Source organism: Agarivorans sp. Alg241-V36, from assembly GCF_900537085.1.
GTDB lineage: Bacteria > Pseudomonadota > Gammaproteobacteria > Enterobacterales > Celerinatantimonadaceae > Agarivorans.
On the sequence record NZ_UNRE01000009.1, the window covers coordinates 5,001 to 62,671 of the forward strand.

Annotated in this window: 54 protein-coding genes and 3 tRNA genes (1 of these 57 only partly in view); 23 read left to right on the plus strand and 34 right to left on the minus strand. The window is 45.7% G+C overall.

Annotated elements, in window-relative coordinates; all coding sequences use genetic code 11:
• The 4 genes from rapA to G6R11_RS18370 all read left to right on the plus strand — a co-directional run.
• A protein-coding gene (gene rapA, locus G6R11_RS18355; protein WP_163134519.1) for an RNA polymerase-associated protein RapA crosses the window boundary here: on the plus strand, window positions 1-2,340 show its 3' portion. Its footprint begins 579 nt before the window's first position; the window shows 2,340 of its 2,919 coding nt (coding positions 580-2,919); its start codon lies off the left edge, out of view; its stop codon occupies window positions 2,338-2,340.
• 334 nt (window positions 2,341-2,674) lie between these two features.
• The gene (locus G6R11_RS18360; RefSeq protein ID WP_163134520.1) at window positions 2,675-3,325 is read left to right on the plus strand and encodes a pseudouridine synthase; all 651 of its coding nucleotides are present in this window, start codon (window positions 2,675-2,677) and stop codon (window positions 3,323-3,325) included.
• Between the two features lie 57 nt (window positions 3,326-3,382).
• The gene (locus tag G6R11_RS18365; protein ID WP_163134521.1) at window positions 3,383-4,177 is read left to right on the plus strand and encodes a DUF3530 family protein; all 795 of its coding nucleotides are present in this window, start codon (window positions 3,383-3,385) and stop codon (window positions 4,175-4,177) included.
• 82 nt (window positions 4,178-4,259) lie between these two features.
• A complete protein-coding gene (locus G6R11_RS18370) occupies window positions 4,260-5,216 on the plus strand; it encodes a D-2-hydroxyacid dehydrogenase (RefSeq protein WP_163134522.1) in 957 nt (318 codons plus the stop codon).
• Here G6R11_RS18370 and djlA read toward each other — a convergent pair.
• Genes djlA through G6R11_RS18385 form a run of 3 tightly spaced genes read right to left on the minus strand, consistent with a single transcriptional unit; the run spans window position 5,209 to window position 7,687 of the window.
• Window positions 5,209-6,015 (minus strand): co-chaperone DjlA, encoded by an 807-nt coding sequence (djlA, locus tag G6R11_RS18375; RefSeq protein ID WP_163134523.1) that lies wholly within the window; start codon window positions 6,013-6,015, stop codon window positions 5,209-5,211. The genes G6R11_RS18370 and djlA overlap by 8 nt on opposite strands.
• A 2-nt stretch (window positions 6,016-6,017) precedes the next feature.
• The gene (gene murU, locus G6R11_RS18380) at window positions 6,018-6,698 is read right to left on the minus strand and encodes an N-acetylmuramate alpha-1-phosphate uridylyltransferase MurU (protein WP_163134524.1); all 681 of its coding nucleotides are present in this window, start codon (window positions 6,696-6,698) and stop codon (window positions 6,018-6,020) included.
• Window positions 6,695-7,687: an aminoglycoside phosphotransferase family protein gene (locus G6R11_RS18385; RefSeq protein ID WP_163134525.1), complete on the minus strand. Its 993-nt coding sequence runs from the start codon at window positions 7,685-7,687 to the stop codon at window positions 6,695-6,697. The genes murU and G6R11_RS18385 overlap by 4 nt, the downstream gene beginning before the upstream one ends.
• 198 nt (window positions 7,688-7,885) lie before the next feature.
• Between G6R11_RS18385 and lptD the strand changes: the two genes are divergently transcribed.
• The 6 genes from lptD to G6R11_RS18415 all read left to right on the plus strand — a co-directional run bounded on the left by lptD (window position 7,886) and on the right by G6R11_RS18415 (window position 14,492).
• Window positions 7,886-10,114: an LPS assembly protein LptD gene (lptD, locus tag G6R11_RS18390; protein ID WP_163134526.1), complete on the plus strand. Its 2,229-nt coding sequence runs from the start codon at window positions 7,886-7,888 to the stop codon at window positions 10,112-10,114.
• A 62-nt stretch (window positions 10,115-10,176) separates the two neighbouring features.
• Window positions 10,177-11,454: a peptidylprolyl isomerase SurA gene (surA, locus tag G6R11_RS18395; RefSeq protein WP_163134527.1), complete on the plus strand. Its 1,278-nt coding sequence runs from the start codon at window positions 10,177-10,179 to the stop codon at window positions 11,452-11,454.
• Complete coding sequence (gene pdxA, locus G6R11_RS18400) at window positions 11,451-12,449, plus strand: 4-hydroxythreonine-4-phosphate dehydrogenase PdxA (protein WP_163134528.1); 999 nt, start codon at window positions 11,451-11,453, stop codon at window positions 12,447-12,449. The genes surA and pdxA overlap by 4 nt, the downstream gene beginning before the upstream one ends.
• Window positions 12,442-13,272, plus strand: coding sequence for a 16S rRNA (adenine(1518)-N(6)/adenine(1519)-N(6))-dimethyltransferase RsmA (gene rsmA, locus G6R11_RS18405; RefSeq protein ID WP_163134529.1), 831 nt, complete (start codon window positions 12,442-12,444; stop codon window positions 13,270-13,272). Before pdxA ends, rsmA begins: the two co-directional genes overlap by 8 nt.
• Complete coding sequence (gene apaG / locus G6R11_RS18410; protein WP_016403735.1) at window positions 13,265-13,648, plus strand: Co2+/Mg2+ efflux protein ApaG; 384 nt, start codon at window positions 13,265-13,267, stop codon at window positions 13,646-13,648. Before rsmA ends, apaG begins: the two co-directional genes overlap by 8 nt.
• 13 nt (window positions 13,649-13,661) lie before the next feature.
• Window positions 13,662-14,492: a symmetrical bis(5'-nucleosyl)-tetraphosphatase gene (locus tag G6R11_RS18415; protein ID WP_163134530.1), complete on the plus strand. Its 831-nt coding sequence runs from the start codon at window positions 13,662-13,664 to the stop codon at window positions 14,490-14,492.
• Here the strand turns inward: G6R11_RS18415 and folA are convergent.
• The 6 genes from folA to rplU form a co-directional block, all read right to left on the minus strand.
• Window positions 14,489-14,974, minus strand: coding sequence for a type 3 dihydrofolate reductase (gene folA / locus G6R11_RS18420; protein ID WP_163134531.1), 486 nt, complete (start codon window positions 14,972-14,974; stop codon window positions 14,489-14,491). The genes G6R11_RS18415 and folA overlap by 4 nt on opposite strands.
• A 26-nt stretch (window positions 14,975-15,000) precedes the next feature.
• On the minus strand, window positions 15,001-15,468 hold the full coding sequence (locus tag G6R11_RS18425) for a threonine/serine exporter family protein (protein WP_152785513.1): 468 nt from the start codon (window positions 15,466-15,468) through the stop codon (window positions 15,001-15,003).
• Window positions 15,468-16,289, minus strand: coding sequence for a threonine/serine exporter ThrE family protein (locus tag G6R11_RS18430; RefSeq protein WP_163134532.1), 822 nt, complete (start codon window positions 16,287-16,289; stop codon window positions 15,468-15,470). Before G6R11_RS18430 ends, G6R11_RS18425 begins: the two co-directional genes overlap by 1 nt.
• A 38-nt stretch (window positions 16,290-16,327) precedes the next feature.
• Window positions 16,328-17,500: an Obg family GTPase CgtA gene (cgtA, locus tag G6R11_RS18435; RefSeq protein WP_163134533.1), complete on the minus strand. Its 1,173-nt coding sequence runs from the start codon at window positions 17,498-17,500 to the stop codon at window positions 16,328-16,330.
• 122 nt (window positions 17,501-17,622) lie between these two features.
• On the minus strand, window positions 17,623-17,880 hold the full coding sequence (gene rpmA / locus G6R11_RS18440; protein WP_016403741.1) for a 50S ribosomal protein L27: 258 nt from the start codon (window positions 17,878-17,880) through the stop codon (window positions 17,623-17,625).
• 17 nt (window positions 17,881-17,897) lie between these two features.
• Window positions 17,898-18,209, minus strand: a complete 312-nt coding sequence (rplU, locus tag G6R11_RS18445; RefSeq protein WP_016403742.1) for a 50S ribosomal protein L21 — start codon at window positions 18,207-18,209, stop codon at window positions 17,898-17,900.
• A 243-nt stretch (window positions 18,210-18,452) separates the two neighbouring features.
• On the opposite strand from rplU, the gene ispB reads away from it, so the two are divergent.
• The gene (gene ispB / locus G6R11_RS18450) at window positions 18,453-19,424 is read left to right on the plus strand and encodes an octaprenyl diphosphate synthase (RefSeq protein WP_163134534.1); all 972 of its coding nucleotides are present in this window, start codon (window positions 18,453-18,455) and stop codon (window positions 19,422-19,424) included.
• Window positions 19,425-19,491: 67 nt separating this feature from the next.
• On the opposite strand, the gene G6R11_RS18455 is transcribed toward ispB, so the two are convergent.
• From G6R11_RS18455 to G6R11_RS18505, 11 genes are all read right to left on the minus strand, one after another.
• A complete protein-coding gene (locus G6R11_RS18455) occupies window positions 19,492-20,787 on the minus strand; it encodes an adenylosuccinate synthase (protein ID WP_163134535.1) in 1,296 nt (431 codons plus the stop codon).
• An 87-nt stretch (window positions 20,788-20,874) separates the two neighbouring features.
• A complete protein-coding gene (locus G6R11_RS21990) occupies window positions 20,875-21,063 on the minus strand; it encodes a DUF2065 domain-containing protein (protein ID WP_163134536.1) in 189 nt (62 codons plus the stop codon).
• A gap of 32 nt (window positions 21,064-21,095) precedes the next feature.
• Window positions 21,096-21,971 carry a protease modulator HflC gene (gene hflC / locus G6R11_RS18465; protein WP_163134537.1) on the minus strand — a complete coding sequence of 292 codons (876 nt, stop codon included), beginning with the start codon at window positions 21,969-21,971 and terminating at the stop codon, window positions 21,096-21,098.
• Window positions 21,972-21,974: 3 nt separating this feature from the next.
• Window positions 21,975-23,162: an FtsH protease activity modulator HflK gene (hflK, locus tag G6R11_RS18470; protein ID WP_163134538.1), complete on the minus strand. Its 1,188-nt coding sequence runs from the start codon at window positions 23,160-23,162 to the stop codon at window positions 21,975-21,977.
• Between the two features lie 28 nt (window positions 23,163-23,190).
• Window positions 23,191-24,483 carry a ribosome rescue GTPase HflX gene (gene hflX / locus G6R11_RS18475; RefSeq protein ID WP_163134539.1) on the minus strand — a complete coding sequence of 431 codons (1,293 nt, stop codon included), beginning with the start codon at window positions 24,481-24,483 and terminating at the stop codon, window positions 23,191-23,193.
• A gap of 49 nt (window positions 24,484-24,532) precedes the next feature.
• Complete coding sequence (gene hfq, locus G6R11_RS18480) at window positions 24,533-24,781, minus strand: RNA chaperone Hfq (RefSeq protein WP_016403748.1); 249 nt, start codon at window positions 24,779-24,781, stop codon at window positions 24,533-24,535.
• Window positions 24,782-24,867: 86 nt separating this feature from the next.
• Window positions 24,868-25,794 (minus strand): tRNA (adenosine(37)-N6)-dimethylallyltransferase MiaA, encoded by a 927-nt coding sequence (gene miaA, locus G6R11_RS18485; RefSeq protein ID WP_163134540.1) that lies wholly within the window; start codon window positions 25,792-25,794, stop codon window positions 24,868-24,870.
• Window positions 25,787-27,631, minus strand: a complete 1,845-nt coding sequence (gene mutL / locus G6R11_RS18490; protein WP_163134541.1) for a DNA mismatch repair endonuclease MutL — start codon at window positions 27,629-27,631, stop codon at window positions 25,787-25,789. Before mutL ends, miaA begins: the two co-directional genes overlap by 8 nt.
• 4 nt (window positions 27,632-27,635) lie before the next feature.
• Window positions 27,636-28,985 (minus strand): N-acetylmuramoyl-L-alanine amidase, encoded by a 1,350-nt coding sequence (locus G6R11_RS18495; RefSeq protein WP_163134542.1) that lies wholly within the window; start codon window positions 28,983-28,985, stop codon window positions 27,636-27,638.
• Entirely contained in the window at window positions 28,975-29,445 is a 471-nt protein-coding gene (tsaE, locus tag G6R11_RS18500) for a tRNA (adenosine(37)-N6)-threonylcarbamoyltransferase complex ATPase subunit type 1 TsaE (protein WP_163134543.1), read from the minus strand. The genes G6R11_RS18495 and tsaE overlap by 11 nt, the downstream gene beginning before the upstream one ends.
• Window positions 29,445-30,965, minus strand: a complete 1,521-nt coding sequence (locus G6R11_RS18505) for an NAD(P)H-hydrate dehydratase (RefSeq protein WP_163134544.1) — start codon at window positions 30,963-30,965, stop codon at window positions 29,445-29,447. The genes tsaE and G6R11_RS18505 overlap by 1 nt, the downstream gene beginning before the upstream one ends.
• Between G6R11_RS18505 and queG the strand changes: the two genes are divergently transcribed.
• Together queG and ppgK are read left to right on the plus strand one after the other, a co-directional pair.
• Window positions 30,964-32,097: a tRNA epoxyqueuosine(34) reductase QueG gene (queG, locus tag G6R11_RS18510; protein WP_163134545.1), complete on the plus strand. Its 1,134-nt coding sequence runs from the start codon at window positions 30,964-30,966 to the stop codon at window positions 32,095-32,097. The two genes, G6R11_RS18505 and queG, sit on opposite strands and share 2 nt — an antisense overlap.
• A 59-nt stretch (window positions 32,098-32,156) precedes the next feature.
• Window positions 32,157-32,894: a polyphosphate--glucose phosphotransferase gene (gene ppgK / locus G6R11_RS18515; RefSeq protein WP_163134546.1), complete on the plus strand. Its 738-nt coding sequence runs from the start codon at window positions 32,157-32,159 to the stop codon at window positions 32,892-32,894.
• Here the strand turns inward: ppgK and G6R11_RS18520 are convergent, their stop codons facing one another.
• From G6R11_RS18520 to orn, 5 genes are all read right to left on the minus strand, one after another.
• Window positions 32,895-33,614 (minus strand): DNA alkylation repair protein, encoded by a 720-nt coding sequence (locus G6R11_RS18520; RefSeq protein ID WP_163134547.1) that lies wholly within the window; start codon window positions 33,612-33,614, stop codon window positions 32,895-32,897. It abuts the gene before it with no gap.
• A gap of 130 nt (window positions 33,615-33,744) precedes the next feature.
• Window positions 33,745-33,820: transfer RNA gene (locus tag G6R11_RS18525), tRNA-Gly, on the minus strand.
• 92 nt (window positions 33,821-33,912) lie between these two features.
• Window positions 33,913-33,988 (minus strand) — tRNA-Gly (locus G6R11_RS18530).
• Between the two features lie 55 nt (window positions 33,989-34,043).
• A tRNA-Gly gene (locus G6R11_RS18535) sits at window positions 34,044-34,119 on the minus strand.
• A 227-nt stretch (window positions 34,120-34,346) separates the two neighbouring features.
• Entirely contained in the window at window positions 34,347-34,901 is a 555-nt protein-coding gene (gene orn, locus G6R11_RS18540) for an oligoribonuclease (protein ID WP_163134548.1), read from the minus strand.
• 93 nt (window positions 34,902-34,994) lie between these two features.
• Here orn and rsgA point away from each other — a divergent pair, with 93 nt between their 5' ends.
• From rsgA to G6R11_RS18560, 4 genes are all read left to right on the plus strand, one after another.
• Window positions 34,995-36,035 (plus strand): small ribosomal subunit biogenesis GTPase RsgA, encoded by a 1,041-nt coding sequence (rsgA, locus tag G6R11_RS18545; protein WP_163134549.1) that lies wholly within the window; start codon window positions 34,995-34,997, stop codon window positions 36,033-36,035.
• Window positions 36,036-36,063: 28 nt separating this feature from the next.
• Window positions 36,064-36,918, plus strand: coding sequence for an archaetidylserine decarboxylase (asd, locus tag G6R11_RS18550; RefSeq protein ID WP_163134550.1), 855 nt, complete (start codon window positions 36,064-36,066; stop codon window positions 36,916-36,918).
• Between the two features lie 134 nt (window positions 36,919-37,052).
• A complete protein-coding gene (gene mscM / locus G6R11_RS18555) occupies window positions 37,053-40,331 on the plus strand; it encodes a miniconductance mechanosensitive channel MscM (protein WP_163134551.1) in 3,279 nt (1,092 codons plus the stop codon).
• Between the two features lie 69 nt (window positions 40,332-40,400).
• The gene (locus tag G6R11_RS18560; protein WP_163134552.1) at window positions 40,401-41,804 is read left to right on the plus strand and encodes a DASS family sodium-coupled anion symporter; all 1,404 of its coding nucleotides are present in this window, start codon (window positions 40,401-40,403) and stop codon (window positions 41,802-41,804) included.
• Window positions 41,805-41,842: 38 nt separating this feature from the next.
• Here the strand turns inward: G6R11_RS18560 and epmA are convergent, their stop codons facing one another.
• On the minus strand, window positions 41,843-42,817 hold the full coding sequence (gene epmA, locus G6R11_RS18565) for an elongation factor P--(R)-beta-lysine ligase (RefSeq protein ID WP_163134553.1): 975 nt from the start codon (window positions 42,815-42,817) through the stop codon (window positions 41,843-41,845).
• Window positions 42,818-43,014: 197 nt separating this feature from the next.
• Here epmA and frdA point away from each other — a divergent pair, with 197 nt between their 5' ends.
• From frdA to frdD, 4 genes are read left to right on the plus strand one after another with little or no spacing between them, the layout of a single operon-like run.
• Window positions 43,015-44,808: a fumarate reductase (quinol) flavoprotein subunit gene (gene frdA / locus G6R11_RS18570; RefSeq protein ID WP_163134554.1), complete on the plus strand. Its 1,794-nt coding sequence runs from the start codon at window positions 43,015-43,017 to the stop codon at window positions 44,806-44,808.
• A 1-nt stretch (window position 44,809) separates the two neighbouring features.
• On the plus strand, window positions 44,810-45,544 hold the full coding sequence (locus tag G6R11_RS18575) for a succinate dehydrogenase/fumarate reductase iron-sulfur subunit (protein WP_163134555.1): 735 nt from the start codon (window positions 44,810-44,812) through the stop codon (window positions 45,542-45,544).
• Between the two features lie 2 nt (window positions 45,545-45,546).
• Window positions 45,547-45,936 (plus strand): fumarate reductase subunit C, encoded by a 390-nt coding sequence (locus tag G6R11_RS18580; protein ID WP_163134556.1) that lies wholly within the window; start codon window positions 45,547-45,549, stop codon window positions 45,934-45,936.
• A gap of 9 nt (window positions 45,937-45,945) precedes the next feature.
• On the plus strand, window positions 45,946-46,299 hold the full coding sequence (frdD, locus tag G6R11_RS18585) for a fumarate reductase subunit FrdD (protein ID WP_163134557.1): 354 nt from the start codon (window positions 45,946-45,948) through the stop codon (window positions 46,297-46,299).
• Between the two features lie 19 nt (window positions 46,300-46,318).
• On the opposite strand, the gene G6R11_RS18590 is transcribed toward frdD, so the two are convergent.
• The 3 genes from G6R11_RS18590 to efp form a co-directional block, all read right to left on the minus strand.
• A complete protein-coding gene (locus G6R11_RS18590; RefSeq protein ID WP_240352503.1) occupies window positions 46,319-46,738 on the minus strand; it encodes a hypothetical protein in 420 nt (139 codons plus the stop codon).
• 204 nt (window positions 46,739-46,942) lie between these two features.
• A complete protein-coding gene (locus G6R11_RS18595) occupies window positions 46,943-47,161 on the minus strand; it encodes a hypothetical protein (RefSeq protein ID WP_163134558.1) in 219 nt (72 codons plus the stop codon).
• Between the two features lie 226 nt (window positions 47,162-47,387).
• Complete coding sequence (gene efp, locus G6R11_RS18600; RefSeq protein WP_163134559.1) at window positions 47,388-47,954, minus strand: elongation factor P; 567 nt, start codon at window positions 47,952-47,954, stop codon at window positions 47,388-47,390.
• Window positions 47,955-47,988: 34 nt separating this feature from the next.
• Here efp and epmB point away from each other — a divergent pair, with 34 nt between their 5' ends.
• On the plus strand, window positions 47,989-49,011 hold the full coding sequence (gene epmB / locus G6R11_RS18605; RefSeq protein ID WP_163134560.1) for an EF-P beta-lysylation protein EpmB: 1,023 nt from the start codon (window positions 47,989-47,991) through the stop codon (window positions 49,009-49,011).
• A 75-nt stretch (window positions 49,012-49,086) separates the two neighbouring features.
• Entirely contained in the window at window positions 49,087-49,401 is a 315-nt protein-coding gene (gene priC, locus G6R11_RS18610) for a primosomal replication protein PriC (protein ID WP_163134561.1), read from the plus strand.
• Here priC and G6R11_RS18615 read toward each other — a convergent pair.
• The 5 genes from G6R11_RS18615 to G6R11_RS18635 form a co-directional block, all read right to left on the minus strand.
• Window positions 49,391-51,298 carry a bifunctional diguanylate cyclase/phosphodiesterase gene (locus G6R11_RS18615; RefSeq protein ID WP_163134562.1) on the minus strand — a complete coding sequence of 636 codons (1,908 nt, stop codon included), beginning with the start codon at window positions 51,296-51,298 and terminating at the stop codon, window positions 49,391-49,393. The two genes, priC and G6R11_RS18615, sit on opposite strands and share 11 nt — an antisense overlap.
• A gap of 12 nt (window positions 51,299-51,310) precedes the next feature.
• Window positions 51,311-51,802 carry a molybdopterin-binding oxidoreductase gene (locus G6R11_RS18620; RefSeq protein WP_163134563.1) on the minus strand — a complete coding sequence of 164 codons (492 nt, stop codon included), beginning with the start codon at window positions 51,800-51,802 and terminating at the stop codon, window positions 51,311-51,313.
• Window positions 51,803-52,085: 283 nt separating this feature from the next.
• A complete protein-coding gene (locus G6R11_RS18625) occupies window positions 52,086-53,855 on the minus strand; it encodes a phospholipase D-like domain-containing protein (protein WP_163134564.1) in 1,770 nt (589 codons plus the stop codon).
• A 395-nt stretch (window positions 53,856-54,250) separates the two neighbouring features.
• On the minus strand, window positions 54,251-55,174 hold the full coding sequence (locus G6R11_RS18630) for a diguanylate cyclase (protein WP_163134565.1): 924 nt from the start codon (window positions 55,172-55,174) through the stop codon (window positions 54,251-54,253).
• A gap of 17 nt (window positions 55,175-55,191) precedes the next feature.
• Window positions 55,192-57,417: an ATP-binding protein gene (locus G6R11_RS18635; protein WP_163134566.1), complete on the minus strand. Its 2,226-nt coding sequence runs from the start codon at window positions 57,415-57,417 to the stop codon at window positions 55,192-55,194.
• Window positions 57,418-57,671 lie beyond the last annotated feature (254 nt).

Genomic DNA, 57,671 nt, shown 5'->3' on the forward strand with positions numbered 1-57,671 from the left:
CTTATTGCAGGCTTAGCCAAGCGTGTACTGATTGTAGTGCCGGACGCATTGCAATATCAGTGGCTTATTGAAATGCTACGCCGCTTTAATATGCACTTTAGCTTGTTTGATGAAGACCGCTGCGTGGAGGCCTATGCCGAAGCCGATAACCCTTTTGAAACTGAGCAGTTAGTTTTATGTAGTTTAAGCTTTTTGCGTGGCAATAAAAAACGTTTTGAGCAAGTAGTTGAAGCCGACTGGGACCTAATGATTGTTGATGAAGCCCATCACCTACAGTGGGATGAAGAAACGCCGAGTCGCGAATACCAGATCATTGAAGCTCTTGCTCAAAAGGTAGCTGGGGTATTATTGCTTACCGCAACACCCGATCAACTCGGTCATCAAAGTCACTTTGCGCGTTTAAGACTACTAGATCCAAACCGCTTTTATGACTATCAAGCTTTTATAGATGAAGAACAACACTATCAACCAGTGGCCGAAGCTGCGCAATCTTTGCTAACCAGCGCCCCATTAAACACTGAACAAGCCAATCAACTAAGCGAGCTGTTAAGTGAAAATGACATTGAGCCCTTACTGGCTTTAATTAATGATGCGGGCTCGAGCTACGAGCAACAGCAGCAAGCTCGAGAAGAGTTATTGCAGCACTTGTTAGATCGCCACGGTACTGGTCGAGTATTATTTAGAAATACTCGCAGCGCGATTGAAGGCTTTCCGATGCGGCAATTGGCTAGCTACCCACTCAGCTTACCTAGCCAGTATCAAACTGCATTAAAAGTGCAACAAATGATGCAAGGCAATACAACTGGCGCCAACAACCAACTGATGTACCCAGAAGAGCTGTATCAACAGTTTGAAGGGGAAAGTGAAGGCGAAGCGAGTTGGTGCAAATTTGATCCACGAATCGACTGGTTAGTTGGTTTTCTATTGGCTCATAAACAAAAGAAAGTACTACTCATTTGTGCCAAAGCAGCCACCGCTTTAGCCATCGAAGATGCAGTTCGTACCCGTGAAGGCATTCGCGGAACGGTGTTCCATGAAGATATGTCTTTAATTGAGCGAGATAAAGCAGCAGCCTATTTTGCGCAAGATGAAGCAGGTGCGCAGTTAATGGTATGTTCGGAGATTGGCTCGGAAGGTCGCAATTTCCAATTTGCTCATCATATTGTGCTATTTGATTTGCCAACCAACCCTGACTTGCTGGAACAGCGCATCGGCCGACTAGATCGTATTGGCCAACAAAATGACATTCAAATTCATGTCCCTTATTTGGAAGGCACGCCTCAGCAAACGCTATTGCGTTGGTACCATGAAGGGCTTAATTCCTTTGAGCAAACCTGCCCGGCTGGCTCAGCTATTTTTGCCGAGTTTGGTGAAACCCTCAATGGCTTATTGGGTCAAAATACTCCAGATGAAGCAGAGTTAGACGCCCTCATCAAAAACACCGCCAAACGCTACCATGAGGTAAAGGCCAAATTAGATGCTGGCCGTGACCGTTTATTAGAGATTCACTCAAGTGGTGGTAACAAAGCGGCGGAGCTTATTGAAAAAATACAGGCTGCTGAACAAGACCCACACTTTGTTACCTTTAGCCTACGTTTATTCGACACCATCGGCATCAATCAAGATGACAAAGGCGAAAACGCCCTAGTGCTGCATGCTAGTGAGCAAATGTTAGTACCAACGATTAATGGTTTGCCTGAAGACGGTTGCACTATTACTTATGATAGAGATACCGCGCTTAGCCGAGATGAAATCCAATTAATGTCTTGGGAGCACCCGCTAATTCAAAGCTGTATTGATACAATACTAGGTGCTGACTTAGGTACCACCTCTGTGGCCTTGCTTAAGAACCGCGCCTTACCGGTCGGTAGCCTATTTGTTGAAGGGATCTTTGTAGTAGAAACCAGCGCACCAGCTGAGTACCAAATAGAACGTTACTTACCCGCTACTCCGGTACGTATTCTATTAGATAAGAATGGCGGGAACTTGTCTGACAACGTGAATTTTGAGCAATTCAACCAGCAACTTTCTGCGGTAAATCGTCACTTAGCAGCCAAGCTAATTAGCGCTTCTCAAGCCCAGATACATCCTTTACTTGCTCAGGCAAACGAACTCGCTCAACAACAGTTAAGCAGTATTGTTGAACAAGCAAGTAACAATATGAAGCAAAGCTTAAATGCAGAGCTTGAGCGCCTTGAAGCCCTAAGCGCAGTAAACCCAAGCATTCGTAAAGATGAATTAGATACCTTGCGAAGCTTGCGTGACAATGCGGGGGACTATCTGCAAAAAGCCCAAGTAAAACTCGATGGCCTACGGGTAATATTAGTATCGCATAATTAGAGTCTGTTGATCTTTCGAGCTGGTTTTTGTGGCTTATTGATACAAAGCAGAGGCTTTAATGTGTAGCTAGTCTACATGAGAAGCTGAAACGCAGTAGACATGAACCACAAACGCTGCCCGAAGGATTCGCTAAAATCGTTTTATGCCATGTTAAGTTGAATTTAAGGCAAGGCGTATTTACCTAGAACGACTAGGCAATACACGCCTTGCCGCGTCTAAAACGATTTTTCTCCAACAAACTTTAACCGCGAAAGACCAACAGACCCTAGGTTTTCTTTTTGTTTACTGCAAGGCCTTAGCTTACACTAAGGCCTTATTTTTTAGAGCTGTACAGATGCCAGATTTTGTTTATCGCCCCCCAATGTCACCCTACTTTAGCGTTATATATAAAGACGAAGCTGTGGTTGTATTTAATAAAGCCAGCGGCTTGCTGTCGGTACCAGGGCGGCTTGAAAAAGACAGCTTATGGGATCGCGCTCAGCGAACTTGGCCCGAGATTAAAGTGGTGCATCGATTAGATATGGCAACCTCTGGTCTGATTGTTATGGCTTTAGGCAAACCCGCCCAAAGCCACTTGAGTCGCCAGTTTCAACAACGGCGCACCACCAAAACCTATTATGCTGAGATATTTGGTCACCCAGAAAGCAGTGAAGGTGAAGTCAATTTACCACTGCGTTGTGACTGGCCCAATCGACCCAAACAAATCGTAGATTTTGAACAGGGTAAAGACGCCTTAACCCAGTGGCAGGTAATCGAGCAACGAGAGCAAACCAGTTTAGTTGAACTTAAACCCATTACAGGACGCACTCACCAGCTGAGGGTTCATATGCAGCAAATTGGCTGTCCGATAATTGGTGATAGTTTTTATGCTAACCAAGCCGCCAAAGACTTAAGCGAACGCTTACACCTGCATGCAGCAAAGTTAGGGTTTTATCATCCCGAGACCGAGCAATTTATGGAATTTGAGTGCCCACCTCCATTTTAGTTAAAGCTAACACAGGTATTGTCCGATACATTAGGCATACACCTCACCAAGGAAACGATGATTGTGCACATTGCTAAGTATTGCTTTCTCTTAAGTCTATTAGCAATAAACAGCGTAGTTGCTGAGGTGCAACCACAAGACTTTAGCCACAGGCAGGTACATGGAGAGCTAAAACAATTAGACGTTGCCCAGCAACAATTTGTGAGTTTGTGGTTAGAAGAGGAAACACCCCAAAAACGCGGCACCATTATTTTACTTCCCGATTGGGGGGTATCACCTAGCGCGCCCAATAGTGTAAATTCACTGCGCCAAGCTCTTCCCAAACTTGGTTGGGAGACCGGTGCAATTTTGCCACCAAAACCCTCCCCTAGCTTAATGCAAGCAAGCATAGATGATGGCGCAACAGACAATGACCAGCAGCTGCAGCAGTACAAACAAAACCTACAAGCAGTGATTGAAGCAGCCAAACAAAATCAAGCTGAGCAGTTTGGGTTTCAAGTGATAGTAGCGCAAGGCGTAATGGGAGCGTGGTTGGTTGAACTATTGGCCGAAGACGCACTGGCGCAGCCTGATGGCATTGTGCTTATAAGCGCTTATTACCCTGATCAAACGCTAAACAAAAAACTGGCAGAGCAGACTGCAACCCTGGCTATGCCAGTACTCGATATCTATGCCGAGCATTACAATCACTGGCAGCAGCAAGCTCGTGAGCAACGCTTAACTGCCAGCAACAAAAATCAAAAATTGAACTACCGTCAAACCCATTTGCCGGCGACCGCCGATACCGCCCCGAATAGTGCAAAGTTGAATAAAACCGTTTACGGCTGGTTTAACGCGCTAGGTTGGTATTAAGCTAAACACGCCTTTCCGATACTGGAGACAGCCTCGAGATATTGCTAAGCTGAGCACCACCTTCTCTCGCTAATAGCTTGCCATGAAAATAGTTTTTTTAGACCGCCTCACCCTTGCTAGTCACATTAAACTGGCGCGCCCAAGCTTTGAACATAACTGGCAAGAGTTCCCCTGCACTATGCCATCTCAAGTGCTGGAGCGCAGCCAAGATGCTAGCATCATCATCGTAAACAAAGTGCCATTAGATAAAGCGATATTGACCCAGCTGCCACAGTTAAAAATGATCGCGGTAGCGGCCACTGGCACTAACAACGTAGATTTAGCAGCAGCCACAGAGCTGGGAATCGTAGTCAGCAATATTAGAAACTATGCCGCCCAAAGCATTGCCGAACATAGCCTAGCGCTGATGTTTAACCTAAGGCGCAATGTACTAGCTTATCATCAAGCGATTCAACAAGGCCGCTGGCAACAAGCCAAGCAGTTTTGTTTCTTCGATTTTCCCATCGACAACTTAGCCAAACAAACCTTAGCCATTATTGGCGGTGGCAATCTTGGCCAAGCCACCGCTCAGCTAGCCAGCAATATAGGCATGAACGTGTTGTTCTCTGAACGAAAAGGCCAAACACCTCGCCCAGGGAAAACTGCCTTTGAAGAAGCAATACGCAGAGCCGATGTAATCAGTATCCATTGCCCACTTAATTCGCAGACGCAGGATCTAATTGCAGAGAAAGAGTTTGCGATGATGAAAAAAACGGCCTTGCTGATAAATACCGCCCGAGGTGGAATTGTGAACGAGCAAGCTTTGTTTCAAGCCTTGCAGAACAAACAAATTGCCGGAGCGGCCAGTGATGTATCTGAATACGAACCGCCAGCAGAGAACAGCCCGTTGATGCAAGCGCTCAGCTTGAACAATTTGATTGTCACTCCACATGTGGGCTGGGCTAGCAGCCAAAACATGCAAGTTTTGGCTGACCAGCTAATTGAAAATATTGAAGCATTTGTAGCGGGTGAACCGCGCCACCAAGTTTTTACTAACTAGCGCTTTTACGCTGCTGTTTTACCAGCTCGTAAGCCTGTTGAATATCTTGGGTACGTTGCTTGGCCAGCTCCATCATTTCTGGCGGTAAGCCCTTGGCAACTAACTTATCTGGGTGGTGCTGTGTCATTAGTTTGCGGTAGGCCCGTTTAATTTGCTGGTCGCTGTCTTGCTGGCTAACCCCAAGAATTTGATAAGCTTCTTCTAGCTGTTTAGCGCTACTTTGAGCACTCTGGCGCTGACCGCCACCATGACGATGGAACTTAAGCTCAGCTTCCCAACGCGAAATCATTGCTTGAAGTTCAGGCTCTGAGAAACCTAAAGCCTTAGCGACACGCTTTAATAGAGCGTGTTCGCTGTCATCGATTACGCCATCTGCAAACACCCCTTGCAGCTGGATTTCCATGAACATTTGCAGCAAATCGCGACGCCCATTGACCGCACTAACAAATTGAGAAATTTGCTCTTCTAGGGGAAAGTCAGCGTCTTTACCTTGGCGAAATGCATCTTGGGCTTGGCGCCTAGCTTCACCTTGCAGGCGCATTTGGTCCATCAGGAAATTAGCCACCTGAATCTCTTGCTGGGTCACCACGCCTTTTGATTTAGCAATATGCCCAAGAACCGCAAAAGTCGAAAATAAAAAGGCTTGTTGAGCGGCTTGGCTATTGGCGGCCGAGAACGCAAAATTACCGCCAATCGCTTTATCAAAACGATGGCCGATCCAAAATCCTAATATTACCCACAAAATGTTGCCAAGCATCGAGCCTAAAAGGACACCGAATATTTTTCCCCAAATTCGCATCACTAATCTCTAATATTGGTTAATTGTTTCTCTAAACTTTGCAGTCGCTGCGGTGTGCCTACGTCTACCCATTGGCCAGCTTGCAGCTGCCCACTCACTTGTTGTTTTGCCATTGCAGCTCGTAACAGGGGAGCCAAAGCTTGCTTACCACTTGGCAAGCCGTTAAAAAAAGCTTGATGATAAATGGCCACACCACTAAAAGTAAACTCGGGCTTATCTACCACCTTGCCGTGTTCGAGACTAAAATCACCTTGCAAATTATGGTTTGGGTTAGCCACCAAGTATAAATGGGCATCACATTCGGCTTGGCTAGTTTGGCAAATCGCTTGGTAATCCCAATCATTCCAAACATCGCCGTTAATCACTAAAAATTGTTCACTGGCAATAATCGGCAAGGCTTTAATAATGCCGCCTGCGGTTTCTAAGGCGCTAGTTTCGTGACTATAAAGGATGTCTATTCCCCATTGTTCACCAGTGCCCAAATGCGCTTCTATCATCTCGCCTAAATACGCCGTGTTAATCACGATACGTGTTATGCCCGCAGTTACTAGCTTATCAATATGCCAATTTATTAAGGCTTTTCCCGCCACTTTTAACAAAGGCTTAGGGCGGTTATCAGTTAAGGGGCGCATTCGCTCACCACGACCGGCAGCCAAAATCATTGCGGTGCGAATTTGGCTCATACTTTAAAGCCTTTGGCGATTGGGCTTAGCCACTGATGAAAGGCCTGTAACTCAGGGTAACGCTTAGTCACTTGCAGCACGTATTCGAGAGTTTGCGGAATGGCTTCTCGATAGGCAGTTTTACCATCACGGTGATCAAGTCGGCAGAAAATCCCCAGCGCTTTTATGTGTCGCTGCAATCCAGTTAAATCAAACCAGCGCTGCCAAGTACTTGGCTCTATTGGACCGCTTAATTGGGCAGACTTTTCGCTTAAAAAAGCTTGTTGTAATTCATCAACCAGCTCTTCCGGCCAAGCAATGTAGCAATCACGTAACAGTGAGACCACATCGTAAGCAATCGGTCCCCACACCATATCTTGAAAATCAATCATCACAATTTGTTGTTGGTTTAACATTAAATTGCGACTGTGAAAATCCCGATGCATAGGGGCATAGGGCTGCTCCAATATCGCTTGGCTAACCACGCTACATAGGCCTGACCAATCACAAGTCTGTTGCCACTCTTCGTCGGCCTGCAACTCTTGTTTGGCAAACCAATCAGCAAAAATATCTAGCTCTCGCTGAATAAAAACTGGGTCAAAGTCTTCCATTTCTGCCAAATCTTCACGCTTAGAGCCTTGAAGTTGAACGATTAAAGCAAGTGCTTGTCTATACAGTTCAGCAGCATTATCGGCGCTGAGTATTTGCTCAAGCATGGTTGAACCAAGATCTTCAATGCATAAAAAGCCGGCATCTATATCTGCAGCCAGCACCGCAGGCACAGGCAGATTTTGGGCATTTAGGGCCTTGGCGATATCAACAAACTGCTGGTTTTTTTCCGTCGCTGGCGGAGCATCAACAGCAATAGCGGTATCGCCGTTTGCAAGTTGGAAACGAAAATAACGCCGAAAACTGGCGTCGCCACTTACCATCGTAAGCAGAGGAGGAACAATGTCGAAGGTTTGTGACAGCCATTGCTGTAATGCAGATTCGCGCACTAAATTACTCATAATTTCTTATACTAATAACAGCCTTTAAATAGCCGCTCACCAATAAATCCAGTATTATAAGCGGCTAACTTTAACCACAGAATTCATTAAGCACAACGTTGACGTTACAAGCTTGGAATTTGTTTATATCAGGGAATGGTTCATATTTATATGTTCGTAACTAAACGGTGCCTGCAAACATCGCTAGGATTAGCGGCGTTGCTTTCAAGCCTCAGTGCCTACGCAGAAACACCGTTATCTATGCCTCAGTGCCGAGCACACATCCCAGAACGCACTCAAGCCGGTCCTGTTGATCCTACCGCACCTTATGTTATTGCTGCTGATGAATTACATGCAAAACAAGGGGATAAAGCCAGTTTCAGCGGTAATGTTGAGTTTTCTCAAGGCCCTCGCGCATTAAAAGCCGAAAACACTGTATTAGATGAACAGGCGCAAACCTTAAAAGCGAGCGGCAACATTGAGTTTCAAGATAACTTAGTGAGCGTGAAAAGTGATACTTTTGACGCCAACCTAAAAGATCATCAAGCCACGCTTAACTCGGCTGAATATCAACTGTTTGAGCAACAAGGTCGCGGCGAAGCCAACAATCTTATAATCAATGATGAGCAAAACTTGTCTTTGGAAGATGCCAGCTATACCGCTTGCCCACCTGATGATGTAACTTGGGAAATTCGCGCAGAAAAAATTGATATAGACTCGAGTGAACAGTGGGCCACCACTAAAAATGCCACAGTAAGACTGTTTAACGTGCCGGTAATGTATTTGCCGTACTTCTCTTATCCCATTGGCGACCAACGCCACAGTGGCTTTTTGTTTCCAAGTGTCTCCACCTCTACCAAAAATGGTATTGACATTTCTACCCCCTACTATTGGAATATCGCCCCTAACTTTGATGCAACCATTACACCGCGTTTGATGACGCGCCGAGGCTTGCAACTGCAAAGTGAGTTCAGATATTTACTCGGGCAAAACAACGGTAACTTGAATGTAGAATATCTCGCCAATGACCGCGAGTTAGGCCGCGATCGTTACTTAGTTCACTGGGACCACCAAGGACAGTATCAACGCCACTGGCGCTTTAATACCGATTACACTCGCATTAGTGATGACAACTACTTTAATGACTTAGGTGACAAACTAGGCAAGGTAAACGAAAACCAATTACTCCAGACCGGTGATGTGGGTTACCACACGCGAAACTGGTATACCGAGCTGTTGGTGCAGGATTTTCAGGTACTGGGTAATACCGAACAGCCGCACACCTTACTTCCGCAGCTTACTTTTTCTGGTGATTGGGATTTAAATTGGCAGACACTGCAATTTGGCTTTGATTCAGAAATTAGCAACTTTACTCACAGCGATAGCACCCTTTACACCGCTCAACGGGTACACTTTGAGCCGAGTTTAAGCTTACCTTATGTGGTGCCAGCAGGTTTTTTTCAAGCTGACTTAGCGCTAATGCATACCTATTACAGCCAAGATAAAGGCAGTAATTTTGAATATGACTACTTAGCCAGTTCAGTTAATCGAACCTTGCCCAAGGTTAGTGTTGAAGGGGGCTTAAATTTTGACCGTAAAACCCTTTGGTTTGGTGATAACTACACCCAAACCCTAGAGCCAGTAATTAAGTATTTGTATATCCCTTACACTAATCAAGATGATATCGGTATTTATGATACGGATAACCTACAACAAGATTACTACGGCTTATTTAGGGATAAACGTTATAGCGGTTTAGACCGAATTGCCGATGCCAACCAAATCACTCTCGGTGTTCACTCGCGATTTCTATCACCGAGTAACCAAGAAACGCTGCGTTTAAGCATTGGTCAGATTATCTACGTTGAGCCTAGCCGTACTACTTTAACACCAGGTAGCGAGCCTTCGGATAACTCTAGTTCTGCGCTAGCCTTTGAAGCTGACGCCAATATTCAACAAGATTGGTATGGCCATACTGGTTTTCAAATCGACACTTTAGAAGGCCGCCTCAACAAAGCTAACGCAGCAATTGAATGGCGACCCGAGGCACAAAAACTCGTGCAAATGAATTATCGCTACTCGCAAGCAACCGAGACCATGGTGAGTGACGTAAACCAAGTGGGCACCAAGGTGGCTTGGCCAATTAGCGATAAAGTATCAGCAGTAGGCAGTTATTATCGCGATATGATTTTGGACCGCAGTATCGAAAGCTACCTTGGCGTTCAATATAACTCATGTTGCTGGGGCATCCGCCTTACTTATCAACGCGGCCTAAAAAGCACCTATGTCGACGACACCTCAGGCGTTGACCGAGTGGGCGAATTCGATACCTCTCTGCGCCTCGACTTCGAGATTAAAGGCTTAGGTGGCAGCGATACCAGTAGCTACGATGAAATGCTCGAAGGTGGCAACTTTAAATATGGTCGCCCCTTTTACCTGAACAATTAAAACCTTTAACGCAAATATGATAGAGTAAGCGGCGTTTTGCTCGCAGTAATGATAGGAACGAAATGAAAAGATTATTTTTGCTTAGTGTAAGTATGCTTATGCTTACTACTGGGCTGGTTCAGGCTCAAGAGCAATTGCTCGATAAAGTTGTCGCCATTGTCAATAATGATGTGATCACTCAGAGCCAAGTTGATGAACTCACCAACAAAGTTCTGCGTAATTCCAAAGGGGCAGAGCAAGAGCTACCACCTGAAGACGAACTACAGCAACAAGTGATGGACAGGCTTATCCTTGAAAGCTTACAGCTTCAGTTAGCTGATCGCTTGGGCATTAAGATTAGTGATAGCCAGCTAGAAAACACCATCGACAACATTATTGCTGGTGAAAACAAAAGCCGTGAAGAGTTCTTGGATACCCTAGCCAAGCAAGGTATTAGCTATAACCAGTTTCGCGAAGATATTCGCACCGAAATTGTTTTAGGTGAAGTAGGCCGCAGTCAGGTTCAACGCCGAGTAAACGTGTCAGAGCAAGAAATTGATGCCTTAATGAAGCTAATAGAAGAACAAGACAAAGGCACTGTTCGCTATCATGTTGGCCACATCTTGCTACGTATTTCTGGTGACGAACAAGCCACTCAACAACTAGCAGAAAACCTAGTCGTTCAGCTTAAAGATGGCGAAAACTTTAACCAATTGGCGATGACTCACTCGCAAGGACCAAAAGCCTTAGAAGGCGGTGACTGGGGTTGGATGACCATTGAAGAGATGCCAACATTGTTTGCTGGAGTAGTAAGAAACCAGCACAAAGGATCTGTAATGGGCCCAGTTCGCACCGACTCAGGTCTGCATATCATTATGGTATTAGATGCTGAAGGTTTGCAAAAAGTTGAAACCTTAGAAGTGAATGCTCGCCATATTCTAATAAAACCTTCGATTATTCTGAGTGATAAAAAGGCGCAGAGTTTGCTTTCCGAGTTCCGCCAGCAATTGATCTTAGGTGAAGTGACATTTGAAGAGTTAGCTCGCCAATACTCTGAAGACCCAGGTTCAGCCGTGCGAGGTGGTGAACTAGGTTGGTCAGATCCAAGCGCATTTGTTCCAGCATTTAGAGACACAGCAAAACGCCTAGGTGTAGGAGAGCTGAGCCAGCCTTTCCGCTCGACTTTTGGCTGGCACTTAATGGAAGTACTAGACAAACGCACCACCGATACCACCAATAAAGCCAGTCAAAACCGTGCTTATCAAATGATCTTCAACCGTAAGTTCAATGAAGAAACCCAAGCATGGCAAGAAGAGCTACGCGAAGAAGCATATGTAGAAATACTGGATGGTGAGGCATGAGTAAGCCGGTTGCTAGAATAGCCATTACGCCAGGTGAACCTGCAGGTATTGGCCCAGATTTGGTGCTATCTATTAGCCAACAAGATTGGCCAATGGAGCTAGTGGTAGTTGCTGACCCTCGTTTACTTAAAGAGCGCGCTAGCCAATTGGGTATGGATATTACCCTACTGCCTTATCAGCCAGAACAGGCGGCTAAGCCACAAGCAGCTGGCACCTTAACGGTTGCGCCAATTGCGATGAGCAGTTCGGCAGTAGCGGGGCAGTTAGACGAAGCCAATGGTCACTACGTGCTAAATACCCTTAAGTTTGCTAGTGATGGCAACATGAATGGTCAGTTTGCTGCAGTAGTTACTGGCCCGGTGCACAAGGGTATTATTAATAAAGCCGGCGTGTCTTTTAGTGGCCATACCGAATTTTTTGCCCAGCAATCAGGTACCGCAGATGTTGTGATGATGCTTGTCACAGAGGGTCTGCGGGTTGCGCTAGCGACTACTCACCTGCCCTTAGCTTATGTAGCCAAAGCCATTACTCATGAGCGCCTACACAATATTATCAGTATTTTGCATCACGACCTGCAAACCAAGTTCGCGATTAAACAGCCTAAGATATTTGTTTGTGGCCTAAACCCCCATGCGGGCGAAGATGGTCACCTTGGTCGCGAAGAGCTGGATATTATTATTCCGTTGCTTGATGAAATGCGCGAGCAACATGGTATGAATTTAATTGGCCCCTTACCTGCAGATACACTCTTCCAAGATAAATACTTGGCAGAAGCGGACGCAGTGTTAGCCATGTACCATGACCAAGGCCTACCGGTGCTAAAATACAAAGGTTTTGGCCAATCGGTAAACATAACCCTTGGTCTACCCTTTATTAGAACCTCAGTTGACCATGGAACAGCCTTAGAGCTAGCGGGAACTGGTGAAGCCGATCATGGAAGTATGATTACCGCCATCGAACAAGCCATTGATATGGTAGAGCGAGAACATGAATAAACAAGTTCATCAGGGACACCGCGCCCGTAAACGTTTTGGTCAAAACTTCCTTAACAATGACTCGGTTATTAGCCAAATTGTAGCCACTATCTATCCTCAATCAGGTGAAAACCTAGTTGAAATTGGCCCAGGCTTAGGCGCTTTAACTGAGCCCGTTGCCACCACTGCTGGCCACCTACAAGTGGTAGAGTTAGACCGCGACTTAGCCCAGCGCTTACGCGAGCACCCAACTCTGGCCAGCTTGCTTACTATTCATGAAATTGATGCACTTAAGTTCGATTTTATGCAGTTAGCTAAGCCTGAACAAAAAATGCGGGTATTTGGTAACTTACCTTACAACATATCTACTCCGCTTATTTTTCACCTACTTAGCTTTACCAGCGCTATTTCTGATATGCACTTTATGCTGCAAAAAGAAGTAGTGAAACGCATGGCTGCAGGCCCAGATAGCAAAGCTTACGGCCGCCTAAGCGTAATGACTCAAGTGCAATGTAATGTAATGCCGGCCTTGGAAGTTCCGCCCGAGGCGTTTGCACCGCCACCGAAGGTTGATTCTGCCGTGGTGCGCTTAGAGCCTTACGAAAGCACCCTTTACCCGCTTAACTCATTAGCAACCCTAGACAGGGTGTGTAAAGAGGCCTTTAATCAGCGCCGTAAAACCATTCGCAACGCATTAGGTAACTTGCTTACGGTTGAGCATTTAGCCGAGCTTGATCTAAAGCCCACGCTGCGCCCAGAAAATTTAACTATTCAGCAATTTTGTGATATTGCTAATTACATAGATAAAAATCAGTTATTGCAGGCTTCTAGCAGCGATGAGTAATACCCCAGAATATGACCTAGATATTGAAGTTGAATCGGGCTTTTTGCCTGAACACTCAGTACCAGAAAAACAACAATTCGCTTTTTTTTACACCATTACTATTCGCAACTGCAGCGCTGAAGCACTGCAGTTATTGCGCCGCCACTGGGTGATTACCGACGGAGATGGCAAAGTAAACGAAGTGAAAGGCGACGGTGTTGTGGGTAAGCAGCCCCACCTTAAACCGGAAAAACCTTTTTCTTATACCAGCAGTGCTGTGCTAGCCACTGAAGTGGGCGTAATGCAAGGCAGCTATACGCTGATTGACGAAGCAGGTAACGAATTTGAAGCGGAGATCCCACCGTTTCGTTTATCACTTCCTAATAAGCTTCACTAATTTAAGGTGAGCCATGGCGACTTATTTTGTTGGTGACATCCAAGGCTGTTTGGATGAATTAAAAGCGCTGTTAAAACAGTGCAAATTCTCCGTAAGAAAAGATCAGCTTTGGCTCGCGGGAGACCTCGTGGCTCGAGGTCCTAAATCTCTAGAAACCCTGCGTTTTGTTAAAGAACTCGGTAGCGCCGCTCAGGTAGTACTAGGTAATCACGATTTACACCTATTAGCGGTTGCCAATGGTATTCACCGAGCCAAGCGCCGCGATAAGCTACAAGATTTACTCGACGCCCCCGACAAAGAAGAATTACTGTATTGGTTACGCCAACAGCCACTAATTAAAAAACACCCCTACTACGATGTAGTGATGGTGCATGCCGGTATTTATCCGAAATGGAAAGTTAGTAAGGCACTTAAACTCGGCAAAGAAGTGCATAAGCAACTCGCTGGTGATGACTACTTATCATTACTTAAAAACATGTACAGCAATGAACCCGCTCATTGGAGCGATGAGTTAGTAGGTTATGACCGCCTGCGTTGCATCATCAATGTATTTACTCGAATGCGTTATTGCTTCCCTGATGCCAGCTTGGATTTTGAATCGAAGATCCCACCAAACAAAAATACCAATCCTAACCTTAAACCTTGGTTTGAAATCCCCGGGAAGCACCTCAAAGACACCCACATTGTATTTGGCCACTGGGCGGCGCTAATGGGTAAGAGTAAACATGACTTAGTCTCTGGGCTTGATACTGGCTGTGTGTGGGGCAATCACTTGTCGATGCTGCGCTGGGAGGACCAGCGCATGTATACCCAAGATTGCCTAAGCGAGAATGCGGCTGGCTAAGCGCGAGCCAGTGTTACAAATTCGTAGTTATAAGGGTTCTTCTCATCAGCCAGATGTTTTTCACTTTCTAACTGCCGCCACTGATATTGCTGATAATCCGGGAAGTGAGCTTCTCCTTCCACCGCTTTATCAATAAAGGTTAAATACAGCGTATCGGCAAAAGCCAAACACTGCTGGTAAATATTACCGCCACCAATAATCATTACTTCAGCTTCATCTTTAACCAAATCTAGCGCTGCTTGCACGGTGTTAACTACGGTAACACCTTCTATAGCTAAATCAGCGTTACGGCTTATCACAATGTTCAATCGCCCCGGCAAAGGGCGGCCAATTGATTGGTATGTTAAGCGTCCCATAATCACCGGTTTACCCATAGTCACCGCTTTAAAATGTTTAAGGTCGGCCGGTAAGTGCCATGGCATTTGATTGTCTTTGCCGATGACTCGTTGCTTTGCCATTGCGGCTATCATTGCTACTTTCACTGTTTTACCTTTTTAAACTAAACGGCCTACACAATCGGGCGGCCGCGATATATAACAACTGAGGGAATGGCCAAGCCAAAACTTAAGGCCATCAAAATGAACATAGTCCTCAAACCATTTTCGATAATGGTGGCCAGTAGCGGCTCACTAAAGCCGTTACTATATAAGCTAATAATTCCGACCATGGTAGTAAATGCATAGCTCCCTGGAATCATCGGAATAATAGAGGCTACGGTAAACACTGGACGCGGAATCAAATATCGACGCGACCAGTAAACGCCAATTAAGCCTACGCTAGTAGACGCCACCAAAGTAGCCCATTCAAGCGGCACGCCCCAATAAATACAAAGAGTCCTCAAACTATGTGCAAAGGCTCCTCCAATGGCGCAAAAGCCTAGCATACGAGTAGGCACATTAAACACCATGGCAAAGCCAACCGCAGGCACCGCTGAAAATAGCGCGTCTTCAACCAGTAGTGCGAGTAATTCAATCATTATAACCACCCACTTACGCCAGTAGCCCACATAGACAGAGCGATGCCCATGGCAACACCCAAGCTAAGCAAAGAGGCAAAAAACCAGCGCGAGATCCCCATGCTGATATGCCCTTTAACCATGTCTGAAACAGCATTAATCAAGGGAAAGCCAGGTACCAGTAGTAACACCGAAGCGGCCATTACCGTTTGCGGTTGGTTGCCAATATCGTAGCGCACCGCAAGGCCGGCGATAGTGGTAGCCACAAAAGCTGTCATGCCAAAATTGAGAATGGGATTGTGATGGCGATGCGCCATTTCTTGTCTAAATAGCATTGCTATGGCAGAGGCTACAAAGGTCATGGCAAATACAGCCCAATCACCACCAAACAATCGACTAAAGCAGGCGCAAGACATACCAATCATAAATACCACAAGCCAGCGATTATGCTTGTAGGGCTGCAAGCGCTCTAAACGCTTAACCACGTCATCAACATCCAACAACTGCTTCTCAGCCATAATGGTGATTCGCTGCACTTCACACACCATGTGCATGTTGATGCCACGGTCGTAAACCCGCCGGGTGGTTGTAATACACCGCCCTTGCGACAAACCGGTGAGAATCAGAGCATTGGCGGTAATTGCCAGCTCTACACTATCAAGGCCCAGCGCTTTACCTAGGCGGACAGTTGTTTCTTCAATTAACTTACTCTCAGCGCCATGTTGCTGCATGATTCTGCCGGCTTGCACTGCGACACGGCAAATCCGCGTTTGTTGTTCTAGAGAAATAATACGAACCGGAGCCTGAACAGGCTCCGGAGAGTTTCTAAATGAGCGTAACATTTAACGATCCAAGTCATACTACCACTGTTGATAGCTTACTATGGCTGGTAGATAACCTCTACATCATAATCGTCATCATCCCAATCATCATCGTCGTCTTCATCATCCCAATCTTCTTGGTTTGCTTTGTCGATCTGCTGTTGATGATAGTCATCCCATTGGAATTTAACTTCTTCGCGCTCAGCCATTTCTTGTTCAACCACTGGTAGGGTTTCGATAAATTGACCAATCGCTTTACAGATGTCTTTAGTACCGTTGTTCTCTAAAGCTGAAATGGAGAACACCTCACCTTGCCAATCCAGTGCTTCAATCACTTTTTGGCGGATCTCTTCAGCTTCTTCTTCAAGCACTAAGTCGACTTTATTAAATACCAACCAACGTGGCTTTTCGAATAGCTTTTCACTGTACTGTTCGAGCTCGTTGATAATAGTGATGGCATTTTCGGCTGGGTCGCTGCCGTCTGCTGGTAATACATCTACCAGATGCAACAATACGCGGCAACGCTCTAAGTGCTTTAAGAAACGTACACCAAGCCCTGCACCATCTGCAGCACCTTCGATCAAACCAGGAATATCGGCGATCACAAAACCGCGATTCTCCGATTGACGCACCACACCCAAATTAGGGATAAGCGTGGTAAACGGATAATCAGCTACCTTCGGTTTAGCCGCAGACACACTGCGAATAAAGGTAGATTTACCCGCATTTGGTAAGCCCAACATACCTACGTCAGCAAGCAGCAATAGCTCCAACTGCAGGTTACGAACTTCACCAGGCGTACCATTAGATTTACGACGCGGAGCTCGGTTAGTACTGCTCTTAAAGCGTGTATTACCTAGACCGTGGAAGCCGCCCTTAGCCACCAATAAACGCTGTTTGTGCTGCGTAAGATCGCCAAGGATCTCGCCGGTATCTTGGTCACGAGCACGCGTACCAACCGGCACAGGCAACTCTAAATCTTCACCACGCTTACCCGTACAATTAGAACCTTGGCCGTTTTCGCCACGTTCTGCTTTATGAAAACGTTCAAAGCGGTAATCAATCAAGGTATTTAGGTTTTCATCGGCAACCAAATATACGCTACCTCCATCACCGCCATCGCCGCCATCAGGGCCACCGCGAGGAACATACTTCTCACGGCGGAAACTAATGGTGCCATTGCCGCCGTCACCAGCGTCTACTTTAATTACCGCTTCATCTACAAATTTCATTTTTCACTCCAGCATTATCGCTTAACTATAATGCACCACGCCTACTTCGTAAGCGAAATAGTGGTTTATTGGAAAAAAAAAGCCCCGCTGTTGCGGGGCTTTTTAAATATCGAGTTGGACGTTTATTCAGCTTCGATGCTTACAAACTTACGGTTTTTAGGACCTTTTACTTCAAATTTCACTTTGCCTTCGGCAGTTGCGAAAAGAGTATGGTCTTTACCGATACCAACGTTAGAGCCAGCGTGGAACTTAGTACCACGTTGACGAACAATAATGCTACCCGCTAATACAGACTCGCCACCGAAACGCTTAACACCTAGGCGTTTGCTTTCCGAATCGCGACCGTTACGAGTACTACCACCAGCCTTTTTATGTGCCATGAGTATATTCCTCTAAATTAACCGTTAATGCCTGTAATGCGAACTTCAGTGAACCACTGACGGTGGCCCTGTTGCTTACGTGAATGCTTACGACGACGGAACTTAACGATTTTAACTTTATCGCCACGACCATGAGAAACAACTTCAGCTGTTACTTTGGTACCATCTACATAAGGTGCGCCTACTTTAACGTCTTCGCCATTGGCAACTAGTAATACGTTATCAAATTCAACTGTGTTACCAGTCTCAACGTCTAGTTTCTCAAGGCGAAGTGTTTGACCTTCGGCCACACGGTGTTGTTTACCACCACTTAGGATAACCGCGTACATTTTCTTCAAACTCCGCTTACACCTGATATTTCAAGGTGTCTATAATTCTCAACAATGACGGCGGATTCTACGGAAAAAGATCTGTTCCCGCAAGGGGAATTTCAAAAAAGTTTAAAAATCACGCAAGGCCAAGAATTTTAACCCGTGAAAGCTGCTTAAACCAAGGAATTGAGATACTATTAACGCATTAAATTATCACCCTAATATTGCTGAATCATCGGCATCAACCTCTAATAAGAAATTATGCAATTGGATGCGATAAAAAAGCTGTCTGATCAAGACATGTCTGCAGTAAACGAGTTGATCTTTAAAGAACTCGAATCAGATGTGGCCCTCATCAACCAAATCTCTTTTTATATTGTAAATAGCGGCGGCAAAAGGATCCGACCTTTGCTAACGGTATTGGCTGCGCGAGCTTTAGCTTATCAGCAAGATCAACACATCAAACTTGCCGCCATCATTGAATTTATCCATACCTCTACCTTGCTACACGATGACGTAGTCGATGAATCTGAACTGCGCCGCGGTAAAGATACTGCTAATGCCCGCTTTGGTAATGCAGCTAGCGTATTGGTAGGAGACTTCCTTTATTCGCGCTCTTTCCAGTTAATGACCCAATTACAAAACCTTAAGGTAATGGACATACTGGCAGACGCGACCAATGTGATCGCCGAAGGAGAAGTATTACAGCTGATTAACTGTAATGATCCCGACACTGATGAAGCGCGCTACTTTGAAGTTATTTACTGTAAAACCGCCAAGTTATTTGAAGCCGCTACTCGTTTGGCTGCAGTCATCGGTGAGCAAAGCGCTGAGGTTGAGCTAGCCATGCAAAACTACGGCAAATATCTTGGCACTGCTTTCCAGATTATGGATGACGTACTAGATTATGTAGCAGACCAAGCAGAGATGGGTAAAAACGTTGGTGATGACCTCGCAGAAGGCAAGCCTACCCTACCGCTTATCTATGCAATGGAACAAGCTGAGCCAAGCGATAAGACGCTTATCAGCGAAGCTATTAAGCAAGGTGGCTCTCGCGACCAGCTGGAGGCTATTTTAGCGATTCTCGATAAGACCAAGGCGCTGGATTATTGTCGCGAGCGAGCAGCCCAAGAAGCGCAAAAAGCCATTGACGCTTTAAGCATCATTGCAGACAGTGACTACAAACAAGCGCTTATGAGCCTTGCTAATATCGCTGCCGACCGCGCTGCTTAAATAACTTAAGAACAACAAATACAAAAAAGGCTGCCTAAGGGCAGCCTTTTTATTAGCACGTCGCTAATTAAGCAAATGGATGGCGTAGAATAATAGTTTCTACACGATCTGGGCCCGTTGAAATAATATCAACCGGTACTTCCAATAACTCTTCGATACGCGCAATGTAGTTTAAGGCTGCTTGTGGCAACTGCTCACGGGCTGTCACACCAAAGGTGTTCTCTGACCAACCAGGCATTGATTCATAGACAGGCTCAGCTACTTCATAACCTTCTGCGGCCATCGGTGGTACAGTAAGCAAATCGCCATTTGGCATTTTGTAGCCAGTACAAATTTTAAGTTCTTCCAAACCGTCTAGTACATCTAGCTTGGTTAAACATAAACCCGAAAGGCTATTAATTTGTACCGCACGACGCATTGTTACTGCATCTAACCAGCCACAACGACGTTTACGGCCAGTAGTAGCACCGAACTCATGGCCTTTCACACCTAAGTGCTGGCCAATGTCATCATCTAGCTCTGTTGGGAAAGGACCAGAACCCACACGCGTGGTGTAAGCTTTAGTAATACCCAAAACATAATCTAGGTGGCAAGGACCAAAACCACTACCGGTAGCAACACCACCCGCAGTAGTGTTTGATGAGGTAACAAACGGATAGGTACCGTGGTCAATGTCTAATAGTGTGCCTTGAGCACCTTCAAACATGATTGAGTCACCACGACGACGCGCTTGATCTAGCAAGTCGGTTACGTCGGTTACCATGGCGGTAATCACTGGCGCCATCTTAGTCATTTGCTCAAGCACTTCTTCATAACTTACGCTTGGCGCGTCATAGTAATGATTAAGCTGGAAGTTATGGTATTCCATCACTTCTTTTAGCTTGGTTGCAAATTGCTCCATATCGAATAAGTCGCCAACACGTAATCCGCGACGAGCAACTTTATCTTCATAAGCAGGACCAATACCACGACCAGTAGTACCAATAGCGTTTTTACCACGCGCTTTTTCGCGCGCCATGTCTAAGGCAACATGATAAGGCAAAATTAGAGGACAAGCTTCACTGATCACCAAACGTTCTTTTACAGGAACGCCGCGCTCTTCGAGCATAGCCATTTCTTTAAATAACGCATCAGGTGCTAATACCACGCCATTACCAATTACACAGGTAACGTTATCGCGAAGTACACCAGATGGTATTAAGTGGAGGACAGTTTTTTCACCGTCAATAACTAAGGTATGACCAGCATTGTGACCGCCTTGATAGCGCACCACATAGCTTGATTTGTCGGTAAGTAAGTCTACGATCTTACCCTTGCCTTCGTCTCCCCATTGGGAGCCAAGGATCACTACGTTCTTTCCCATTGTCTTTTGTCGTCTCAGTTAAAAAGCGATTCTAGCAGAAATCGGACAGTCAAGGGGTGCATGTTATACCGATTTTATGTGCCAAGGTCAAAGATTAATCACATACAAGAGTATAATAGAAACACCCACTAAGCCGAGGCCAATTTGCCGAATATTACTCGCTGGCGCTTCCGATATTGTTTTTAGTAGACGTTTCCAACGCTTAGGAAACAATAAAGGCCCTAGGCCTTCAATAAGGCACACTAGAGCCAATGCAAGTAATACAGAATCTGTCATAAAAAAGCCCAGCGTTAACTGGGCCCTCAGTATTAAGGTTTCGCAGGTTCTTTCATATAACGGAAGAATTCGCTATCTGGCTCTAACACCATTACGTCTCCGCCGTTATCGAAACTGGTGCGATAAGCCATTAAGCTACGCCAGAACTTGTAGAACTCAGGGTTCTTGGTGTAAGCGTCAGCATAAACTTTAGCGGCTGTTGCATCACCATTACCACGCATTTCTCGGCCACGCTTATCGGCATCAGCCAAAAGTACATTCACGCGACGGTCAACATTAGCACGAATAATTTCGGCTTGTTCTTGACCCTGCGAACGGTGCTCTTTAGCTACCGCCAAACGTTCTGCACGCATCCGTTGGTAAATACTGCTACTCACTTCATCAGGCAAGTTAATTTGCTTAATGCGCACGTCAGTAACTTCAATACCAATCTCAGAAGAACGCGCCATACGTTTAAGCGCGTCTTCCATTACTTGACCACGTTCACCAGATACAATGTCACGAATAGTTCGCGCACCAATCTCACTGCGTAGACCGTTATTGATTTTACGGGTTAACAGAGACTCAGCTTGTAACACAGAACCACCGGTTGAAAGGTAGAACTGTGAAAAATCTGCAATTCGCCATTTAACGTAAGAATCAATGATTAAGTCTTTTTTCTCAGACGTTACAAAACGGTCAGCGTTACCATCTAAGGTTTGAATTCGAGCGTCCAGTGTGCGCACAGAATCAATAAATGGAACCTTAAACTGCAAACCCGGTGGGTAAACTTTGGTTGCGCCATCATCGGTACGTTTTACTTTACCAAACTGAATAACAATACCGCGTTCGCCTTCATTCACTACAAATACCGACGAGTAACCCACTAACAAGGCTAAAATAATGCCAAAAATAGCTAATTGTTTCATGGCTTAGTTTCTCCCCGAACTAGAGCGGTCACTGCTTCGAATAGACGAAGGGCGCGACGGAATCGAGCTAGCAGGCTCTGAACTTATAGTAGATGATTTACTGCTCGAGCTAGATTTGCGTTGAGTAGGCTGCTGGCCTTGCTCCATTAGCTTGTCGATAGGCAAGTAAAGCATGTTGCTGTTGTTTGATGCATCAATCAACACTTTGTTCGACTTAGCGTAAATCTCTTCCATCGTTTCTAGGTATAAACGGTGGCGAGTTACGTCTGGCGCATTTTCGTACTCAGGAAGCAATTGTTCAAAACGAGCCACTTCACCTTGTGCACGCAATACAATTTGCTCTTGGTAACCTTGGGCTTCTTGCTCAATACGCTGAACTCGACCACGTGCTCGTGGTTCAATTTCACGTTGATAGGCTTCAGCTTCACGAATGAAACGCTGCTCATCTTCTTGTGCAGAAATGGCGTCATCAAAGGCGTCTTTTACTTCCTCTGGCGGACGAGCCGGAAGGAAGTTAACGTCAACCACTTCAATACCTAAGTTATAAGGTTCGATGATTTTATTTAACAGCTCTTCGGTCTCGCTACGCACAACTTCACGACCAGTGGTTAAAATATCATCCATGGTGGTGTGACCAATTACGTAACGTAAAGCACTGTCGGTAGCTTGTGCCAAGCTATCATCTGGCGCGGTTACACTGAACAGGTAAGCATGTGGACGAACTACTTTGTACTGCACGTCCATTTCAACACGCACTACGTTTTCGTCTTCAGTCAGCATAAAGCCCGACGCAGGTAATGAGCGAATAGCCTCTACGTTCACTGGAATAACTTCTTGAACAAAGGTCGCTTTCCAGTTCAAACCAGAATCTACCAAGCCTGATTCGGGATCGTATTTACCAAAGGTAAGAATTACGCCCTTTTCCGCTTCTTTTATTGTGTAGAAACCGCTTGCTACCCAAATAACAGCCAAGATGACTACTACTACAGCAATGCCAAAACCACTCACACCACCGCTGCTGCCACCAGATGATGGCTTTTTACCACCACCAAAAATGCCACCAAACTTACGGCTTAGCTTAGTAATTACTTCATCTAAATCAGGTGGACCCTGATTACCATTCTTATTGTTATTGCCCCAAGGGTCACGGTCACCGCCGCCACCTTTGTTGCCAGGCTCATTCCAGGCCATCTGTGTCTCCAGAAATTAAAGTTAATGCCTACTCACATTGAGCAATAAAACTTTCCAAACTATGGTCGAACTGTTTATCCAACCGTTGCCACGCAATAGCATCGAGTCGAATATCTATAACGATATTTCCTTCATCGTCTAAACGTTCACCTGCTACGCAGTCTAACTGATACAAACGACTACGCAAGCGCCCTTCACTGGGCGGTAAACGCAAAGTGTGGTTAACCATGTCACCAACTAAACGTTCGCTGATTGCCTTAAACAATAAAGGCAAACCTTCTCCCGTTAACGCCGATACCCACACTTTTTGGGGTAAACCCTGGTCATCACGCTCAATACGTGGACTCATATCTGGGTGCTGATCTACTTTATTGTAGACCTGCAGGAAAGGTATCTCTCCTGCTCCAATCTCTTCTAATACTACCTCAACCTGTTCAACGTTTTCAGCCATTCTTTCATCACTACAATCAATCACATGTAATAATAGCTGGGCTTCACGGGTTTCGGTTAGGGTGGCTTTAAATGCCGCCACCAAATCATGAGGTAGGTGGCGAATAAATCCCACAGTATCGGCAAGAATTACCTTACCTACATCCTCAATATCAATTTTCCGCAACGTTGGGTCTAGTGTGGCAAACAGCTGATCAGCTGCATACACCTTAGATTCGGTAATTCGATTAAACAAGGTTGATTTACCAGCATTGGTATAGCCCGCTAAAGAAACAGTGGGTAACTCGGCGCGTTGCCTTGCTCGCCTGCCCTGCTCTCGTTGCTTGCCCACTTTTTCTAAACGCTGTTGAATTTGTTTAATACGCGCGCGTAATAAACGTCGATCGGTTTCTAACTGAGTTTCACCCGGACCACGTAAACCAATGCCGCCCTTTTGTCTTTCTAAGTGAGTCCAGCCGCGAATTAATCGGGTCGACATATGGCGCAACTGCGCTAACTCAACTTGCAACTTACCTTCGTGGGTTCGCGCTCGTTGGGCAAAAATATCTAAAATGAGGGTGGTACGATCTAGCACCCGCGCCTCACAGAGCATTTCTAGATTTCGCTCTTGTGCTGGCGATAAAGCGTGATTAAAAATGATCACATCCGCTTGGGCACTTTTCACTAATTCTGCGATTTCTTCTGCTTTTCCGGCACCTACAAAGTACTTAGGGTGGGGAGAAACTCGGCTACCGGTGATGGTAGCCACCGCATTTACGCCTGCAGAGCTGACTAACATTTTCAGCTCTTCCAGGTCTTCTCGCTCATCTTCGTCATTAAAGTTTACATGTACTAAGATGGCTTGTTCACCTGCTTCGTAACGGTCAAACAAGCTATTTTACTCCTTGGCACTTACCAAGGCTGATAAGCCTTCGCAAATGCTATTCGTCGTTCTTCGAGTCGTCAGATACTGGGGTATGGTGCGGAACAGCGCGAGCTGGCACCACAGTAGAGATAGCATGTTTGTATACCATCTGGCTGACAGTGTTCTTCAACAAGATGACAAACTGATCAAATGATTCAACTTGGCCTTGCAACTTAATACCGTTTACTAAATAAATTGAAACGGGAATACGCTCACGTCGTAACGCATTCAAAAATGGGTCTTGTAATGATTGCCCCTTCGCCATGTTATTGTTCCTTTTTTCTTATTAATTAATTGGCATAGATCAAATTCGATTATATACCACTAACTTGGAGCCTTATAGCGACAATTTCAAGTATCACTTAGCGAATTAGTAATTATTTTGTTATTTCTTGGATCACCACTCTGTAACCAAGTGAGATTTGACCAGCTTTTTAGCCAATTCATTTGTTTTTTAGCCAGTTGCCGCGTAGCCACTACGCCTCGAAACACCATTTCATCATAATCCATCTCACCACTAAGGTATTGCCACATTTGGCGATAGCCTACGCTCCGCATTGATGGCAAAGATAAATCGAGATCCCCTCTTTGCATCAGCGATTGGACCTCGGCTTCAAAGCCAAGTTCCAGCATCATCTTAAATCGCACTTCTATTAGATGGTGTAGTTGGGCTTTTTCTTTCGGCGCAATCGCAAACTGATGGATCTTATAAGGTAATTTGGCAATCGGTTGATTGTTAATCTCGGTCAGTGACTGTCCGGTTAAGCGATATACTTCAACCGCCCTCATTAAGCGCTGATGATCATTTACGTTGATCCGAGCTGCGCTAGTAGGATCATATTGGCTAAGTTCCTGATGCAAACTCTCCCAAGAACTGTTTGCGGCTTGCTGCTGAATTTCGCTACGCAAAGCAGCGTCAGCTTCAGGCAAATCGGCAATGCCATCCACTAAGGCTTTAAAGTACAGCATGGTGCCGCCCACCAGCAGTGGGATATTGCCACGAGCATGAATGGCATCAATTTGTTTTAGAACGTCTTGGCGAAAATCAGCGGCTGAATACACCTCGGTAGGATCGCAAATATCAACCAAGGCATGCGGAGCTTGCTGCTGTTCTTCAGCAGTGGGCTTAGCAGTACCAATGTCCATACCACGATAGATAAGCGCCGAATCCACACTAACTAGTTCGGCACCCATTTGCTGATGAAGCTGAATAGCCAAAGCAGTTTTGCCAGAGGCGGTAGGCCCCATTAGGGTAATCACCGGCAGATTGTTACTCATGATTAAAACCCTCAATACAGCTGCTTAAGTCTACTGCTCGCCATATATGCTTAGGCAGTTGATTAGCATCGTAACTATGCAGTTGCTGACTTAGCTCTATCGCTTGCTGCCAACTGTACTCATTGGGTTTATTTTGTAACTTAATGAGACCACTGAGCAATGCCTCGGCTTGCTGCCATTCAGACTCGGGAAGCTGACTCATAGCCATTAAAAGGCTAGGGATTAACTGAGCAAAGTCCGCTTTGCGTATCAGTTTAGGCACTTGAGCAACAATAATTTGCTGCTTATTAGCAATGTTAAATACAAAACCTATACGCCTCAGCGCTTCTTGCTGTTGGTTAAGTAACAGATGCATTGGTTCATCTAAAGCCAGTTTTAATGGCAGTAGTAAAGGAACGCTATCTAAGCCTTGCGGCCACTGCTGCATAGCTTGGGTATAAGCCAAGTGTTGTTGGCAAGCCCAAAGATCTAGCAATAACAGCTTCTCGCCATTTCGCGCTAACAAATAGGTATTTTCAACTAAATACAAAGGATAAAGCCCGTCCGTTTGCGGCTTAAAACTAACAGCGCTTGTCGGGCTAGTAGACTCTGCGCTGGCAACTGGGCTAGAGAAATCGGCAGTACTGCTCAACCACTGATGATTAGCCGATAACTCTGAGGCTCGCGGCTTATCGGCTCGTTGTAAGCTTGACTGATAACTCTGACGGCCTTCGCTCACTCTCGGCGTCGCAGGGGCAGCGCTGGTGTATCCATGGCCAACAGGCTCTAGTGGTTGAGCGAACATTTCGTTTGCCGGTTCATCTTGGGAAACCGGCAGTTCGCCAGTGTGATTATGAGCTGGTATTTTGCTTAAGGCAGATGCTAATACTTGAACGATATAGTCATGCACTAAGCGTGCTTGGTGAAAGCGCACTTCGTGTTTTGCTGGATGCACATTTACATCAACCTGATCGAGTGGCAACTCCAGAAACAATACGTAACTGGCATATTGCTCATCTGGCAAATACGCCGCAAAAGCTTGGCGAATAGCGTGTTGCAGTAACTTGTCGCGCATCATTCGGCCGTTAACATAAAAATACTGCTGGTCGTTTTGTGCGCGAGCCACTTCTGGTAAGCCTAGCCAACCATGCAAACGCAACTGGTCATGTTGATTGTCTAGATGCAAACAGTGGTTAGCAAAAGGGGCGCCCAATACTGTGCTTACCCGTTTCAGCTGCTTATCCAAATCAGTGGCTATGCGATACTGCCGGATTAATTTGCCATTGTGCTTTAGGCTTAATGCCACATCAAAACGGCTTAAGGCCAAACGCTTCAACAACTCATCAATGTGTGAAAACTCTGTTTTCTCGGTGCGTAAAAACTTGCGCCGAGCAGGCGTATTGAAAAATAAATCCAGAACTTCTAGCGAGCTGCCAACAGGGTGAGCACAGGGTTGCAAACTAACTTGCATGTCGCGGCCGGCAGCTTGGGCTTGCCAAGCTTGTTCTTGTTCGGCCGTGCGAGAACTTAAACTTAAGCGAGATACCGAGCTAATACTCGCTAAAGCTTCGCCGCGAAAGCCCAAGGTGGCAATGGCACTTAAATCATCTAGGCTGTCGATTTTGCTGGTTGCATGGCGACTTAGCGCCAAGCCCAGCTGGTCTTTGGCAATGCCACTGCCGTTATCGCGAATTAAAATACGCTTCGCGCCACCTTTATCAATTTCGATATCGATTCGAGTAGCGCCAGCATCAAGGCAGTTTTCTATCAGCTCTTTAACTACTGAAGCCGGGCGTTCAACCACTTCTCCAGCAGCAATTTGGTTAGCCAGCTGTGCTGGCAATATTTGAATAGGCATTGAGTTAACTATTTGGGATGGTCAGCACTTGACCAATGCGCAAGGTATTGGAAGTTAGTTTGTTAGCCTTTTTCAAGCCTGCAACACTAGTATTGTAACGTGCCGCCAATACCGACAAAGACTCGCCTTTTCTTACCGTATGTTTACGCACCCCATAGGTTTGCGCATACAAGGTGCCAGCTAAAGGCTTAGCGCGGTAATGGGCTTTAATGCCTTTCACTACCGCCTTAGCAATCTTTTCTTGATGGTTACCGGTTTTAAGCAACTTCTCTTCTTTGTGGTTAGTGATAAAGCCAGCTTCAACCAAAATAGAAGGAATATCGGGCGACTTTAGTACCGCAAGGCTGGCATGTTCAGGGCGCTTTTTATGTAGCGAAGTCACTTTGCCTAACTCCGACAATACTTTTTTCGCCACTTCATAAGCGGTATTCATTGAGTAGTCCATCTGCATATCAATCAAGGCAAAGTTAAGGTGAGCATCATTTTCTACACTGCCCATTACTTCACCCACACCGCCAAGCAAATCTGATTCAGCTTCATGCTGCTCTAAATGACGACCTACTTCACTTTTAGCACGGCGTGTAGATACAACCCACACGGAGGCACCTTTTGGTTGCGAGGAAGTGAATCCGTCGGCATGAATCGAAACTAGGAAATCGGCTTTATTTTTACGGGCAATTTTCGAGCGCTTATTTAGGTTAACAAAGTAGTCACCTTCGCGAATTAACACAGCTTTTAAGCCCGGCTCTTGGTTTATTAGGCGCTGAGCGCGCTTAGCAATCGCCAAGGTAATGTGTTTTTCGTAAGTTCTTTTGTTGCCAATCGCACCGGGGTCTTCACCGCCGTGGCCAGCGTCGATAGCAATAATAATGTCGCGATTGCCGGCTAACTGTTGCTGAGTTTTAGCTTTAGAAATCTGCTGCTGTTGCTTTTTAATTTGCGCGCTACCGGCTTTGTCTGGCAGGTCGATGACTAAGCGATGGCCATAGTTTCCAGTTGGTTTAAGGGCGAACACCGTAGGATTAACCGCTTGCGATAACTCGATAACTAAGCGGTAATCGCTTTTGGCCTTTGGAGTACTGGCGCGAATTTTTTTCACCAAGTCACCCGATAAAGGCACCTTGCTCAAATCGCTGCGCATTTTACTGTTTGATAAGTCTAAAACTAAGCGGTTTGGTTTGCTTAAATTGAAATGGCTAAACTCCGGTGCTCCAGATAAATCCAATACGATACGGGTATTGTCAGGGCCGCTCCAAACACGCACACCCGATACATCGCTGCTGGCCATTGCCAGCCCACAAAGTAAATACAATCCTAAGCCTATCCAGCGGCTTAATTTAAAACTACCCAGCATCTTGACTCAACCACTCCACTACTTTTTGTCCCTGCTCGCTCAATGCTTTAACTTCAGCACTGCGCCGCTCACCTCGGTAAGCTAACTCAACCAGCAAGTCTGCCGCTGGTAAAAAGCCTTGGCCCTTTTCAGGCCACTCCACCAAACACAAACAATCGTCGGCAAAGTAATCACGAATACCAATAAATTCTAGTTCTTCTGGGTCGGCCAAACGGTATAAATCAAAATGATTAACTCGCCAATCACCCAGTTCATAAGGTTCAACCAAGGTGTAAGTAGGACTTTTCACCTTACCCTTATGGCCTTTCCCTTGAATAAAACCACGGGTTAAAGTGGTTTTTCCAGCGCCTAAATCACCTTCTAAATAAATAACAGATGCCTGCTGACAGGCCTTAGCAAGAAGTTCCCCTAAAGCCACTGTTTGCTCTGCATCTGCTAATTCAATATGCCACGTTTTCATTACAATTTTGGATTCACTAGTTGTCTTATAAAAGGCATTAGATCTGAGGCCAGCATGCCTCTTTCTCCCTGTTCTGCAGCTCTATCTGCAGCCATACCATGAATACATACCCCGAGGCAGGCGATATCAAACAATGAATGCTTGGCTGCAAATTGGGCGATTAAGCCGCCGATTATACCAGACAAAACATCTCCCATCCCGCCCGAAGCCATGCCGGGGTTACCTACGCTACAAATTCTCACTTGGCCTTGCTCGCCAGCCACAATGGTGCCAGCACCTTTTAGCACACATACGCCGCCATAACGGCGCTGAATGTTTTGGGCTGCAGCTATTCTATCAGCTTCTATTTCCGCTACAGAGCAATTCAATAAACGCGCTGCCTCGCCGGGATGCGGCGTTAATACCCACTGCTTAAGCTGCATCGGTGCTTTTGCCAAAAGGTTAAGTGCATCGGCATCTACTAAGCAGGCGGTGTCCTCACTTAGTACTGATGAAAACAAGGCTTGCGCCCATTCATCCTGCCCTAAACCTGGGCCAATCACTTTGCAGCTTGCCTGGGCTAAGCACCAATCGAGCTGCTGAAGAGAATCAACTGCCACTGCTGCAACCATTAACTCGGGGCGGCCGGTGCTCACAACAAACTGATTTTGCGCCTGAGTAAATACATTCACCAAGCCAGCACCGGTGCGTAAACTTGCTTCCGCAGCCATACGAATGGCGCCGGCCATTCCCACATTGCCGCCAACTAGAGCCACTCGACCACAACTGCCCTTATGCGCTGTTTTGGCTCTAGGTGCGAGCATCGAGCCTAGCTGAGCATAATCAGCTCGGCTAACTGCAGTTGTATTTTGCTGCTCGAATAAGTCACTTAGCCCCAAACCGGCAAAAACCAATTTGCCCACATACTCAGGCGCTTGTCCGGTAAATAAACCTTGCTTAGCAGCGATAAAACAAATGGTAGCGCTGGCTTTTATTGCACAACCTAATAACTTTCCCGTATCGGCAGATAAACCTGAGGGTAAATCTAAGGCAAGCACTGGCACACCGCTTTGATTAACTTGAGCGAACAGTGCTTGCAATGGCGCGCGCACCTCACTGTTTAAGCCAATGCCCAAAACACCATCAACAATTACATCACAAGACCAATCAAATTGTTTATTAAGATCAAGCTGCCCGCCTTCAGCTTGCCAGGCCGCTAGGGCTTGCTGCGCTTCGCTAGGTATACGTTCTAAGTCACCTAGCGCAAGCACCCTTACCTGTTTACCTGCTTGTTTAGCCAATCGCGCAACCACCAAGGCGTCTCCACCGTTGTTGCCGCCACCGGCTAAGATTAAAATATGCGTCGCATCAGGCCATTTGCATTGCAGCAGTTTAAAGGCAGCCAAACCTGCTTGTTCCATTAAAGAGTACAAGCTAATACCCTGCTGGTGAGCCAGCACTGCTTCTTGATGTTTCACCACTTCGGCGCGCCATAAACTCTGTGGTAAACTGTGCGAAAACAATCGGTGCTCTGGAGCCATGTCCCTACTATCCGAAATAGACCTAAAACAGCTGGTTCAACATATCAAGCTAACCGCTAAATCGCTAGGTTTTCAACAGATCGGCATAACAGATGTGGATCTCAGTCAACATCACCAAGATGTTGAGCAATGGCTAGCAAAAAACTATCACGGAGAAATGGACTATTTAGCCCGTAACCTAGAGCTTCGCAAACACCCAGAGCAGCTGCATGAAGGCACCCAACGAATCATTTCGGTGCGCATGGATTACCTACCGGAAGACGCTAAATTTGCCCAAAGCCTTAGCGCTAGCGATCAAGCCTATATTAGCCGTTATGCGCTAGGGCGTGATTACCATAAACTAATGCGCAAGCGGCTAAATCAACTGGGTAAAGCAATTAACGATTACTGCCAACAACAGCTCAACATGCGGCCATTTGTCGATTCAGCCCCAGTAATGGAGCGCCAACTGGCCACCAAAGCAGGTTTAGGTTGGACCGGTAAACACAGCTTAATTATCAACCAAGACGCCGGTTCGTGGTTTTTCTTAGGTGAGCTCTTTGTTGATATACCCCTGCCCATCGACCAACCAGTTAACGAGCAATGTGGCGATTGTGTTGCCTGCATCACCATTTGCCCCACCCAAGCCATTGTAGAACCCTATCAAGTGGATGCGCGTCGCTGCATTTCTTATCTCACCATTGAATACGATGGGATCATTGATGAAGAATTACGGCCGCTAATGGGCAATCGCATATATGGCTGCGACGATTGCCAGCTCACCTGCCCATGGAATCGTTATGCCCAACTCACTCAAGAAGCCGACTTTGCAGCAAGAGAGCAGTTAGACCAACCCACCCTGCTTGCTTTGTTTGCATGGACCGAAGAAGAGTTCCTCAAGAAAACCGAAGGCTCACCTATTCGACGTATTGGCTACCAACAGTGGCTACGTAATATTGCTATTGCCTTGGGCAACGCTACCTACTCCCAACAAGCCATTGACGAACTCAACGGTAAACAGGGGCTAGAAGCGGTTGCCCAACACCATGTTGACTGGGCAATAGAGCAGCAACAAAACAAAGCGGCAAAAGCTTCTCGCAAAACTGCCCGTTTGATCCGTATTATAGAAAAAGGATTAACTCGCGATGCGTAATGCATCAGTAGAATAAGTTCTGTTACACTTTTTAAGAACAAATAAAATGGAAGCAGCTCATGCACTTACTTGGCGTTGATATTGGTGGCACCGGCATAAAGGCAGCCATCGTAGACTCTACAACTGGCGAGCTTATTAGCGAACGCCACCGCATTGCCACCCCACAACCTGCCACTCCCGAAGCAGTAGCCCACAGCTTAAAGCAAATGGTTGAGCATTTTGCTTGGCAAGGCCCTATTGGTTGCGGCTTTCCTGCAACGGTTCACCACGGGGTTGCGCAAACTGCCTCTAATATTGATAAAAGCTGGATTGGCACCAACGTTGAGGCCTTATTCGCTGAGTATACCGACTGCCCATGTTACGTAGTAAATGATGCCGATGCAGCAGGTATGGCTGAAATGGCCTTTGGTGCGGGCCAGCAACACCAAGGTGTGGTAGTGATTATTACCGTAGGCACCGGCTTAGGCAGTGCAGTATTTGTAAATGGCGAACTGCTTCCCAACACCGAGTTTGGCCATATTATTCTAGAAGGACGGGTAGCCGAACACTACGCCAGCGCCAGAGTCCGTGAAGCAGAAGAGCTAAGCTGGAAAAAATGGGGCAAGCGTTTCAACCTGTACCTACAGCGCCTCGAGTTTTTAATGTCGCCCGACTGCTTCATTATTGGTGGCGGTGCCAGTAAAAAATTCGAAAAGTACCAAACCCAGCTGGACCTAAAAGCCGAAGCATTACCTGCGCAAGGTTTAAACCAAGCAGGCATTGTTGGCGCAGCCATGTACGCCCAGCATCAAAGTTAATTAAGACTCGACAATAGAGCCGCTTAAATAAGATTGGCGAAGCGGCTCGTCAAAATGCTCAATGCTATAACGCAGCAACTCTCTAGGCAGGACGCTAAGGTGCTGTTGTAAAAATGCCTCTACTGCAGGCTTATTTCTCTTGGCTAGCTCTCTGAGCATCCACCCCACAGCTTTGTGCATTAAAGGGTGAGAATGGGTATGAAAACGCTTAGCTAACGCAATGGTAATATCAACGTCATCTTGGCGAATGTAGTAAAAACAACTCACCATCGCAATGCGCTGCTGCCACATGCTGGTACTGCTAGCAAGTTGCTCGAGCAGTTTCCAGTCTTGATGCTGCCAGATAAAAGGCCCAACAATTTTGGGGGCGGAACAGTCAACTAAATCCCAGTTATTGACATACTTAATGTAACGCTGGTAAAACGCCAACACCGCTTGTTGCTCGTCATCAGATTTAGCTTTTTGATAATGCTGACACATAACTACCAGAGCAAAAAAGCGCTCCTCATGAAAAGCAGAACAGATTAAATCTGGAAGCAGTTCAAGAGATAAAGGATAGGTTTTAGCAACTTTTCTTGTGTTAGGGACCCGAATACCTAAGAACTGATCACCTTCGCCGTAACCACCGGGTAATGCTTGAAAAAACGTCGGTAAAAAGGCGGCCTTTTCTGGCTCGGCATATTCGCGTAAGGCCTTTTTAACCTGCTTGACTTGTTCCATCACCCACCTTTTGTGGTAAACGAAATGCCTGTTCCAAGCATTAGCTTAAACCACCCACAACATCTTAGTTCACAAATCACTAAACAGTAGGCAAAAAAAAGCCCCGCATAAATGATGCAGGGCTTTAATTTGGAGCGGCACATCAGGTTCGAACTGATGACCTCAACCTTGGCAAGGTTGCGCTCTACCAACTGAGCTAGTGCCGCTTAAACTTTATCACTATTTAGTGCCGTGTAATTCGGCTCTGAGCTAGTGTTACTCAACTTTAACTACTTGGTATTAGTTAAAGCTTAAAATTTGGAGCGGCACATCAGGTTCGAACTGATGACCTCAACCTTGGCAAGGTTGCGCTCTACCAACTGAGCTAGTGCCGCTTAATCTTTCTTAAAACTAACTTTAACTACTTGGTATTAGTTAAAGCTTAAAATTTGGAGCGGCACATCAGGTTCGAACTGATGACCTCAACCTTGGCAAGGTTGCGCTCTACCAACTGAGCTAGTGCCGCTTAATCTTTATCACTATTTAGTATGTTGAGAGCTTAACCAAAGGTTGCGCTACTCTTTATATCCACACTGAGCTAGTGCCGCTCAATTCTTTGTCACCGATAAAAGTAACAAGCCTAAACTGTCTCAAGGCTGTGCCTTCACGTTGTTTAGGGCTGCGAATTATACGAGGAAATTTTGCCTTTGCAAGAGCTGTAAAAGAAAAATTTGCAGCTCTTAAACTGTTTGTTTAGTTTTCGCCCAGTTTAAAGAAGGTTTTTTGATAGTGCTGCATTTCCGCAATCGATTCTCGAATGTCGTCTAGCGCGAGATGGGTGCCACTTTTAGTGAAGCCATCTAGAATCTCAGGCTGCCAACGACGAGCCAATTCTTTCACCGTGCTCACATCAATATTTCGATAATGGAAGAATTGCTCAAGCTCAGGCAAATACTGGTGCATAAAGCGACGGTCTTGGCCAATGCTATTACCACACATTGGTGATACCCCTTTAGGTACCCATTGCTTAATAAACTCAATAGTTTGTTCAGCAGCTTGCTGTTCGTTAATAGTGCTAGCACGCACTCGGTCAACTAAACCAGAACCAGTATGAGTTGTTGTACACCACTCATCCATGCCCGCCAACACCTCATCAGTTTGGTGCACAGCTATCACTGGCCCTTCTGCGAGAATGTTTAATTGAGCATCGGTAATAATCGTCGCGATCTCTAAAACGCGATCAGTCATGGGCTCGAGACCAGTCATCTCCATATCAACCCAAACTAAGTTCTGTTCACTAACAGTCATGTTGACCCTATTTATATTTCGGAAATATTTTCCGCAAATCTTTGATAAGCGGTATCATAGCGATTTATTACACTTACTTGAATAGCAGTTTTCGTGACAAAGAGAAAGAAACTGAGCCAAGGTCAGCTTCGCCGTGTGCGCAGCAACCAAGAAAAGCGCTTAAAAAAACAAGATAGCCACCAATGGTTAGATAACCAATTGGGCCCTCAACAAGAGGGAACTATCATTAGCCGCTTCGGTCAACATGCCGATGTGGAAGCCAGCAATGGAGAAGTGTTCCGTTGTAATATGCGCCGTTCAGTAGGCTCTTTAGTTAGCGGAGATGAAGTAGTTTGGCGTGCTGGCAACGAAGAGCAATCTGGCATACGCGGGGTAATTGAAGCCTGTCACGAGCGTCGTTCAGTGCTTACTCGCCCCGATTTCTACGATGGCATTAAAGCCATTGCTGCCAATATCGACCAGGTTGTTATTGTGTCTGCGGTACTCCCCGAGTTTTCCACCAGCATTGTTGATCGCTATTTAGTTGCCGTTGAAGATGTTGATCTTGAACCGATTATTCTGCTGAATAAAGTTGATTTACTTGATGCAGAACAGCGCAGCGTTATAGAAGCACAGCTCAAAAATTATCAGCAGCTCGGCTACAAAGTGATTTACGCCAGCACCAAACAAGCCGAAGGGCTAGATGATTTAAGCCAGCAGTTAAGCAACAAAACCAGCATCTTTGTTGGTCAGTCTGGCGTGGGTAAAAGCTCATTGGTAAATAGCCTGCTACCAGAGCAGAGCATAGATACCAAAGAAGTCTCAGAGATGTCAGGGCTTGGTCAGCACACCACCACCACCGCTCGCTTATATCACTTGCTTTGTGGCGGGCGCTTAATTGATTCCCCTGGGGTTCGAGAGTTTCAGCTATGGCATCTTGAAAAAGACCGAGTAGCTTGGGGCTTTATCGAATTTCGCCCTTGGCTAAATCAATGCCGTTTTCGTGACTGCAAGCACCAAGGAGATCCTGGTTGCGCAATGCAAGAAGCGATAGACTCTGGCAAAATTTCGCAACAACGTTTCGACAGCTACCAGCGTATTCTTGAAACGATGGAAAGTAACAAACCTTCTCGGGCTATCCCCGGAAAGAAATAATCAAACCAATAAACAACGAGAACTTAGCGTGTTAGACAAAATTAAAGTTGCTGCCCAGTACTGCTTTCCTCAACATGGTTTATCCCGTTTAGTGGGGAAACTTGCTCAAGCCGAGGCTGGTAAGTTGACCCATTGGGTAATTAAAAAGTTCATTAATCGCTATCAAGTAGACATGAACGATGCGGTGCACAGTGAACCCAGCGCTTATTCAAGCTTTAACGCGTTTTTTACCCGCCCCTTAAAGCCGGGTGCCCGCCCTATTGTTGAGGGTGACAATAACTTAGCTCATCCTGTGGATGGCGCGGTAAGCCAGTTAGGGCCTATTCAGCATGGTCAACTGATTCAAGCCAAAGGCCATGACTACAGTGCCCGTGAACTGCTCGGCGGAGATAAAGCCTTAGCCGAAGAATTTAGCGACGGTGACTTTGCCACCATCTACTTAGCCCCCAAAGACTACCACCGCATTCACATGCCTTGTAAAGGTAAGCTGCGTAAAATGGTCTACGTGCCAGGGCAACTGTTCTCGGTTAACCCTCTCACTGCTGCTAACGTACCAAACCTGTTTGCCCGCAACGAACGGGTAGTGGCAATTTTTGATACCGAGTTCGGCCCCATGGCCATGGTATTAGTAGGCGCCACCATTGTGGCCAGCATAGAAACCATTTGGTCGGGTACAGTAACGCCGCCAGGTGGCAAACAAGTATTCACTTGGGATTACCAAGACCAAGAAATTAGCTTAGACAAAGGCGCAGAAATGGGCCGCTTTAAATTGGGCTCTACCGTAGTGATGCTGTTTGCTAAAGACGCCATAGAATTCGAACAGTCACTCGCGCCAACAGTCCCTACCGTAATGGGCACTCACTTTGCGACTAAAGCAAAATAGCCACCGCAAGCCTTGGTAAATCTTTGCCAAGGCTTATTCAATTCTGCTTATTATTACGCTATTTCAGATATTTAATATAAAATAACTAACAAAGCTAAGCGCAATGATGCGGTCTTAACCATGGCTGTTTACCAATGACTTTATCGATTTTCTCTCGCGGTTTCCTAGTATCGCTACTGTTTTTCTGCTTAGCGGCACAGGCCAACGTGGGTGGAGAATCTCATCTCAAAGGTTTAATTAGCTCTCTCGATACTCAACCCAGCAACTTAAATACTCAACAGCAGCAACTGATTTACGAGGAATCTTTAGCACTGCTAAAAGAAGGCAATAGTTACCGCGAAAAAGCCAAATACTACCGCGGCATTATCAATAACTTTTCCCGCCTGCGAAAAGAGCAACAAGAGCAACTCAATCAATACCAAGCGCCAATCATCGAGAACTTAGCAGAGCTAAATTCAAATCAACTAAGCGAACAGCTCACTATCTGGCAGGCTCAGCTAAGCAATACCAATAACCAAATTGATGAGCTAAAACAGCGCCAATACCGCATCGATTTAGACGTAAGTGAAAATCATCAACGCAGCGGCCCACTGCGAGAACAACTAACCACCGTGCGAGCCAAACTTGAACAACTGGAGTTTGGCGCGCTAAACGAGGTGGAAGAAGCCGAGCGAGTTCGCGCCCAAGTCAACGAAGCCAGTTTAACCGCCCAATTGGCCATGTTGGAGCTTGCCGCCCAAAGTGCCAACCATCGAAACGAACTGCTGCAACTTGAACTAAGCGTGCTGCAACGTAAGCAGTTAGCTGAAAAGCGTATTGTAGAAAACGTTAAAAATAGGCTATCGCTAGAGCATCGCGCCGAAGCCCAACGCCTGTCTGATCAACTGGCTTTTGCCGCTCCCGAATTGCTTAATGACCCAGTAGTGAAAAACTTGGTGGAACAGAACCAGTTATTTCAAACTGAGCTGTCGGCCTTATTTGAGCAAAGTGAAGAGATTGCCGATCTACAGGAACAGGTAAACGACGAGCTTGAACACATCAAACTCACCTTTGCCAATTTCAAAGAACAAGTTTCCTGGTTAAAAGTGACTCGCTCCTATGGCGAGTACCTACGCGAGCAAATCGCTAGTTTGCCAAAATCCAAAGCGGTAGCGCCGATAGAGCAGCAAATCATTGAAGTGCGGATCAGTAAGCATCGCCACCAAAACCTGCTTTACAACCAGCGAACCCAAAGCCAAAGAAAGGCCCAACGAGAGTTCATTGCTACCTTAAATCCAGAACATGCTCAAATATTTAGTCAGCATTTAAAGCTTAATCAGCAACTGTCAGATAAGTACCAGCTGGAGTTAGACGCCAGATTGTTTGAGCTAGCAAGGCTTAAACTCGATTACTCCAAGCTAAATAGTCAACTGAACACCATCAACCAAGAAGCCAACCAAGAGCTGTTCTGGACGGCTGACGTAAAAGCTATCGATTTAAGCTTTTTTAGTGATATTCGTTATTCCTTGGTGTGGTTATTTAGCGCTCAGCAGTATTCTCAACTTAGCAACGCCATCAACAAGCTGTCTTGGTTATGGTTAGCCTGGTTAGCGCTAGTGGCAGCCAGTGTTGCGTACGTTTACTACCTAAAAAAACATTGGCTTAAAGGCTACCTGCAACGCATCGATTCAAAGACCGGCAACATTACCCGCGACAAATTTAGCTATACCCTTGCTAATTTATTACTCAGCGCGGCCTTTGCCACTCCTTTAGCGCTATTTATTGGTAGCGCCGGTTTTGCCTTGATGTACCAGTGGTCTTCTCCCTTTGCTCGCGATGTTGGAGATGCACTGTTTAACGTTGCTATCGTGATGTGGCTATTTCATTTATTGCAGCAGTTTTGTCAAAAAAATGGCCTGCTCAATACGCATTTCAAATGGCCCTTGGTAAACATCACCCAAGCTATTTTGTTAATCCGCCGCTTGGTTTACGTAAGCTTGCCCTTAGTATTCATCCTCAATCTGTGCATATTACAAACCAGCCAACCCACCTATAGTGGCTTGGCACGTTTAAGCTTTATAGTATTGTTATTGTGGGTGGCTTATGGCTTTCATAGCATTTATCGCATCGAGCTTCCGGTTAACTATCACTTAGACATTTTTAAAGCCCCGCAACTGGCCAAAAAACTCATTTGGGGCGCCGCTATTAGCATCCCCTTGATGGCAGCATTGGCTTCTGCCGCGGGCTTTTTTGCCACCGCATTTACAGTTTATTGGCAAGTGGTGCTTAGCTTCATCATCGCGACAGTTTTCTTGCTGGGTTATTTGCTTATTCACCGCTGGATGCTATTGCAACGCCGCCGAATAGCCTTTGACCGAGCCAAAGTGCGCCGCGCCGAAATGATTGCTCAGCGCCAGTCTGAAGAAGATGATCCAAACAGTTCTAACGAAGGTGTTATCGACTCAATCGATGAACCGGTTATCGACCTAGACACCATTAGCGCACAGTCGCTAGGCTTATTGCGCGCCGCTTTGGTATTGTCTTTGGTTTTGGTACTGCTACTGAGTTGGTCGGAAATGACCAGCGCCTTCTCATTCTTAGATAATGTCACCCTATGGGAAAGCAATAGCAGCCGCGCTGGCGTTGCCACGGTAGATGCTATTACCCTGCGCTCTTTAGGCTCAGCCTTGCTGGTATTTTTCTTCGCAGTGGTGTTGATTCGCAACTTGCCGGGCTTACTAGAACTGATGGTGCTTCAACACTTATCCCTTAACCCAGGCACCGGTTTTGCCATCACCACCATGATTAATTACATGGTGATATTGTTTAGTATTTTCAGTGGATTTGGTTTGCTGGGTATCGAGTGGTCGAAATTACAATGGCTAGTGGCCGCGCTCACCGTTGGTTTAGGTTTTGGCCTTCAAGAGATTTTTGCCAACTTTATCTCTGGTTTGATTATCTTGTTTGAAAAACCGATTCGAATTGGCGATACCGTCACCATTCGTGACCTTACCGGCACGATTTCTAATATCGAAACTCGCGCGACCACAATTGTGGACTGGGACCGCAAAGAAATAATCGTGCCCAATAAAGCCTTCATTACCGAGCAGTTTATAAACTGGTCACTTACCGACCCTATCACCCGCGTGGTTCTAATGGTGCAAGTAAAACAGGGCTCTGATAACGAATTAGTGACCAAGCTGCTGCAAGAAGCCGTTGATGCAAATAGCCTCGTATTGGCTAACCCTGCACCAGAAATCTACTTTACCGAGTACACCAATAACGGTATGAAGTTTGAGATGCGTATCCACGTGAGTGAAATGCGCTACCGCTTGCCGATGACCCATGAACTCTACACTTTGATCAATGACAAGTTTAAGGCGAATAAGGTAGAGATCGCCTACCCACAATTAGATATATCTCTCAATACATAAACATGATTTTGCTATCTTAGGGCTTTAAAAAACTACTATTTCAACTAATTAGCCCAGAGACCCTCGATCATGGCCGTGCAAAAACATTTCAAACTGCTGGTTTGTTTTATTGTTCCCTTGTTAATACTGGCGCTTCCCACCAGTGCTATTCCACTACCAGAGTTAACCGTAGTTCAACACCGTATCATTGCTATCTTTGTATTAGCGGCGCTACTATGGATTTTTGAACCAGTACCAGTGTTTGCCACTTCACTGCTAATTATCACCCTCGAACTGGTGCTTATCTCTAACCAAGGGATTAACGCCATAGTGGCCGATACCGGGCCTGCGCCAATGGGCGACTTGCTTCCATACACCAGCATCTTTAATGCTTTTTCATCACCAATCATCATCCTGTTTATGGGTGGTTTTGCCCTAGCCATTGGCGCATCTAAGTTTGAGCTAGACAACAACCTAGCCCGAGTACTGCTAAAACCCTTTGGTAAACGCATCCCAATGATTATGCTCGGCATTATGCTGATTACCGCGATTTTCAGTATGTTTATGAGCAACACCGCTACCACCGTAATGATGCTGGCGATTGTAGGCCCTTTAATTGCCGCAGCGCCGCGCAATGATTTAGGCATGAAAGGCTTAATTTTGGCGATTCCAGTGGCAGCTAATACCGGTGGTATTGGTACCCCGATTGGTACCCCACCAAACGCAATCGCCCTGCAGTACATTCCCGAAGGACAAATTACCTTCGCTTCTTGGATGGCCTTTGGCATTCCCTTTGTAATTATTCAATTGGCGATTGGCTGGTTTTTATTATGTAAGCTCTACCCCTCAGAAACCGGTGTGTTAGAGCTTAATTTAAAAGGCCGCTTTCAAAAAAGCACCCGCGCTTACATTGTATATGCCACTTTCGCGCTCACCATTTTATTGTGGCTAAGCACCGCTTGGCATGGCATGAACAGTTACGTAGTGGCGATTATTCCTTTAGCTGTGTTTACCCTCACTGGAGTCATTGGAAAAGACGATCTCAAGCTATTTAACTGGGACGTACTTTGGCTCGTGGCCGGTGGTATCGCCATGGGCATGGCGCTAGAGAAAAGCGGTTTAGCCGCCAAGATTGCTACCTCTATCGACTTTGCTAGCCTGCCAACCTTAGCTGTGATTGTGGTGCTATCCATTGTTTGTGTAGTGATGGCAAACTTTATGTCGAACACCGCTACCGCCAACTTAATTATGCCGATTGCCGCTGCGGTAGCCACCAGCTTAAACGGCTTAGATGGTGACGGCGGCATTACCACATTACTGATCATTGTGGCGCTGTCGGCTTCCTTAGGCATGATGCTACCCGTGAGCACCCCGCCCAACGCCTTGGCCTACTCTACCGGCTTTATCGAAACCAAAGACTTGATTAAGGTAGGTGGCGTTATTGGCTGTACCGGTTTGGCTCTGCTTTACCTAGCGATGATGGTGTTCTTATAGGTAACTAAGTACGGGAGCGAGAGCTCCCGCTGACAACCTTAAGCGCGTTCTACGCTAAAACTTTGCACTGCTTGAATATTGGGCGCATCTAAGGCGAGCATCAACAAGCGGTCAATACCAAGGGCCACCCCAGCACAAGTCGGCAAGCCCGCGCCAAGTGCAGCCAGAAAACGTTGGTCTACTTGCGCAGCAGCCAAGCCCATATTTTCCCGAACCTGCTGGTCTTTAGCAAAACGCTGAGCCTGCTCTTCAGCATCAGTAAGTTCATGAAAACCGTTGGCTAACTCTACGCCTTTAAAATACAACTCAAAGCGCTCTGCCACTTGCGGATCATCTGGCGATATTTTGGCGAGCGCAGCCTGCGATGCAGGGAAGTGGTAAACAAAGCATGGTCGTTGCTGCGCTATTTTAGGCTCTACTCCTAAGCTAAATAACAACTGCAAAATGGTGTCGCGGTCGGGTTCGCGCGCCACTAAGTCTTCAACGCCCAAGGTTTTAGCCACTTCAATAAACTCGGCGTGGCTAGCGCTTAAGGGGTTTAGGCCTAATTGTTGCTCAAAGGCTTCCACATAGCTTATGCGCTCAGCTTTCTCCCAGGCCAAGACCTCATGCATCAATGCATCTATTTCATCCATTAACGTAAAATGGTCAAAGCCTATGCGATACCACTCCAGCATTGTGAACTCAGGATTATGAAAACGCCCCGCTTCTTCATTGCGAAAAGCTTTGGCCAGCTGGTAAATACAACCACTGCCTGCAGCCAGTAATCGCTTCATGTGAAACTCGGGCGAGGTTTGCAAATACAACGGCAAAGTTTGCGGAGCTGCCGGCCCCGACAAGGTGGTGCTAAAGCTATGTAAGTGCACATCGCTCACGCAGGCTTGGCTCAAACAGGGAGTATCAACTTCCATCACTTCACGCTTGGCAAAAAAACATCTGATTTTATTAATGATTTTCGCCCGCTGCTGAAGAGATTGAATACTTGCCGAGGGTTGCCAAAGTGTTTCAGACATGCAAATTTTTTCCTGCATTGAGTTAGAGAGTTTCGCGAGGTTTTATACCACTTTGCTAACAAAAGCGGGAGTTATATCTCAAAAGCCAAATTATCTCAGCCGCTTGCTCAAAGTAGCGTCAATATTTGATTTTAGTCAAACACCAAAAAGCTAATACCCGCACAATCATTGTAGGCTTATTTCGTATGGAGAAAAGCGTGGAAGTAATCAAAACTGATGTTGCCATTGTTGGCGCTGGGGGCGCAGGTTTGCGTGCTGCGATTGAAGTTGCACAGCAGCACCCAGAGTTAGAAGTGGCACTAATTTCAAAAGTATATCCAATGCGCAGCCACACGGTTGCCGCCGAGGGTGGCGCTGCAGGCGTAGCCCAAGATCACGATAGCTTCGAAAACCACTTTAACGATACCGTATCGGGTGGCGATTGGTTGTGTGAGCAAGACGTTGTAGATTTTTTTGTTGAGCGTGCACCTAAAGAGCTTACTCAGCTGGAGCATTGGGGTTGCCCCTGGTCTCGTCGCCCTGATGGTAGCGTAAATGTACGCCGCTTTGGGGGCATGAAAATTGAGCGCACTTGGTTTGCCGCCGATAAAAGTGGCTTCCACATTCTTCATACTCTGTTTCAAACCTCAATCAAATACCCCAGCATTAAACGCTACGACGAGCATTTTGTACTCGACCTAGTGGTTGAAGATGGTGAAGTAAAGGGCTTAATCGCCCTCGATATCGCCGAAGGCGAAGCTAAATTAATTCAGGCTAAGTCAGTAATTATCGCTACTGGCGGTGCAGGCCGAGTCTATCGTTTTAATACTAACGGCGGCATTGTGACTGGTGACGGCATGGCGCTAGCTTACCGCCATGGTGTGCCTCTGCGTGATATGGAGTTTGTCCAATATCACCCAACCGGTTTACCTGGCTCAGGCATCTTGATGACCGAAGGCTGTCGTGGTGAAGGTGGCATTCTTACTAACAAAGACGGCTACCGTTACCTGCAAGACTACGGCCTTGGGCCAGAAACACCGGTAGGCAAACCCGAAAATAAATACATGGAGCTAGGCCCACGTGACCGCTTAAGCCAGTGTTTTTGGCAGGAGGCACAATTAGGCCGAACCATTGAAGGTCCCAACGGCGACTACGTAAACCTAGATCTTACCCACTTAGGCGAAGACTACTTACTAGAACGTTTGCCGTTTATTTGTGAATTAGCTAAAGCTTACATGGGTGTAGACCCAGTGAAAGAACCAATTCCAGTGCGCCCAACCGTTCACTACACCATGGGCGGTATTGAAACCGACGGACGTTGTGCCACCTCAATGAAGGGCTTGTATGCTGTTGGCGAATGTTCATCAGTAGGTTTACACGGTGCCAACCGCTTAGGCTCTAACTCGTTAACCGAAATTACCGTGTTTGGCCAGGTGGCTGGCGAATCTGCCGCACGCAATGCCATTGTTAGCGAACATGGCGATAGCGCTAGCTTATTAGCTCAGGCCGAACAAACCCTAGCGAGTTACCAAGCGCTAAAAACCAACCAAGGCGATGAGAAAACCTCAGACATTCGCAACGAGTTAGGTCGCACCATGGAAGCAGGTGTGGGTATTTACCGCACCGAAGAAACCATGCAGCAAACCATCGACAAAATTGCCGAGTTAAAGCAGCGTTATAAAAACATCAAGTTGGTGGATGACAGCGAAGTATTCAATACCGAATGGTTATACGCGGTAGAGCTGGGCTACCTGCTCGACGTAGCCGAAGCCATGGCAGTTTCGGCCATCAACCGTAAAGAGAGCCGTGGTTCTCACCAACGTATTGACGGCTTCGAAAAGCGTGATGATGTGAACTACCTTAAGCATACCCTAGCTAACTACCGCCCAGATAGCGCGCCAGAAATTAGCTATAGCGATGTGAAGATTACTAAGTCTCAACCCGCCGAACGCGTCTACGGCGCAGCAGCCGACGCCCAAGAAGCAGCCAAGAAACAAGCGGAGGCAAACTAACATGGCAGATTCAATTAAAATCGATATTCTGCGCTACCGCCCAGAGAGCGATAAAGAGCCAGTATGGCAAAGTTATGATGTGCCCTTCACCAATGAGATGTCGCTGCTAGAAGCCTTGGCTTACATTAAAGACGAACTCGACCCCACTCTTAGCTATCGCTGGTCCTGTCGCATGGCCATTTGTGGTAGCTGCGGCATGATGGTAAACGGCGTTCCAAAGCTAGGTTGTAAAACTTTCCTCCGTGATTATAAAAACGGAATGAAAGTAGAAGCCTTGGCGAACTTCCCCATCGAGCGCGATTTAGTGGTAGATATGAGCGACTTTATTGAGAAGTTAGAAGCCATTAAACCCTACATCATCAATGACAAGCCGCGTGCTTTAGAAGATGGCTGCCACACTCAGTCACCCAAGCAAATGGCCCAATACAAACAATTTTCTATGTGTATTAATTGCGGCCTTTGTTATGCAGCTTGTCCGCAATATGGCTTAGATAAATCCTTTACAGGCCCTGCCGCATTGGCGCTACTTCACCGCTATAACCAAGATAGCCGCGATGCGGGCAAAGCAGAGCGCATGAAGATAGTAAACGCTGAAGAAGGCGCTTGGGGCTGTACCTTTGTGGGTTACTGCTCGAAGGTATGTCCTAAAGACGTAGATCCAGCGGCAGCGATTCAACTTGGTAAAGTAGATAGCGCCAAAGACTATGTAATCGCCATGTTCAAGCCAGGAGAGTAAGCATGAGCAAACGTAAACCTTATGAAAGAAAAATGGGTGCAACGTGGTGGCTTAAAAACACGTTTCATACCAAGTACATCATTCGTGAAGGCTCTAGCCTAGTGATTGCCATCTACAGCTTTGTATTGCTGTTTGGCTTATTCCGCTTAAGCCAAGGCGCAGAGGCTTTTAATGGCTGGGTGGAAGCTATGAGCCAACCCGGCTGGATTGTATTTCACCTGCTCAGCCTTGCGTGGACGCTATACCACAGCATTACCTGGTTTAGCCTTGCTCCAAAAGCGGCCAACATTTGGCTTGGTCAAAAACGGGTACCCGACAACTGGATTGTTAGCGGTATGTATGGCGCACTAGCAGTGATTAGTTTAGCTGGCTTAATCTTGGTTTTGATTTAGGAGACACTGATGAAACGTTCTAATGAACCGGTATTTTGGGGAATGTTTGGCGCGGGCGGCATGGTTGCAGCCTTGTTCACTCCAATTGCTATTTTAATCACCGGCTTACTGGTGCCTATGGGCATTATCTCCGGCGAGCAATTCTCTTATGAGCGGCTGTTGGCCTTTTCTCAACACTGGATAGGTGCCGCGGTCATTTGGATAGTCATTAGCTTACCGCTTTGGCTGTGTATGCATCGCCTTTACCACACCCTGCACGACTTTGGCATTCATGCCGGCAACCTAGTTAAAGCGCTGTTCTACGGCGTAGCATTTGCAGGCTCTATTGCTTGCGCTACTTTGCTATTGCTGGGCCTTGTATAAGCAACTTAATAAACGTGGGCTAAGCGCTTAGCCCACGATAAGCTTCGAAAAAGCATATTCCAGCAACCAGCAAAAATGCCACCCAAGATAAGTGCTTAGCTTTACTGAAAAATACAGAAAGTAAGGCGCTAAACATAAACACACAGCCAATAGTCACCAAGGTAAAAGTATTGGCAGCAGAAGCTTGTAACAGTAGAGCTGCAAATCCTAATGCGCATAGCGACAAGATATGCCAGCAGAACCGAAGTGTGCCTTTGGTAAATTGATCATCACCAAATAGATGCGGAATATTATCGCGTTTAAATAAACGCCTGAGAATATACTTTTCACCTAAATAAGAATGCACGAAAGCAATAAAAACCAAAATCAGTGAAGCGGATAAAAGTAGCATGCGCCATCCCAGAAACTCTTCCCATTGGAGCCTAGCACTTATAATCATTATCTCCACTCAAACAAACTCTCGCGCCTGCACAAGCTTAGACAAAGAGAAGTAGTTTTTAGGCGAGCGAGCAAACAGCAAGAATGAAAGAAGTAGTGATTCTAGATATCGACTGAACTTAGTTACAGCCTGATACGCTTATCGTGCGATAGCCGCTAAAGGGAGTACTTTAATCAACTAGGTAGGAAACAAGCAGGCTAAAGATCAGCCTACTTTTAAATCTCGCTGGCAGTTACGTTTAAGTAAACGAATTTCAGATTCTAACTGCATTTCTCGTTGTTTAAGCATATCCAATTCTGCTTCTTTACAAGCCAATTGCTCAAATACGCCCGTTGGGTAATCACCGCCACCTTTAGCAAAACTCAGCTTGTGGGAGTAACGCTTACTTACGTGCCCTACTGGTGCTTCTATCACCGCATCCATACTGATAACCTTTTTATCATTAAGTGAGTCATTGCTTAAGCATTGCAGACAAATGGCATTTACGCAAAGTAAAAAATTGACTTAAATCAAAGCGATTAGCGGGGAAATTTTATTCAACTGGCAAATATATTTTTCGTCTAAAAAGTCAGTTGATCAAGCTAGATCTTAAACAAATAACCAAATAAAAAAGGGAGCCTAAGCTCCCTTAAATTTAGTGAAGTAGCGTTTACTTTACGCGACCTACATATTCAGCGCTGCGAGTATCAACTTTTACCACTTCGCCAATTTGGATAAACAAAGGCACACGGACTACTGCACCTGTAGTTAAAGTAGCCGGTTTACCACCAGTGCCGGCAGTATCACCTTTAAGGCCTGGGTCAGTTTCGGTTACTTCTAACTCTACAAAATTAGGGGGCGTCACTAAGATTGGGTTTTCATTCCAAGTGGTAATAACACATATGTCTTGTTCAACTAACCATTTAGCCGTGTCGCCGACAGCTTTTTCATCTGCAGCAATTTGCTCAAAAGTATCGTTGTTCATGAAATGGTAGAATTCGCCATCGTTATACAAGTAGGCTAGTTCGTAATCCATCACGTCAGCCGCCTCTACAGACTCGCCCGACTTAAAGGTTTTTTCTAAAGTTTTACCGGTTAATAAACGGCGTAACTTAACACGGCTAAACGCTTGGCCTTTACCTGGTTTTACAAATTCATTCTCTAGAATTGCATAAGGCTCGCCGTCGAGCATAATTTTTAGCCCGCCTTTGAATTCACTGGTACTATATGACGCCATTTGGTCCTCTACTTACAAGGTAATATCAATTTCAATGTTGCGAATAATACCGCGAAACGACGCTGCTGTGCAGGGTAATTGGCAAAAAGAGCTGGCAAACGCCATCACAGATCCCAAAGATCTGCTGCAATTTTTGCAATTGGACCCAGAAAACTATCAATCAGACATCGCAGCCCGCAAATTATTCCCAATGCGCGTACCTTTAAGCTTCGCCAAACGTATGCAAAGTGGCAACCCTAAAGACCCATTGTTACTGCAGGTTTTGCCCCAGCAAGCAGAATTTATTGACGTTGCAGGCTTTAGCCAAGATCCCCTTGAAGAGCACCAAGCCGCTGTGCCGGGCTTGCTACATAAGTACCAAAGCCGAGTGCTGTTTATAGTGCGAGGCGGCTGCGCAGTAAACTGCAGATATTGCTTTCGTCGCCACTTTCCCTATCAAGATAACAGTCCGAATAAACAAGGCTGGCAACAGGCTTTAGATTACATTGCGAAAGATGACGCGATTAATGAAGTGATATTTAGTGGCGGCGATCCACTGATGGCAAACGACCAACAGCTTGCTTGGCTGGTAGAACAGCTAGAACAAATCGACCACTTAAAGCGGCTGCGCATTCACACCCGTTTACCGGTAGTGATTCCTAGCCGCATAACTGAAGAGCTGGTTGAGCTGCTGGCTCAATCTCGCCTGCAAACCATTGTGGTAAGCCATATCAACCACCCCAACGAGATAAACCAAGAGCTAAGCTGCGCCTTTGCCAAATTACACCAAGCGGGTATTACCCTGCTTAACCAAGGTGTGCTACTAAAAGATATAAACGATGATGCCAGCACTTTGGCACAGTTGAGTGAAGCCTTATTCTCGACCAATATTTTGCCCTACTACCTGTTCTTGCTCGACAAAGTAGCAGGCGCAGCCCATTACGATATTGACGAGCAAAGCGCAGTGTCGATAATGCGAGACTTATATCAACGCTTACCTGGCTTTTTAGTTCCACGCTTAGCCCGCGAGCAAGCAGGCAAACGCAGTAAAACACCAATAGATATTGGCTTGAGCTAAACTAAAGCAACAGAACAAGGCTTAACGCAGATTTTGAGTTAAGCGCGTATTCACCCAAATACAGTGACCACATCCATGGATAAAACCAAGCTCATTGAGCAAATACAAGAAAACCTCAAAGATATCTACCATAAGGCTATTGATGCCGACACGGTGATACAGCAACAACAAGAGCAAGGCAAAGCCAAGTATACCGAGTTGTTTAAAGACAGTTTATTTAAGGCCAAAGACCGTCAGTTTTTGCCTTACGTGGAAGAGTTAGCCAGTGATTTGGTGCTACTGCAGGAAAGCCAAGACGACGAGCACTTTGTTACTCAACTAAAGGTTATGGTTGCCAAACTTGAGCAAATCCACAGCCTACTGGCCGACTTTAAACAGCTTACTCGCTAGGGCTATCTGCAAACGCTCTTAGGTAGGGGGAGAATTCTTCGGCTGGCGCCCAAGCTGCAACAGCCGCTCCCAATACCAACACTTCTTTAGTTATGTATTTAAGCTGATCTAAATGCTGTTGATTCTCTACGCCGTCTACCAATAACTTCACCCCCAAACGATTAGCAAACATCACCGTGGCAATCAGCATGGGCTGTTTATCGCTGGCATTTAGCAGATCCGACATTAGCGATTTCGCCCCGCGCAAGTACTGTACTGGCAGATGATTAAGCAATTCCAAGGGGCACTCTGCACTACCAAAGTTATCTAGCGACAAACTCACCCCTATACGGCGTAACTCACGAATCGCATCCACACAATCTAACAGCATTTGTTGGTCGCTATCGATAATGTTGATGATTAAGCGATGCGGCAATATTCGGCTTTCTATTAAGACTTTGTTCACCAATACCAGCAAGTCGTTATGTAAGGTGGAAGAAGAAATCGACACTGCCAGCTGCAAATTAGTATTTAAGCCATGCTGCCAACGCTTAAGTTGCTGGGTAGATACGCGTAGTACCCAAGATTCTAGCGCCACCACACAGCCACAAGCGTGGGCAACATCAACCAGCTCGGCCTGTTCCACCCAACCATAAACCGGATGCTCCCAGCGCGCTTGAACTTCGGCACCTATCACTTTGTCATTCGCTAAGTCTAAAATTGGCTGGTAAAACAAACTCATTTGCTGGTTTTCTAGGGCGTCGCGAAACTGGCTGAGTAAGTGTTGCTCTCGCTCTTTGGCTAATTGCATCTGTCCTTCAAAAAACTGCCAAGAGCTACAACGCGATTCTTGCTTGGCTTGGTACATTGCTGTATCAGCTTGGCCTAATATACTTAGCCAGTCGTCTTGGCTGTCTAAAGCAGTGCTAATACCGATACTGGTGCCCACAAAGCACTCTCTGTCTTCCAAAGACATAGGCTTTTCGATCACGTTAATTATACGCTGTGCAAAGCCGGAACAGTCTTCTCTAGAGCGCACTCTAGTTTGCACAATGGCAAACTCATCGCCCCCCAAACGCACTGCATAATCACAATGGCGCATTTGCCCATTTAAGCGCTGCGCCACCACATTTAAAATGCGGTCGCCATATTCGTGGCCATAGCTGTCGTTAATGCTTTTAAAGCCGTTAAGGTCTAGCACCATAATGGCGTAATCACGGCGATTATTTTCTAGGCTGGCAATAAACTCGCGCAAACCGGCCCGATTAGGTAAACCAGTAAGAACATCGTGGTTAGCAAGATAGCGATTGATATGATTCTCACGCACTATCATCACAATCAGAATGGAACCACTAATTAGCAGCGCACCAATGGCAAAAGACAAAAATAGCTGCAATTGCAGTAACCTAAAGTCGGTTTTCTTATCAAATTCGCTATTCCGCTGAAACTCTTTATTCACCAAGGTATTGATGGGAGCCGAATACATGTCTAGCCGCTCAATAACTTGTTCAAATTTTTCGTGGCTAGGAGGAAGAGCTTGCAGTAAAGGCTCAATTCGTTGTATTTCTTGAAACAGCTCACGCACTAGCTGTCTAGCGGTCTTGATGTTATGAAAGCCCGCATTTTCTTGGCCTTCTAACAGCACAGGAAAACGGCTCCACAATATGTCATAACGCAGCATTAAATCAGAATGCTTAACTCCGCCAAGGCGATACAGCTGCAGCGAATTAATAAAACGGCGATGCTCCATTTGCAACTGAACCACCGACCAAGACGTAGAAGACTTAGGCGATTCAAGTAGCTGAATAATTTGCCTTAGTTGGTAAATACTGATGATCGCACTGACCACAAACAGCGATACCACTAAGGAAATTAAAAACTTTTTATATTTTTGCGGAAGCTGGGTAAGCCAATTCATCAATAGCTAGGCTCACTTAACAATAATGCTGCGTAATTGCCAAATCATAAAATCGTTATAGGGCATTTGCAGTAATTCGGGGTGGTCATCAATTGGTAGCATTAACCACAATGGGCCTTTATCACGCACCCGCATCGGGCGGTCGTTATCAGACCAAGCCAAAATAGGATCAAATTTCTCAATCTCGGAGAAATCTATTTCAACCTCATAATTATTTAAGGCTACCAAAGTCAGTTTACTCGATTGCGCGCCAGCTAAGGCTAATACTTCGGCTACTTTTGGGCCTTTGTAGTGATGGCGGGTTTCAACCCAAGGGTGGCGGGTAACAATAGTATGTTGTGGTAAGGCCTGTAGCATCTTTAGGTCAAAGTCTGCTGCACCTTGGTTGTTACCATGCTGAATAAGGCCAGCAATGGTTAATATGGGTTCGTCTTGTGGTGTTGCTAATTCTGCCGAGCTGAATGAGCAACATAGCAATAAACTAAATGCTAACAAAAATCGCATAACTCGTTCTCCTTAACGTGGTTAGCTGCGCTTAACTGTATCGTTCAATCCTAAACCATAGCGCATTTGTTGCAGTTACATCTTGAGTATGCGTGAGTTTTAGCGAATAAAAAAGGGCAAGCTAAAAAGCTTACCTTTTTTAGGTGTATTGAACTTGCAGCAAATGCCCCGCACAGAACTCGATTTCAAAAATATTGGGGCAACAAGCAATAACTAGCACTAACTAAAGAACTGATACAAAACATCAAAGTCCTTATTATTTGTTATCTCTTCTACGCCAAGGCTAAAACTGGTAAATCAGTCCGGTGTCATGCAAACGTTTAAAAATTCTGCGTTGCTTTTCCGTGGTTCGTCCCTTGCGGCCGCCCTGTTCACGAATAAGCTGACGCATTTCCAGCCACTCTTCACTTCCCCAACGAACCGACTGTGACTTAAGCAACTCAAACTCGCGTTCCAGCTCTTCGACAAAGGCTTCACTTTTCAAGAAGAAACCCACCTCGTTGTTATACAGCAATGAGCGATAATCAAAATTGGTTGTGCCAACAAAAGCGCCGTCGTCAAATAACATAAACTTAGCGTGCAGTTTGCCGTAGTGTTTGCTACCACCTAGCTCATCTGCATCTGGCCCTCCTAATTGATAGAAGGTAATTCGCGGATGATTAATCAGCTTTTGCCAAGCCTCGGAATTTAAGAACTCTGGGTTCTCTTCGTTTTTAGAGAGGTCTTCATCTAACCACTGCTCACGTATTTCGTCACTCATGAGCACTGTGGGTACTGTGCTCATATCAATAACCGCTTGAGTAAAGAAGTTATCGCTGCTCAGCACCGAGTTAGTTAATACTTCAATGGTAGAACCTGGATTTTCCGCCAACCACATCTCGGCAACATTTAGCTCACGCTCGATTTTACCTTCATCTTTAAGCAAATCAGACTGCAGAAATAAGTAAGGAGATACAATGCGTACTTTCTTAATGCCTTTTTCTTCAATCGTCATTCTGGCTAAAAGGCCGCTAATTGAATTTACGTTAGCCAATTTGTTCGCACTGTAATTTGACACTACTTCGGAAGAATCGGCGTTAAGGTTATCTAGCTCATGGGCGAAACGGGTCTGGGTTTCTATAAAGCCTTCGGTTAAATACTCTTCAATATTCTGATAACGCTCAGTAAACTCAGGCGTGGCTTTAAGCCTCGCTAATTCATCAAGAGAGCGCTGCATGCGTTCAGTGTATGGGAATATAGTTGAAAGCTTTTTATTGCCTGGTTTGGAAAACAATACCGAGAAGTAATACTCGGTGAGTTGCCCTGGCGAGCTGTGAATATCGGCATCGGCCATTGGCCGAACTAAAATCTCTAAGTCGCGGAAAGCGTGTAAGTCTCGCTCTCCGTCTTCATCTAAGCCGTAATAATGCAAAGACACGTTGCGGCCACCGGTCATCACCCAAGCTTTTTCCGGTATCGCGCCATCAATAACCAGCAGCTTATCGTGAGAACGATTATTCGCTTTACCTCCAGCAGCAGTTAGGGCATTAAAGACAACGGCTTGAACTCGCGCTTGTTGGGTACTTATTTCACCAGCGCGGGTTTTCACAAACCCGGCTTGCTTAGCACACTCTATTAAGCCTTTTAGATCGCCGTGTTCCATACTTAGCGAGCCTAAACTATCTACCATTATTCGTACATCTACACCTCGTTTAACCGCTTGGCACAGCGCTCCTAAGATCGCATCGCCAGTTAAGTCTGGGGTAAAAATGTAATAGGTAAGGTCGATGCTGTGTTCAGCCTGTTCGATAAGGTGAATTTTGGTGGCGAGGCTACGAATCGCGTCATCAGTTGAGGTACCGACCACTTTCACTAAGGCATCTTGAACAGGAATTTTAGACTCACTGGCCAGCTTAATGTAATCACGCTCGAGTTCATCCTTGTCACGCCAGCGTCGATCTTCCATCTGCTTGCTTGTCCAAGCATCTTCAACGGCTTGGCTTGGCGGTACTGGGCTAGTCGAACAGGCCGCTAAGCTCAACACTGCAAGTAAAGGCAGCAACTTCCATATCATTATTCATTCCCTCTTTTTCTTATTCGGCTCAAGGCAACAAGCCAAGCTCTTCCTAAGCTTAATAATGCTAGCGTTTTATGGTGCGCTCAAACTAGCTTATTAGATATCAAACAAAGAAGATAATTTGAAAGCTAGTATGTCGATTTTTCAGGCGATAGCAAACGGTAACTGAATATTTACTATATTAAAAATAGCCTATTAAATCTGTTTTCCGCTTTAGCAATTAGTATGTAGCAAAGCATTAATAAGAGGTACAGATAACTCTCAAGTAGCAAGCTGTAATGGTTTGATTTAATTGAAAACTAGTTCAGGTAACCTGCAATATAGGCTAAGCCCACAGCTAAATAAGCCTTGATAATACTCAATCAAAACCTCAAGAAAAAGCGGTTTGCTCACTACTTAATAATGCTCTCGCTACTTGTCATAATGAAGCAATCTCGGCCAGACTCTTTCGCTTTGTACAGAGCCTGATCTGCTAGTCTGATTAAGTCGGTTTGGTTTATAGAATCTACCGGATAAACAGCGCCGCCAATACTTACGGTAATGTTGGTAGAAACACCATCGTGAGTAAACTCTTGCTGCCGCACCACTTCCAGTAAGCGCTTACCTATTTCAATGGTTTTTTCGGTGTTGGTTTCTGGCAATACCATCACAAACTCTTCACCGCCATAACGAAAAATATTGGTGGTTTCGGTTTGTTCAGCTTTAAGCAGCTCAGCAAACCAACGTAGTAAGTGATCGCCAAACTGATGGCCAAAGTTATCGTTAATCTTCTTAAAGTAGTCAATATCCAAAAACAACACGCCAAGATGGTGGCTATGTTCTTGCGCACTGCTAATTTCGGCGTCAACAAATTGATAGAAGGGGCGCATGTTATAAAGGCCTGTAAGAGGGTCTCGCACTGCAAGCTCCTCCAACTGATCCATTAACTCTAGGTTCTTTATACGCAGCGAACGCTTTTCGATGGCTCGATTCACAGAGTTAAGCATCACATCTAAATCTTCTACCGGTTTAAGTAGATAGTCGTAAGCGCCGGCTCTTAAACAGTCAATAGCGGTGAGTTCATCACTTTGTCCGGTAAGAATAATTGTATCTACTTCACTATCGGTTTGTTTTATGGCTTTGAGCAGCTCAACACCGGTCATTGTCGGCATGCGCACATCGGTGATCACTAAATCGACTTCTTGACTCATAAAAGACTCAAACGCCGCTTCGCCATTTTCAGCTTGCACAACTGTATAGCCTTCATCTTCAAGAAGCTCGGCTAATATTTCTCTAATTTCTGGCTCGTCATCGACGAGTAATATTTTTTCAGTCATATTTATATTCTCGAGGTTTAGCCTTGCAAGCTGCTTGTTTTAACCAGAGGTAGACACACATACATTCTCGTTCCGCTGTCACTATCACTAAGCACCTTAATACTGCCCTTGTGGTCGCTAACAATACCGTAAGAGATTGATAAACCTAGGCCAGTACCTTTGCCTTCTTCCTTGGTTGTATAAAACGGGTCAAACATCCTAGATTGCACATCAACAGGAATACCGTCACCATTATCGCTGACTTCAATTTCTACCCCTTGCTCATCTTCTGTTAAGCGAGTAGCCAGAGTTAATAGTTTATTGTCACTGCTGCTGGTGTTCATCGCATCGCGCGCATTACTAATCAAATTAAGCAGCACTTGCTCAAGTTGATTAGCATCCCCCTTAACCCAAAGCGCTGTATCTGAGAGTTGCACTGTAATACTAATACCACGCAGTTTAAGCTGCTCGCCCACCATCAAAATACTGTTGTTCACTACACTGTTAACATCCACTTCAATAAACTCTGTAGAAGAGTGGCGCGAGAAGGTTCTTAAGTGGTCGATTATTTTCATCATTCGTTTTGAATTACTCAGCACTGAGCCTACGAACTTGTGCAGCTTTTCATCATCGAGCGTCCCTTTGTTAATTCTACGCTCAAGCAATTGTCCACCATTTCTAATTATCATCAGAGGTTGGTTGAGCTCGTGGGCGACACCTGCCGACAGTTCACCAATTGACGCCAGCTTACTGGTTTGAATAAGTTGGGATTGGGTAGTTTTAAGCTCAGCATTGGATTGCTCAAGTTCTGTTTGCGCGTGTTTTAGCTGTTGAATATCGGAAGCTACACAGATAATACCGCTCGCTTCTCCGCTAGCATTAAGTAGCTGTGAGCTTGAAAGCATTACCGGCAACAAAGCGCCGGACTTGGCCACATAAGAGCACTCTGTTCGATATTTTTTATTGCTACTATTGGCAGTACGCTCGAATAACTCGTCAATGTTTGGCAACAATAACGACAAGTGCTGGCCAATCAATTCTTCGCGTCGGTAATTAGAGGCCGCTAGGGCCTCATCGTTAACCACTTCAATCACCCCGGCTGATGACGCCACAATCAAGCTTTCGGTCATACTCGCTAAAAGGTTATCAACATAATCTTTAGACACCGTGGTTTGGCGCAGAGTACTAGTCATTTGGTTAAAGTTATTACTTAGCTGGCCAAACTCATCACTGCCGTAAATTTTGGTCTCATGCTCTAAATCGCCATTGGCAATTATTTGCGTCGAGTAAACCAAGCCTGCTAAACGGTTGGAAACGGATTGTCGGATTTGCTTATAAACGTAAAAGCTTAGTGCCAAGCCTATGAAGCCCATAAAGGAAATAAAGACCACAAAAGTTTTTACAGACTTGTTCACTGACAAGAAGGCCTGTTCTACTTCGCTGTTTTGAAGCTCAACAGCGAGATCTAAGGTGTCGAGAATTTGCTCTTCATAGTCTTCTACCAACTCCAAATATTCACTAATCTCTTCATTAATTTGAATAAGCAGCGAGGCTACATCTACAATCTCTCGCACCCGCTCAGCATCAGTGGCGTTTTCTAGCTCAGCAGCTATTGCTATCAGCGCTTCCGAGGCTTCTTCTAGGCGTTCTTCGCCATCAATGCCCTGTTCATCAATATCCTCTTCATGGTCGCTCTGCGGAGTGCTCTCATCATCATCATGGTCTTCTTCTTCGCTACTGCTAAGTATTGTTAGATAAGTGAGACGAAAGAAATAGTTGAGCTGATTATCGACACTAGGTCCCCAAAGCCCTTCAGCTTGGTTATCGTGTAATTGTTCAAAGCGCTCGATAAGCTGCTGTTGTTCGGCAGCCAGCTTAAAAATGTTGTTTGCGTAATTTTCAAAGGTTTGCTTATGCTCAAGCATTTCGCGTTTTAAACCGCGCTCGGCGCTGTCTTGAGCGTGAATATCCCAACGTTCCAGCCATACATCGAAGAGCTCGACTGACTCATGAAACTCTTCAGCTTCGTCCATATCGCCGGTCGCAATAAAGCCTTGAATCTCTGCAAATAAGCGCTTAGAAACAGATTTTAATTCGAGGATCGCCACAATGTCGGGCACCGAGTCTTTGGCAACCTCATCAAATTGATTCTTAATAAAATTAAAGCCACTCAGAGAAGCGCCCATAAACAAGCAGAAACTAATGAAATAAAGAAGAAAGTTTAAACTTAGTTTTTTGCTTAACGACCAATCTTCAAACTTCACAGTGTTTTGTTTCCTTTATCGCGATGCTTATTGGCGAAAGTATAGTACAAGCCGCCCTGCTTTGAATCACAAATTTAAATAATAAAAACAGATGCTTACTGGGTAATATTTAAACTAAATTGTATCAATAAAATGGGATAACAGCCTAGTGACAGGCATTGTTATAGTGCTGAATAACACTGCTTAGGGTGAGCAAGAACAACACATATTTAAACCAATCTCATTATGCGCCCCTAGAAAGCAATTGGCACATA

Excerpts from the sequence above, each read along its gene's own strand:
- G6R11_RS18560 (WP_163134552.1), top strand. The coding sequence starts at position 40,401 with ATGGCCGTGCAAAAACATTTCAAACTGCTGGTTTGTTTTATTGTTCCC.
- djlA (WP_163134523.1), bottom strand. The coding sequence starts at position 6,015 with ATGCGAATTTGGGGAAAAATATTCGGTGTCCTTTTAGGCTCGATGCTT.
- G6R11_RS18625 (WP_163134564.1), bottom strand. The coding sequence starts at position 53,855 with ATGATATGGAAGTTGCTGCCTTTACTTGCAGTGTTGAGCTTAGCGGCC.
- G6R11_RS18620 (WP_163134563.1), bottom strand. The coding sequence starts at position 51,802 with ATGCGATTTTTGTTAGCATTTAGTTTATTGCTATGTTGCTCATTCAGC.
- hfq (WP_016403748.1), bottom strand. The coding sequence starts at position 24,781 with ATGGCGAAGGGGCAATCATTACAAGACCCATTTTTGAATGCGTTACGA.
- G6R11_RS18590 (WP_240352503.1), bottom strand. The coding sequence starts at position 46,738 with ATGATTATAAGTGCTAGGCTCCAATGGGAAGAGTTTCTGGGATGGCGC.
- miaA (WP_163134540.1), bottom strand. The coding sequence starts at position 25,794 with ATGAGTAACAATCTGCCGGTGATTACCCTAATGGGGCCTACCGCCTCT.
- G6R11_RS18425 (WP_152785513.1), bottom strand. The coding sequence starts at position 15,468 with ATGATTGAATTACTCGCACTACTGGTTGAAGACGCGCTATTTTCAGCG.
- G6R11_RS18520 (WP_163134547.1), bottom strand. The coding sequence starts at position 33,614 with ATGGAACAAGTCAAGCAGGTTAAAAAGGCCTTACGCGAATATGCCGAG.
- G6R11_RS18455 (WP_163134535.1), bottom strand. The coding sequence starts at position 20,787 with ATGGGAAAGAACGTAGTGATCCTTGGCTCCCAATGGGGAGACGAAGGC.
- efp (WP_163134559.1), bottom strand. The coding sequence starts at position 47,954 with ATGGCGTCATATAGTACCAGTGAATTCAAAGGCGGGCTAAAAATTATG.
- queG (WP_163134545.1), top strand. The coding sequence starts at position 30,964 with ATGTCCCTACTATCCGAAATAGACCTAAAACAGCTGGTTCAACATATC.
- G6R11_RS18630 (WP_163134565.1), bottom strand. The coding sequence starts at position 55,174 with ATGACTGAAAAAATATTACTCGTCGATGACGAGCCAGAAATTAGAGAA.
- G6R11_RS18370 (WP_163134522.1), top strand. The coding sequence starts at position 4,260 with ATGAAAATAGTTTTTTTAGACCGCCTCACCCTTGCTAGTCACATTAAA.
- surA (WP_163134527.1), top strand. The coding sequence starts at position 10,177 with ATGAAAAGATTATTTTTGCTTAGTGTAAGTATGCTTATGCTTACTACT.
- rsmA (WP_163134529.1), top strand. The coding sequence starts at position 12,442 with ATGAATAAACAAGTTCATCAGGGACACCGCGCCCGTAAACGTTTTGGT.
- G6R11_RS18615 (WP_163134562.1), bottom strand. The coding sequence starts at position 51,298 with ATGAATTGGCTTACCCAGCTTCCGCAAAAATATAAAAAGTTTTTAATT.
- G6R11_RS18430 (WP_163134532.1), bottom strand. The coding sequence starts at position 16,289 with ATGTTACGCTCATTTAGAAACTCTCCGGAGCCTGTTCAGGCTCCGGTT.
- murU (WP_163134524.1), bottom strand. The coding sequence starts at position 6,698 with ATGAGCCAAATTCGCACCGCAATGATTTTGGCTGCCGGTCGTGGTGAG.
- mutL (WP_163134541.1), bottom strand. The coding sequence starts at position 27,631 with ATGCCTATTCAAATATTGCCAGCACAGCTGGCTAACCAAATTGCTGCT.
- G6R11_RS18415 (WP_163134530.1), top strand. The coding sequence starts at position 13,662 with ATGGCGACTTATTTTGTTGGTGACATCCAAGGCTGTTTGGATGAATTA.
- ispB (WP_163134534.1), top strand. The coding sequence starts at position 18,453 with ATGCAATTGGATGCGATAAAAAAGCTGTCTGATCAAGACATGTCTGCA.
- rplU (WP_016403742.1), bottom strand. The coding sequence starts at position 18,209 with ATGTACGCGGTTATCCTAAGTGGTGGTAAACAACACCGTGTGGCCGAA.
- G6R11_RS21990 (WP_163134536.1), bottom strand. The coding sequence starts at position 21,063 with ATGACAGATTCTGTATTACTTGCATTGGCTCTAGTGTGCCTTATTGAA.
- tsaE (WP_163134543.1), bottom strand. The coding sequence starts at position 29,445 with ATGAAAACGTGGCATATTGAATTAGCAGATGCAGAGCAAACAGTGGCT.
- G6R11_RS18495 (WP_163134542.1), bottom strand. The coding sequence starts at position 28,985 with ATGCTGGGTAGTTTTAAATTAAGCCGCTGGATAGGCTTAGGATTGTAT.
- hflK (WP_163134538.1), bottom strand. The coding sequence starts at position 23,162 with ATGGCCTGGAATGAGCCTGGCAACAAAGGTGGCGGCGGTGACCGTGAC.
- G6R11_RS18575 (WP_163134555.1), top strand. The coding sequence starts at position 44,810 with ATGGCAGATTCAATTAAAATCGATATTCTGCGCTACCGCCCAGAGAGC.
- G6R11_RS18505 (WP_163134544.1), bottom strand. The coding sequence starts at position 30,965 with ATGGCTCCAGAGCACCGATTGTTTTCGCACAGTTTACCACAGAGTTTA.
- G6R11_RS18360 (WP_163134520.1), top strand. The coding sequence starts at position 2,675 with ATGCCAGATTTTGTTTATCGCCCCCCAATGTCACCCTACTTTAGCGTT.
- hflC (WP_163134537.1), bottom strand. The coding sequence starts at position 21,971 with ATGAAACAATTAGCTATTTTTGGCATTATTTTAGCCTTGTTAGTGGGT.
- G6R11_RS18365 (WP_163134521.1), top strand. The coding sequence starts at position 3,383 with ATGATTGTGCACATTGCTAAGTATTGCTTTCTCTTAAGTCTATTAGCA.
- epmA (WP_163134553.1), bottom strand. The coding sequence starts at position 42,817 with ATGTCTGAAACACTTTGGCAACCCTCGGCAAGTATTCAATCTCTTCAG.
- pdxA (WP_163134528.1), top strand. The coding sequence starts at position 11,451 with ATGAGTAAGCCGGTTGCTAGAATAGCCATTACGCCAGGTGAACCTGCA.
- epmB (WP_163134560.1), top strand. The coding sequence starts at position 47,989 with ATGTTGCGAATAATACCGCGAAACGACGCTGCTGTGCAGGGTAATTGG.
- frdD (WP_163134557.1), top strand. The coding sequence starts at position 45,946 with ATGAAACGTTCTAATGAACCGGTATTTTGGGGAATGTTTGGCGCGGGC.
- apaG (WP_016403735.1), top strand. The coding sequence starts at position 13,265 with ATGAGTAATACCCCAGAATATGACCTAGATATTGAAGTTGAATCGGGC.
- ppgK (WP_163134546.1), top strand. The coding sequence starts at position 32,157 with ATGCACTTACTTGGCGTTGATATTGGTGGCACCGGCATAAAGGCAGCC.
- G6R11_RS18595 (WP_163134558.1), bottom strand. The coding sequence starts at position 47,161 with ATGGATGCGGTGATAGAAGCACCAGTAGGGCACGTAAGTAAGCGTTAC.
- rpmA (WP_016403741.1), bottom strand. The coding sequence starts at position 17,880 with ATGGCACATAAAAAGGCTGGTGGTAGTACTCGTAACGGTCGCGATTCG.
- priC (WP_163134561.1), top strand. The coding sequence starts at position 49,087 with ATGGATAAAACCAAGCTCATTGAGCAAATACAAGAAAACCTCAAAGAT.
- mscM (WP_163134551.1), top strand. The coding sequence starts at position 37,053 with ATGACTTTATCGATTTTCTCTCGCGGTTTCCTAGTATCGCTACTGTTT.
- cgtA (WP_163134533.1), bottom strand. The coding sequence starts at position 17,500 with ATGAAATTTGTAGATGAAGCGGTAATTAAAGTAGACGCTGGTGACGGC.
- G6R11_RS18385 (WP_163134525.1), bottom strand. The coding sequence starts at position 7,687 with ATGAGTAATTTAGTGCGCGAATCTGCATTACAGCAATGGCTGTCACAA.
- G6R11_RS18580 (WP_163134556.1), top strand. The coding sequence starts at position 45,547 with ATGAGCAAACGTAAACCTTATGAAAGAAAAATGGGTGCAACGTGGTGG.
- orn (WP_163134548.1), bottom strand. The coding sequence starts at position 34,901 with ATGACTGTTAGTGAACAGAACTTAGTTTGGGTTGATATGGAGATGACT.